We start from the raw sequence: 57,671 nt of genomic DNA, 5'->3' as shown, positions 1-57,671 counted from the left end.
GTCAATCGTGACAAAAAGGCATTTTCGAGATCAAAAATGCCCGTTTTTGCCTGATCCGAGTAGACACGCTCAATTTTCTTCCGCAAATAGTCTTCCATTTTGGGAGTCAAATTGAGCAACTCATCAGCAAGGATAAGTTCAGTATCTTCAGGGGAAAACTGATGGACGATGGCTTTTTTGATAAAAATATCCATCTTATCCTCTTTTCCTTAATTAATGTAAAGTGGGAAAGCGTCTGTTAAAGCCTTGATATCTTGACGTACTTGTGCAATGACATCTTTATTGTCAGCATTCTCAAGAACTGTGATAATGGCTTCAGCAATCTTCTTGCTTTCAGCTACACCCATACCACGACTGGTAATTGCAGGTGTTCCAATACGAATACCAGATGTTTTAAATGGTGATAAGGTTTCGTAAGGAATAGAGTTTTTATTGAGGGTGATATTAGCCTCTTCCAGAAGATCTTGTGCGACTTTCCCATTTTCAACCAAGGCTGTCACATCGACCAAGAAGAGATGGTTATCTGTTCCACCTGAAACCACATGCAACTTTTCATGTGCGTTAAAGACCTCTACCATTGCTTTAGCGTTCTCAATGACATTTGCCGCATAAGTTTTGAATTCTGGGTCTAAACATTCCTTGAAAGCAACTGCTTTTGCTGCAATCACATGTTCCAATGGGCCGCCTTGGATACCAGGGAAAATCGCTGAGTTGATTTTCTTAGCCAAATCTTCATCATTTGTTAAAATAAGGCCGCCACGAGGACCACGAAGGGTTTTATGTGTCGTAGACGTTGTAATATCAGCGTATGGAACTGGACTTGGGTGGAGACCAGCAGCGACAAGTCCTGCAATATGCGCCATATCAACCATCAATTTAGCCCCAACCTGATCAGCAATCTCACGGAACTTAGCAAAATCAATAGTCCGTGAATAAGCTGAAGCACCTGCTACGATGAGTTTTGGTTTGACTTCTTTTGCAACGGCCGCGATTTGATCATAATCAAGCTCTTCCGTCTCTTTGTCAACAGTATAAGGAACAAAGTTATAAGTTTTTCCAGAGAAATTAACCGGCGACCCATGAGTCAAGTGTCCTCCTGCAGAAAGATCCATCCCAAGTACAGTATCCCCAGGCTCAATTAAAGCAAGGTAAGCACCCGCATTAGCTTGACTACCAGAATGTGGTTGAACATTGGCAAATTTAGCTCCGAAAATTTCCTTAGCCCGATCAATGGCTAAATTTTCGATCACATCTACCACATCCGTTCCACCATAATAACGTTTAGCTGGATAACCTTCAGCATATTTGTTGGTCAAGATTGATCCTTGAGCTGCCATAACTGCTTTAGAGACTACGTTTTCAGAGGCAATCAACTCGATATTATCTTGTTGACGCGTTTCTTCATCAGCAATAGCTGACCAAACTTCTGGATCAAATGCTTTAAAATCAGGTTTATCAAAAATCATTGGGTACTCCTTTTTTATACTAAATACTTAAAAAATATAATTTTCTTTAAGCCTTGTAGGGATGGCCTTGTTACAAGGCACTCGTTTCACACAAAGACTGACACAATAATCCTAAAATCATTGAAACAGCTTATGACAGGGATAACAGTTAAGAGAACGCTAAACTATGAATGCAGTTAACCACTGATACACCCTATTTAAAAAAATATTCTAGCAAAATAAGTCTAAAAAAACAAGTGAAGATACTAACCAACCAAGGGTTCAAATAGAATTTGAGGGACTTTTGCCTTCAATTCTGCCTCTGTAATCAGTCCTTGTCGCAAGATTTTAGCGTATTCGCCTGAGAGATCTAGTATGGTCGAATCTTGACCCGTGATAGCCTCATCGTCTGCAAATCCAAAAAGCTGTTCCTCGAATTGACTCTTAATCTCCTCATAGACTTTACCGCTAGACGCCCCAGATACATTAGCTGATGGACCGATGAGCGGACCTGTTCGTTTAATAATCTCTCGAGTGACCGGATGATTAGGAAGACGAAAACCAACTGTGTCTAGTCCAGAATTGACCCAAACTGGTACATGCTCATTTGCTTTTAGAATTATCGTCAGCGGACCTGGTAGAAAGTGATCGAACAGTTGAGGCAAAAAGTCGGGTTGCTCTTTAGAAAAAGCATAAATGGCGTCTATCGTCGCTACGTTGAGATTCATAGCCTTATCTACCGGTCGTTGTTTCAACTTGTAGACATGACGAACAGCATCCTCAGATAAGGCATCTGCAAAGAGACCATAAACAGTCTCCGTTGGTAGGATAAGACTTCCTCCCTTACCAATAATCTCTACCAAGCGACTAAGCTCTTGTTCACTAGACTGACACATGATCCATCACCACCATTCGATCCTGACCAAATTGGTCCTGAATAATCCGTACCCGCTTTTGCGGGAAGTGTTGGTTCAAAAGATTGACCAGGCCCTGACCTTGTTTGTAGCCAATTTCAAAATAAAGCTTCCCAGTAGGCTTCAGATAATCACTCACTTGCTCGATGATTTGCCTGTAGATAGCATAGCCATTTTCATCCGCAAATAAAGCTAAGTGAGGTTCAGAAGCTAAAACATTCAGGCCAACTTCACCCTGATCTTCCTGAGCAATATAAGGGGGATTAGATACGATGATATCATATTTTCCAGAAATCGCATCAAATAGATCTGAAACAAGCCAGTTTATCGCCAAACCCTGAACATTCGCATTTTCAGACGCTACTGCTATAGCATCTGCTGAAAGATCACTTCCGACCATTTCCCAATCTGGACAGGCTTTTTTCAAAGCTAGGGCGATAGCTCCTGATCCCGTACAAAGATCCAAAACCCTTAAAGGGGTTGGGGCATTATCACGCACAATAAGCTCCACTAGTTCTTCTGTCTCGGGTCTTGGGATGAGAACTCTCTCATCGACCTTGAGCTTCATTTCTGAAAAATACGTATAACCCAAGATATACTGAGCCGGAATATGATTGGCCAACTGTTCAAAAATAGACAGCAAGAGCTCCCGATCAGCAGTTGTTAGAGGTTCCCTAAGAGAAGTGACCAGGTCAGTTAGGGTCCATTCTTTTAATTCCTTAAAAACAATTTTTAAAGCTTCCGCTTCTTCCCCAAGTGATTGGAGTTTTGATTCTAACTCAACTATGAATTGACCGTATGTCACCATTATTTATTTAAGGCCTCAAGTTTTTGGGTTTGGTCATAAAGGACGAGTGCATCAACCACTTCATCTAGTTTTCCAGCTATAATCGTGTCTAATTTTTGAAGGGTCAAGCCAATGCGATGATCCGTTACTCGGTTTTGAGGGAAGTTATAGGTACGGATACGTTCTGAGCGGTCCCCTGTACCGATCGTCGACTTACGCTCTGCATCCTGCTCGTCCTGAGCGATTTGCGCAAAGTGGTCTGCTACACGGGCACGAATAATTTTCATAGCCTTATCACGGTTTTTTTGTTGTGTTCGTTCTTCTTGCATCTCAACCTTGATATTAGTTGGCAAATGGACGATACGAACGGCCGTTGCTACCTTGTTGACGTTCTGTCCACCAGCCCCAGACGCATGATAGATATCCACACGGAGATCCTTGGGATCAATATCATATTCCACTTCTTCAACCTCAGGCATGATAAGGACTGTTGCCGTTGAGGTATGTACACGTCCTTGACTCTCAGTCACGGGAACTCGCTGCACACGGTGTGCTCCTGATTCGTACTTCAGTTTGGAGTAGACCGATTGGCCTGATACCATGGCGATAACTTCTTTAAAGCCCCCTACACCATTCAACGAGGTTTCCATGATTTCAAACCGCCAGCCTTGACTTTCAGCATACTTTTGATACATGGTCAACAGGTCACCTGCAAAGAGGGCTGCTTCGTCCCCACCTGCCGCCCCGCGGATTTCCAAGATAATATTCTTATCATCATTAGGGTCTTTGGGTAAGAGTAAGATTTTCAGGCGACCTTCTAATTCTTCTTTGGCTGTTTTAGAGTCCTTTAACTCCTCTTTCGCCATTTCTTCTAGCTCTGCATCACCGCCAGCATCTTTGATCATTTCTTCGGCATCTGCAATGGCTTGAATCGTTTGCTTGTATTCGCGATAAGCTGCAACAGTCTCACGTGTATTAGCCTCTTCCCGTGACAATTCCATAAAACGTTTGGTATCTGAAACGACATCTGGATCACTTAAAAGCTCCCCTAGTTCTTCATAACGGTCTTCTACAGCCTGTAGTTGATCGTAAATATTCATTGTCAACTCCTTCTTTAATTCTCTTTAAATTCTGGGTGGAAATAGTGTTTACGGCAGACAGACGTATAGCTTTCATTACCCCCGATTTGAATCTGAGCGCCTTCATAGACTGGCTTGCCGTTTTCTGTCCGAAGTACCATGGTTGCTTTCTTTTTACAAAAGTAGCAAATGGTTTTAATCTCATCAATTTTGTCTGCTAGAAGCAACAAATATTGGGACCCTTCAAACAGATGATTCTGGAAATCATTTTTGAGACCAAAGGCCATCACGGGAATGTTTAACTCATCAACAATTTGTGCCAACTCGTAGACAGATTTGCGGGATAGGAAGTGTGCTTCATCTACCAAAATACAGTAGGGCTTGGGCGATAACTGCTCAACGTATTCATAAACATTCATGCTATCATCAATAGCAATCGCTTCACGCTTCATCCCGATCCTAGAAGAAACAACCCCTATCCCATCTCTAGTGTCGATAGCTGAGGTCATGAGAACAACCGACTTCCCTTGCTCTTCATAATTATAGGCTACTTTCAAGATCTCAATGGTTTTGCCAGAGTTCATAGTCCCGTATTTATAATATAACTGTGCCACACGTTTACGTCCAATCTATGTTAAAATCACTTCTCTTATTTTATCATAAAAACAAGGCTTTAGATAGAAAAAAAGCAAGTCAAAACAATGACTTGCTCTATAATCAGCAGAAACTCAGAATGTGACAGGGAAATCGGTTAAAAACTATCAAACATCCCTAATAAACAGTAAAAATTTAAACCTAAAGAGGACCAGGCCAATACAGAAAAGCTTCTAAGAAAGTAAGAAGAACCTTTTTAAAGGTTTGAGGACGTAGACAAACCCTAGTTTTCTATCAAAAGGATATTACGAAGTTCTACCATGGATTTAAAAAGTTGATTTTTTGCGAGCTAAGCGAGCAAGTATCGAAACTTTCCGCTGTGATAAAAGTACCTGAAACTATTGCGTTTCAGGTACTCGGAAGTTTTGAGACCTTAGGCTCAAAACTTAGGTTTGGAATCCCGAAGGGAGTCGCTACCGTCCGTTATCACCTAAGGAAAGTTTCAAAAGAGACTTTGTCTTCAATCTGGAACCTTTTTAAAGGTTTTATGCCGACAGCAAATTCCGACTAATCCGTAGGTTAAGGTAAGCACACACAGCGTTATTAAAATGGGACCTTCAATGACCGACTCCGCAAAAACAGTGATAGCTAACGCTAAAGATATTGCACTCAAGGTCAGAGTAAGAAAATAGTTTTTCATGGTCATCCTCCTAGTTAGAGACACCCATCCCCTTCCTAACTGTATTATAGCACACCTATGTCTAAAACTGTTATTTTAAAGGTATTTGTGCTATACTCAAAAGTATCAAAACCAAAGGAGATACCTATGCCATTCGTAAAAATTGACCTTTTTGAAGGCCGTACAGATGACCAAAAAATTGCCCTAGCACAAGAAGTCACTGAAGTGGTCATGAAGCATACAGGAGCTAGCAAAGAAGCTGTTCACGTCTTCATTAATGACCTTAAAGAAGGAACTTACTTTCCACAAGGCGAAATGAAACGCAAGGGATAATCCCTTAAACCAAACTGTTAGAGACTTGATTTGTGTCAGTCTCTTTTTTAAAACAGAAAAAGAGACTGGCTCCCCAATCTCTTTTTTTGATTCTTATAATTCGATGTCACCGAACAAGTCTGCCATTGAGAAACCAGTTTGTGTTTCTGGCAATTCGAAGTCACGTTTTTCTTGACGTGGACGACGTGGACGTGATTGGCGTTTTTCAGTTTGCTCACCTTCAGCGGCTGCTGGACGTTCTTCCAAAGCTTTGATAGAGAGTGATACACGCTCGTTTTCAGCATTAACTTCAAGAACTTTAACAGTCACATCTTGACCTACAGACAAAGCATCTTTTGGATTTTCAACACGTTTGTGTGAAATTTGTGAGATGTGAACAAGTCCATCAATCCCTGGCAATACTTCAACGAAAGCACCAAAGTCAGTCAAGCGTTTCACTTTACCTTCGATAACATCACCAGCGGCAAGTTTTTGCTCAACACCATCCCATGGTCCAGGGGTAGTCGCTTTAAGAGATAATGATACACGACCAGCTTCTTCATCGATTGCCAAGACTTTGACATCAACATCTTCACCAACAGTTACAACTGATTTTGGTGAAACGTTGCGCTCATGTGACAATTCAGTCAAGTGGATCAATCCATCAACACCACCAAGGTCAACAAAGGCACCAAAGCTTGTGATACGTGCAACTTTACCAGTTACAACTGAACCAACTTCGAGTTTACCAAAGACTTCAGCACGTGCTTCTGCTGCTTGAGCTTCCACTACTTCACGACGTGAAAGAATGAAACGGTTTTCAGAAGGATCAACTTCTTTAATTTTAGCTTCGATATCTTGACCTACAAAACGCTCAGTGTTACGTGTGAAACGCGTATCGATCATTGATGCTGGAATGAAACCACGGAGGCCTTCAAACTCAACTGAAAGTCCACCTTTTACAGCACGAGTAACGTTAACAGTTACCACTTCTTCTTCACGACCAACAAGTTTATCCCATGCCTTGCGAGCTTCTAAACGTTTCTTAGAAACAAGATATGTCACAGTGTCAGTGTCTTTACCAACAACTTGACGAAGTACCAATACTTCAAGTGTTTCACCTGGTTTCACCAAGTCAGCTACATTTGCATCGCGGTCGCTAGTCAATTCACGGCGAGTCAATACACCTTCAACACCAGTACCAGCAATAACAACATTAGCTTGATCGTTATCAACGGTCAATACTTCTGCAGTTACCACATCACCTGTGTTAACTTCGCTTACACTGTTCAACAAATCTTCAAATTCGTTCATTATTAAAAAAACCTCCGACATCAGCCAGCCCGATTGCTAACTGACAAAAATATATTTTATTTAAGGCACCCGCAACGACAACAACGCTTTTTAAACGACGTCAGGCAAAGCCTGATACCTTGACTGGGGTAGCTGGATTCGAACCAACGCATGAGGGAGTCAAAGTCCCTTGCCTTACCGCTTGGCTATACCCCAATGTTAAATACTTTTTCAGTTGGATAATAACTGAACTCGTGCTAAATCCCTAGTGAAAAAGATAAATCAATTTGTGTCTATAAGACACTGCATTGATTTCCTATTTTCATACGGGATTTTTAACGCACTCGTATCTTGATGGAGAGAGAGGGATTCGAACCCCCGAACCCGAAGGAGCGGATTTACAGTCCGCCGCGTTTAGCCTCTTCGCTATCTCTCCAACACTAACTAAATCATTGTAACACGAATTTCTTTATATTACAAGCGTTTTAGTGAGTTAGATTATAATTTTCGATGATATTTTCGACAGCTTTTTTAAGAGATTTGAAAAAAGTTTCGGCATTTCCGTTTTTGACGATTGCAAACTGTTTTTCAGAAAACTCAGCAATTTGACCAATTTCTTTTTTGCCAAGCGTTAGGACGTAACCGTCATAATTTTCTCCGTTAACAGATAGGGTTGCATCTGTCAGCTGAATTTCAATTTTCTTTTCTTTTTTACTCATGCTATTACCTCACTCCACCTATTCTACATGAAAAACAAAGCGCTGGCAAGTGCCAGAGCCTTGTTTTCTTAATCTATGGTTACAATCCAACCATCTGGGGCTTCAACATCACCAAACTGGATTCCCGTTAATTCGTCATAAAGTTTACGAGTGACTGGTCCGACTTCTGATTCACTGTAAAAGACATGGAAGTTATCGCCGTGTTGAATACCACCGATTGGTGAAATGACAGCAGCAGTCCCACAGGCTCCAGCTTCGATAAATTTCTCTAAATCGCTGAGATAAACATCGCCTTCTACAGGTGTCATTCCAAGACGATGCTCTGCTAAGTATAAGAGAGAGTACTTGGTAATAGATGGCAAAATGGATGGGCTTAATGGTGTGATAAATTCATTATTAGCTGTAATGCCAAAAAAATTAGCTGACCCAACTTCTTCAATTTTCGTATGAGTAGCTGGATCTAAATAGATGACATCCGAAAAACCTGCCGCTTTTGCTTTCTTACCTGGAAGCAGGCTTGCTGCATAGTTTCCGCCAACCTTTGCAGCACCTGTGCCATAGGGAGCTGCACGGTCAAAATCATCAGCAACCAAAAAATTCGTCGGGGTTAACCCACCCTTAAAATAATTTCCAACTGGCATGGCAAAAACAGTAAAAATATATTCTTGCGCAGGCTGTACGCCAATAATGTCACCAACACCAATTAAAAGCGGGCGTAAATAAAGAGTTCCCCCTGTTCCATAGGGTGGGACAAAGGCATCGTTAGCCTTGGTAACCTGTTTACAAGCTTCAACAAAAAGATCAACTGGAACTTGAGGCATCAAGAGACGTTCTGCAGTTCGTTGGAGGCGTTTAGCATTTTCATCAGGTCTAAAAAGTTGAATTGTTCCAGATTTGGTACGATAGGCTTTTAAACCCTCAAAAGCCTGCTGGCCATAATGAAGAGCCGGTGAACTTTCAGAAATATGAAGCGTGCTATCTTCCGTTAACTCTCCTTTTTCCCAGTTACCGTCTCGGTAATAAGCAATATACCGATAAGGAAGTTTCATGTAATTAAATCCTAGGTTTTCCCAATCAATGTCTCTTGGCATAGCAGTCTCCTCACTTATTTTTATCTATTTTACTCTTTTTTTAGTAAATTGCAAACCTTTAAACAATTCTCATTTTAAAAAGCCTCAGGGAAAGTAGCTCTTCCCCTGAGGCTTTAAGAAATGTTCACAAAAGAATTTTCTGGTTATGTGTTGTCAGAAAATTTTAGTTTGGCTGAAAAGACACCCTGATCAGAAATAGTATCTGACACGAAGGAACCATTGCTGGTTCGCTCTGAAATACCTAGATTTTCAAGCGCAATTTCGGTAGTTTGTCCCGTTGTTGATGTGACTATGAGAATCTGGCTTTCAACTTCTTTCACTTCTGTTGCAAAAAGATCAAGGTCACCAGTTACTTCTGTGATGACATTTCCAGCAGCAAAGACGCGGTGTGGCTTGCTCTTGAGCTCACGAAGGACTTGGAGGCCACGATTGGCACGGCTTGTCACTGGAATGTCAGCCATAGCCATGCGTTTAAGGCTTCCGCGTTGTGTCAAGAGATAGAAACTGCTGGTATTGGCAATTAAAGCTGCTGCCACCGTGTCATCACCTTTTAGGTTAATGGCTTTCACACCAGCAGCCTTGGCACCTATTACTGGCACTTCATCAATTGCAAAACGTAAGCCATAGCCATTGGTCGTCAAAATGAGAACCTCATCCAACTGAATCGGCGCTACTGTGATAACCTGGTCCTCGGCATTTTTTAGCTTGGCATATTTAACAGACTTGGAACGATAGGTCCGCCAAGGAGTGAATTCCTTGCGTTCCACGCGCTTGATTTGGCCTAAGCGCGTCACAGCAAAATAGGTAGTATTATCCTCGAAGCTGTCTACAATTTCAGCATATAGCACGTTTTCGCTGGTATCGTAATTGGTGATGGTTTGGCTCAAATGTTCGCCAATATCCTTCCATTTGATATCTGCTAACTCATGAATCGGTCGGTAGATGACATTGCCTTGGTCTGTAAAGAGTAAAAGATGCTGAGTGGTCTTGGCTAAGTGCCAGAAAATCAGTTCGTCTTCATCTCGCTTCCCAATTTCATCCAATTGGGACGCCGAGAAGGAACGCGGACTTGTCCGTTTGATGTAACCGCCACGGGTGACACTGATATAGGTTTCTTCTTCAGTAATCAGGCTAGCCGTATCAATCTCAATCGTCTCTGCTTCTGCTTGTAATTCCGAACGACGAGCTGTCCCAAATTTCTTTTTGACCTCGCGGAGCTCACGCTTCATGAGGTTAAACATGGTCGCCTCATCTCCAATAATCGCCGCTAAAGTCTGAATCGTATCCCGAAGTTCTGCTTCTTCGTTTTCAAGCGTTACGATATCCGTATTGGTCAGGCGGTAAAGCTGTAAAGTCACAATAGCTTCAGCTTGCTCCTCTGAGAAATCATAGCTGATTTTGAGGTTTTCTTTAGCATCTGATTTGTTTTCAGAAGCACGGATGAGGGCAATGACGTCATCCAAAATTGAGATAACACGGATTAATCCCTCAACAATGTGAAGGCGTTTTTCAGCCTTGGCCTTGTCGAATTTTGAACGAGCCACAATGATTTGCTGGCGGTGAGAGATATAGCTAGAAAGGATTTTCTGAAGACCAACCTGACGCGGCGTAAAGTTATCAATCGCTACCATGTTGAAATTGTAGTTGACTTGTAAATCAGTATATTTCAAGAGATAGTTGAGGATGGTTTGGCTATCGGCATCCTTTTTGAGTTCAATGGCAATGCGCAGACCGTCTCGATCAGATTCATCACGAACTTCGGCAATTCCTGGAACCTTATTATTGACACGCACATCGTCAATCTTTTTAACAAGAACCGCCTTGTTAATCTCATAAGGAATCTCAGTGATGACAATTTGTTCCTTGCCGCCTTTAAGTTGCTCAATTTCTGTCCGGCTTCGAACAACGATACGGCCCTTTCCTGTCTCATAGGCTTTCTTGATTTCATCTTGCCCTTGGATGATGGCACCCGTCGGGAAATCCGGCCCAGGGAGAAATTCCATAAGCTTCTCTAACTTGGCCTTAGGGTGATCAATCATATAAACAACTGCATCAATGACTTCTGCCAGGTTATGGGGTGGAATATCTGTTGCATAACCAGCTGAAATTCCTGTCGCCCCATTAACCAGGAGGTTAGGAAAGGCTGCTGGTAGTACCGTAGGTTCTTTTTCAGTATCGTCAAAGTTCCACGCCCAAGGCACGGTCTTTTTGTCGATATCCTGCAAGAGATAGCCAGCAATTTCAGAAAGGCGGGCTTCCGTATAACGCATGGCTGCCGGTGGATCACCATCCATAGAACCGTTGTTCCCGTGCATTTCAACCAATATGTCACGGTTTTTCCAGTCCTGAGACATACGGACCATGGCATCATATATGGACGAATCCCCGTGCGGGTGGAAGTTACCCATGATATTCCCGACAGATTTGGCTGATTTACGGTAGCCCTTATCGTGGGTATTGCCATCCTTGTTCATGGAATACAGGATACGGCGTTGCACCGGTTTTAACCCATCTCGAATATCAGGCAAGGCCCGCTCTTGAATAATGTATTTGGAATAGCGTCCGAAACGCTCTCCCATAATGTCCTCAAGGGACATGTTTTGAATGTTTGACATAGTATAAGATTCAAAGCCCGTTAAAAAGGCAAGGTCAAAACAGGAAATCGGCAGAAAATCCTGATTTTCTAGACGATTTACACTAAAGTAGCCACAGCTGTAAAAAATTAAAATTTAAACACCTGTGTCTCTTTTTGACACAGCCTTTAGGGCGTGTTCAGTTAGAAAGACTAACCAACAGTCCTTTCTTATTTCTTAGTATATTAAAGAATGATTCCTTTTTTCCGTACTTTCCTTGATTAGGAAAAACGTCAGCAACCTATTGATCGGTTTGACTAGATTTACGCCATTTGCGATAAGCTTCAATATCGTCATTAACCCACTTCCAACAGGTTGCAATCACAAGAGCATCGTCCATCTGACCGAGAACTGGGATCCAGTCGGGTACAACGTCAATAGGCGATAGGAAATAAAGCAGGGCACTAACGATGGCCACCATGGTCTTAAATGGAACTTTTGTGTAATCCTTTTTCCAGTAACTTCTAACCATGCTAATCAGTACAGGTATGTTCTTAATTTCTTGACTGACAAAGGGAATCCGCTTGATCTTGCGTTCCAGCTTATCAAGAAAGGTCTGCACTTTGGCATCGTCCTTCAAGAGTGTCTCGGCTTTATCAAAACGCTTTTGTAACTGAGCAAAAGCTTCTTCTTTGGTCATTTTTTTAGGCATTCTATTACCTCTTAATTTCTTATTAGGATTTTGAAAAGGGTAGTTTTCTCCTAACACTTAACTTTTCAATTTTTCATCTTCAACTTCTTACAACTCTTCGGTTTGAAATCGGTTATAGCCCTCATAATAATAGGAGTGGTCTGCTCCTTTCATGTAAAGAGCACGATTTTTCGTTTCAGTTGTCAGCGCATTTTTCAGAACATGTTTCATTTCAATATCACGAATAGGGCTGCGTTCCATGGCAAGAAGATAGTCATGGATATAGGATAGTGTTTCAAATACGCCTGCTGGTTTATCCTTAAACAATTGCTTTTCAAACAATTGCTTCGCATGGAGCTTACTGAGTTTTTCTTCTACTTCTGCTAATTTCAGAGAATCTTCTATCCCTAACTTATTTTCTAAGACCATAGTTCACTCCTTTTTGATTTTGAGCTAGTCAATAGGTGTTTTACCACCCAATAGTGATGATCCCTTCTCATTAGAGACTCTGGTACCATTAACAAAGGACCAGTTAAAACACTGTATTTTCTTCCAAGGTAAACTTGACATTGTCCTCAATCCATTGGCGACGTGGTGCTGGCTTATCTCCCATGAGAACAGAGACACGACGCTCTGCACGAGCCAAATCATCAATGGTCACACGAATCAAGGTCCGTGTTTCAGGGTTCATGGTTGTTTCCCAAAGTTGGTCTGCGTTCATTTCACCCAATCCTTTATAGCGTTGCAACATAGCACCTTTGCCAAATTGCTGGCGCAATTCTTCAAGCTCTCCGTCTGACCAAGCATAAGCTATCTGTTCATTCTTGCCCTTGCCTTTAGACATCTTGTAAAGGGGTGGTAATGCAATATAAACATGTCCTGCCTCAACAAGGGGGCGCATGTAGCGGTAAAAGAAGGTTAATAAGAGAGTCTGAATGTGAGCACCGTCCGTATCCGCATCGGTCATGATAATGATTTTATCGTAGTTAATATCCTCTAGGCTAAAATCAGCCCCTACTCCAGCACCAATGGTATAAATCATGGTGTTAATTTCCTCATTTTTAAGGATATCGGTCATCTTGGCTTTTTCGGTATTAAGAACCTTACCACGAAGGGGAAGAATGGCCTGAAACTTACGGTCACGACCTTGCTTGGCGGAACCTCCGGCAGAGTCCCCTTCGACAAGGTAAAGTTCGTTTTTCTTGGGATTTTTTGACTGGGCTGGGGTTAGTTTCCCAGATAAAAGCCCCTTGTCTTTTTTATTCTTCTTGCCGTTTCGGCTTTCATCTCTAGCTTTACGAGCAGCCTCTCTGGCATCTCTAGCTTTGATGGCTTTGCGAATCAAGTTCGCCGCAAGTTCGCCATTCTCCATCAGGAAGAAGGTTAATTTTTCAGAAACGATCCCATCAACAACTGGTCGTGCCAAAGGAGAGCCGAGCTTGTCCTTGGTCTGACCTTCAAATTGGAGGTGTTCTTCAGGCACCAAGATAGACAGGATGGCTGATAAGCCTTCCCGGTAGTCCGAGCCGTCTAGGTTCTTGTCTTTGTCTTTTAAAAGTCCCGTTTTACGGGCATAGTCGTTCATGACCTTAGTAATGGCCGCCTTAAGTCCTGTTTCATGGCTACCACCATCTTTGGTGCGGACATTATTAACAAAAGAGAGGATATTATCAGAGAAGCCATCGTTATACTGCATGGCTACTTCTACTTGAAATCCTGATTCCTCTCCTGAAAAATAGAGGACTGGTGTCAGAGTCTCTTTGTCTTCGTTTAGGTACTCGACAAAATCTTGCACTCCATTTTCATAATGAAATTCACTAGACTCCCCAGTGCGTTCATCCGTCAGGGTCAAGGTCACATTCTTTAAGAGGAAGGCTGATTCGTTAAGGCGTTCTGCAATGGTGTTGTACTTGAACTCTGTCGTTGAAAAGATGGTGGCATCTGGCATAAAGGTCACTTTAGTACCCGTTTTCGACTTAGCAGAAGTGCCAACTTTTTTAAGCGTTGTTGCAGGTTTACCACCAGCTTCGAAGCGTTGACGATAAACATGACCGTCACGCGTTATTTCTACTTCAAGCCAGCTCGACAAGGCATTCACAACCGACGACCCAACACCGTGAAGACCACCAGATGTCTTATAGCCCCCTTGGCCAAACTTACCACCCGCATGAAGAACTGTAAAGATGACCTCTACCGTTGGAATCCCCATAGCATGGAGACCCGTTGGCATCCCCCGTCCATGGTCAGAAACGGTTAAAGACCCGTCTTTATTAATGGTGACTTCAATCTTGTCTCCAAACCCTGAGAGGGCCTCGTCGACTGCGTTGTCGACAATTTCCCAGACCAGGTGATGCAGTCCAGTCCCATCCGTTGATCCAATATACATTCCCGGTCTTTTACGGACAGCATCCAAGCCTTCTAATACCTGAATGGCATCATCATTATAATTATTAATTGTAATTTCGTTCTTATTTTTAGCCAAAGCTAACCTCCAGAATTATCATCTGTACTATATTACCGATTTTTTCCTCAAAATGCAAAAGTTTTCACTAGTTAAACCCTTATCATCTGTGCTATAATCGATTTATGACTATTTTATTTTTATTAATTGCCTACCTTTTAGGCTCAATCCCATCTGGACTTTGGATTGGACAGGTTTTTTATAAGAAGAATTTACGTGCCTATGGCTCTGGTAACACTGGTACAACCAATACCTTCCGAATCTTGGGTAAAAAAGCTGGGATTATTGTTTTCTTGCTAGATTTCTTTAAAGGAACATTAGCAGTTTTACTCCCGATCTGGTTTGGGGTCACTGATGTCTCACCTCTCATCTTTGGGATGATGGCAGTCATTGGTCATACCTTCCCCGTGTTTGCTCAGTTTAAGGGTGGAAAAGCTGTTGCAACTAGCGCAGGCATGCTTTTTGGGTATAATCCCATCTACTGTATCATTTTGCTTAGTATTTTTGCAGGCTGTCTTTACTTGACATCTATGATTTCTTTCTCAAGTGTTGTGGCTGCTGCAACAGCAATTGTAACAGTTATTATCCTACCTCAGCTTGGGATTTTACTTCCCAAGGACTGGATTTTGCTACTGGTTGTTTTAATTGTTGCCAGCATTGTCATCATTCGCCACCGTGACAATATTCAGAGGATCAAGCGAAAAAAGGAAAATCTCATTCCTTGGGGATTGAACTTGACCAAACAGAAACCTCTCAAAAAATAATAGATGCTAAAGCTCGCTATATTAGAGCTAGACACGCTTTACTCAAATCTTTCATTCTAAAAATCAAGTAGAAAAGCTTCTAGAAACGTCCGTTTCTAGAAGCTTTTTCAGTATTTAAAGTAAGTCATCTATCCATTCAGCAACTTGATCAATTTCTCCCTCAGGGGTGATTTCAGTAATCATGATGCCTTCAACTGCTCTTGCTACCAAGCCTTCCACATCCAACCGTTCTTCATACTGTTCAACATTTTTAAGTTTTGGATTGGTTTTAGGACGGTCAGGCGCGAAGATGGTACAGCAATCTTCAAAAGGTTGAATGGAAATTTCAAATGTATCAATCTTTTCCGCCATTTCAATGATTTCAAGCTTATCCATGGTAACAACTGGGCGAATGATTGGAGTACTTATGACCGCGTTAATCGCCTGCATTGATTCTAAGGTCTGACTGGCCACTTGCCCCAAACTTTCCCCATTGATAATGACCATGCCTTGCCGTTTTTCGCGAATAGCATCAGTAATGCGCATCATAAAACGACGGGTTAGTGTCATCAGATAAGCTTCTGGGGCTTTTTCTTTGATTTCTTCCTGAATTTCCGTAAATGGCACTTCGATAAACTGAATGTTACCGCCAAACTTGGTCAATTTACGAGTCAAATCATGCGCTTTTTTAAGGGCACCTGGACTGGTATAAGGAGGGCTGGCAAAGTGAACAGCCTCTATATCAACCCCACGCTTTAAGGCCAGATATCCAGCAACTGGAGAATCAATCCCCCCAGAAAGCATCAGCATTCCTTTACCAGAGGTCCCAACCGGAAGTCCTCCAGCACCTTTGAGCGTTTCATGAGAGATATAAGCGGCATCTGTGCGAATTTCAACACGAAGAACAACATCTGCTCCCTTCATCTTGACCTCAATCTCAGGAATCGCTTCAAAAACAGCATCACCTAGAGTATGGTTAAGTTCAATGGAATCCAGTTCAAAAGTGTGATCACTCCGTTTGGTAACCACTTTAAAGGTCATCCCAGGCTGATAAACACCTTTCATAATGGTCTGCACCGCTTCTTTCAGTGCAGGAACAGATTTCTCAACCTTATAAGACGGAGAATAAGTCTGGATCCCAAAGACATGGGAAAGCGCTTCTGATACTGCTTTATAGTCAGCACCATTGAGGTAAACATGCCCTCGATCACGGTCAGCTGTAACCTTCACTTCGGGGAAGATGCTCAAGACGTCACCAATATTGCGTCTAAGTTTTCCGATAAAGCGCATCCGATTTTTCCCTTTGGTGGAGAGCTCCCCATAGCGGATTAAAATTTCTGAGTATTGCATGAGTTTATTACTTCCTAATTTTTTCAGTTTGTTGATAAATTTGTTTAAGAATGGTTAAAAACTGTTCCATCTGGCTCATGTCAGTGTCATCTCCAAGACTGACACGAACGGCTGTGGTTGCGATTTTACTGGGTACTTTCATGGCCAAGAGAGTCCCCGCCGCATGTCCGGCTTTTGAGGAGCAAGCACTGGTCGTTGAGAGGTAGATGTCATGGCTTTCAAAAGCATGCACCACAACCTCACCACGAACATTTTTTAAGCCAAAGGTGATGATATTGTTTGTAAAGTTTTCGTGGCCCGAAAACAGGGTGATATCAGGATAGGATTTTAATGCGTCGACCAGGACATTTTTAAGCTTGGCTTGACGTGCTTGGACGAGTTCTGCTTGTTCTAGAGTCATCCGCAAGGCCTTTGCTGTGGCCGCAATACCAGCTACATTTTCAGTCGTTGAACGAAGTTCATTTTCTTGACCGCCTCCCGTTAATAGGGGGCTAATTTTTTTTCCAGTTTTTTTGTAGATAAAGCCCACACCCCTGACACCATGGAACTTATGGCTAGAGAAGGTTGCAAAATCTACACGATCTGTCAAATAGGCCTCATTAGCTACTTTCCCGACAGCCTGAACAGCATCCACATGAAAGGAAATAGTCGGTTTGTCAGCAAGAAGCTCAGAAATAGCTTGTATTGGCTGGATGGCTCCAATTTCATTATTAACCGCCATGACCGAGACAAGGATGGTATCTGATCTAATTAAGCTCTTGAGTGCCTCCACATCCACAAAACCTTCCTTGGTCACTGGGGCTAAGTCCACTTCGAAACCCAACTCACGTAACCAGAGGGCGGATTCTTTCACGGCTGGGTGTTCAATCGCTGAGACGATTAGATGTTTCCCGAAAGCCTGCTTTTCAAAAGCAACACCCTTAATGACCCAGTTATCCCCTTCCGTTCCCCCTGAGGTGAAGAAAATCTCCTCTGGAAGCTTACCAAGAAGCTCTGCTATTTGCTTTCGGCACGCTTCTAAAATCCGTGTTGCCTGCGTTCCTAAATTGTGCAGGGAACTGGGATTGCCCCAAATTTTTTCAGACACTTCTTTATAGGTGTGAAGCACTTCTGGGTAAGGTTTTGTTGTAGCGCTATTGTCTAAATAAATCATTACGTTTCCTTCTTCGTTTGGCAAATGCCATATTTTAAAATTATACCATAAGAACACCATTCCAGCTATAATTAGAAATAAAAGAAAGGTCAGACGCTAATAAATGCTCTGTAAGCAAAGCTGTCCGACCCAAATTCAGGTATTTTTTATAATATAGCATCAAAGGACTCAGGAAGAATTTGTCCACCATCAATAATTAGAGTTTGTCCAGTGATAAATCGCGCTTCAGGACTGGCTAAAAAAGCCACAGCAGCACCAATGTCAATCGGTTCGCCCAGAGTATGCGTAGGTATAGTTGCCTTCATTTGCTTAAGGTAATCCTCCCCCTGCTCAATGAGACCTTCTGTGAGAATATTCCCCGGTTGTACAGCATTGACCGTAATCCCAAACTTAGCATACTCAAGCGCTATACTTCGCATAAAACCTAATTGACCTGCCTTAGTGGCGCCATAATGGGACCAACCTGGAAAGCCTGTAACTGGTCCTGTGATTGATGAGGTCAGAACAACTCGGCCATAAGTTTGCTTTTTCATGTGTTTTAAAGCCTCTTGAACAACCAGGAAGGTTCCTTTAAGATTGACGGAAAAGATGGCATCCCAATCATCTTCTGACATATTTTCCAAAGTTTTTTGTGGGAAAATCCCTACATTTGAAGCTAAAATATCAATTCTTCCATATGCCTCTATAATCCTAGAAAACACTTGAGACACTTGCTCAGCCTTGGTCACATCGAGGTTCAAAAAATCTATTGGTAATTCTCTTGCCAAAGCTTCTCCAGCCTCCACATCCTTATCCAACACGATAACTTTAGCCTCTTGAGCCAGCAAGGCATTCACAATACCTTTACCGATACCTTTTGCTCCCCCAGTCACAACAGCTATTTGCTCTTTTAATTGAAACATAAGTAGCCTCCTTTTTGTAATCGTTCTCACAATCATTATACACTTCAAAAAAGGAAAAGTAAATTGCATTTTCCTTTCATTTTAAGTGTTTTCGAATAGCCTGTACAAGCTTTTGACTAGAAATATCCTCCACCTCACAAACACTTTCTAGCATGTCCCTAAAGCTTTTGCCATATTTTCGATTGAGGACACGATTGTCTAAGATGATAATGGCAGAGCTTTGTAGTGGGCGCCTACTGCTGCGACCAATGGCTTGTTTCAATTTAAGAATAGTCTGAGGCAAATGGTAATCTTCGAAGGGTTTTCGACCAGTTAATCTGAGATAGCGGTTAATTTTTTGGACAAAGCGGTCCTGTGGATTTTCAAAAGGAAGCCGAGTTATCAAAACCAGCATCTGATCGTGATTGACAAAGTCAACCCCTTCCCAGAAAGCACCCGATCCAAGTATAATCTGAGCCTCACCTCGTTCAAATCTTTTTTTGATATTGGCGGCTGTCCCATGACCATGCTGGGCGAGATGATTGATACCGAAATCACTCAGTAGTCGAGAAACGGCTAACAGTGATTGATTGGCATTAAAGAGCACCAACATTGGCTGGCGTAGGCGCTCTAATCGTTTAATCTGGTGAGCAATTAAGTCAGCATAGGCCTCAAGGGACAGATCTTGAATTTGCGGAACATCTTTTAAAAGCCAGACCTTTTGATTAGCCTGCCGGTCTTGTGGCATATGGCCCATTGTGACTTGCTCTGTTGAAAACCCTAAAAGTTGCGCTAGATTAACCCTTTTGCTAATTTCAAGAGTCGCACTGATACAGAAAAGTTTGGTTGAGTCTGGCAATAGATCCTTAAAATAGAGGTAATCTAAACTGGCCGCATGCAAAACACGGATGCGTTTGTCATCACCAACTTCTTGGGTCACCCAAAAATCATCAAACTGGGGGGCGAGAACCTCTGCTAAACGTGGTAAAACAGTTGGGCCTAATTCTCCTAAATCTTGCCGCATTTGAGACACACAACTCTCCACAACAGCCTCTTTGCCTGGTTTACCGGCACTATCGGCTAATTGCTCCATATGATAGGAAATGCTTTCCAATAATCTTCTAGTCAAGAGATCGGGGCTTTGGCGATAAAGGACCTCAACCTCGCTAATCAGGCTAGCTAAGCGAACCTGTCGCCGTGAGAAATTCTCTAATTGAGACGGCATTTTCTGGGCCTCGTCGATGACTAAGATAGCATCCTCTACAAAAGCTTTGTCATCCACAACTCGCGTTAACAGGTAGGAGTGATTGGTAACAATAACTTGGCTGACCTTAGACCTCTCATAGCTTTGTTGCCAAAAATCATCATCTCGAAACAGGCTTAGCTCGCTAATCTTACCATCATGCCGTAACTCGTCGAAATAGGGCATGAACCCTTGCTTTTGCTTGATTTCGGCTAAATCACCAGTCTTGGTCTCTGTCAACCACACGAGTACCAACATCTTGTAGCGATTAACTAACCGGTTGTCATCCTCACGCTCCAAGGTGGTCCAAAAATTATCTAACTTAATGTAGTTGTCAAACCCTTTAAGACTATGGCAATTGATGTGAAACACTTCTCCCAATCGTCTCCCTTCGGTCTCCATAATCTGGTCCTGCAAGAGTTTGGTAGGGGTTGAGATGACCAGTTTTCTTTTGGGGTATTTGGCCAGAATCGGTAAGAGATAACCATAGGTTTTACCAATACCGGCTTGCCCCTGAATAAAATTAATCTTTTGATCATCCAAATGCTGAGTAACCAGACGGGCAAAATCCGCTTGCTGGGGACGCGCATCCAAGTCAAGCAAGGCCACATTATGCTCAAAATCTGGAGCCAGATGGTAAGCTTCACCATAAACCAACTGTTTTTTTAAGATTAAATCCAGAACCTGATTGTATTCTTTAGAGATGTTTTGCTGGGCATAGGGAAGCAATTCTGTAATTACCAAGCTGGACTCGTAAATGAAATGGTCAGCATACTGCATGATTTTGGTAAGCGTTACTTGAGGAAGACACATAATCTTTTGCTGAATCTTAAGGAAAAGATGAGCTGTCGCCATGGCATCCGCAATAGCTGTGTGAGCGTCAGTCAACTCTATTTCTAATTCTTCCGTAATATAACTTAAATTGTAGCGGTCCAAAGTCGGAAAGAACACTTGACTCAGCTCTACCGTGTCCACCCGTGGCGTCCGAAGTTCAAACCCTTCAAAAAAAAGAGCTTCTGCCAATAAATTAGCATCAAACTTAACATTATGTGCGACAAAAACCGCATCCTCAATCAGGTCATAAATGTCACGCGCCACCTGTCCAAAATCAGGAGCCATTGCCAGCTGAGCATCGGTAATCCCTGTTAATTGTTTAATATGTGGTGTCAAGGGCTCATGAGGATTAACATCCGTTTCGTATGTCTCAAGAATGTGACCGTTTTGGACGATAACAATTCCGACCTGAATAATCTGTGCATCTGCACTTGCTGAGGTCGCTTCCAAATCCACGACGGCATATTTCTTGGTCTTGATTTCGTGTTTCATAGTGGTTTTATTATACCATAAGTTGGCTAGTGATTGGGAGGCGGGAAATCTTTCTTACGATGTTCTTACCAGTGCAGATGATAGCCGAATTTACCCTTAAAACAAAAACAGAAATACTGCAAGTGAGTACTTCTGTTTTATATTAAAATGGAGCCGATAGTCGTTGATGTACAAATCTTTGTCATATTCGAAAACCTTGTTTTCCACCCTGTCTCCTTTCTAGGTTGGTTGATGTACGTTTTTTTCGTATTTTTTTCCTAAAAAAATATCATCAAATTGAACGTTAAAGAACAAGATATATTTTTTTAAGGTCTGATAGCCAATATCAGAGCTATCTTTTTCTAATCTTGCGATTGTTTGACTCGACACACCGAACTTCTCAGCAAGTTCTGCTTGAGTCATTCCTTTGTTGACTCGCATAGCTTCAAGTGTCCATTGCAACACCCCCACCCCCTTTCTATCTAAAATCTTCCGTACTGACACCGAGGGCATCGGCTAGTTTGCAGACGGTATCAAAATATAACCTCTTGGTCCGGCCCGCTTTTAAAGAAATCAAGACGTTTTGACCAATACCAGCTTTCTTACTGACAGCATACATGGTTGTATTGTTTTCTGTTATTAATTTATTAATTTTTTCCCACATTTTTCCACCATCTTTCCAAAAACACAATATGTTGTGTCCTAAAAGTTATCCACAACTATATATTGACAAGTGAATATAATTAAGATACAATATACCTATGACATACAGGTAAATAAATCCAACTTTAACTACCAAATCAAGTGATTTCCTCCTGTGTGTCAAATATATTAGAAAGGAGGAGTTTTATGGCAAAATCGAAATCAACTTGTAAACCATCAAAGCCAGTTAGCAAAGCTGGTAAAACATTAGCGACAAGCAAATCTCCGTCTGCTAAATCAAAAGCTGGTAAAACATTGGCGAACCACAAAGAAGCTAAACACTAAGAAGACTTGGATTTTCGCTCAAAACTTGGTGCAGTATGATTGAAAATCGTGTTACCAACTCTTCGTCTTGCTCCTTGTAACCAGCTTCTTGTAGAATAGCATGTGTTAATTCATGAATTAGCACTTGCTTTTTTCTTTCTTCAGACAGTGATTCACGAATATAAATTATCTGCTGTTCGTAGTCACAATATCCCCACAGGTTACGTTCATCATCATAAGCTTTGAAATGCTCCTTAATTACAACGGTGTAATTTAAGCCACAGACTTTTATGGTTTTCATAGTTCCCCCCTTTCTATGTGGTATAATTAAAATAAAATGATTGGAGAATGATATGGAAATTATCACTTGTAAATATTACACTGGCAGTAGAGATATAGTAATCGAAATCCCTAAATATTGCCCAAATTGTGGCATAGGAAACAATCCCAAAAATGAATACATCGCCAGTATTAACAATTGTACTGTTTACAGCCACTTCTGTAATCCATGTAAAAAATACCATTACTCTGTCCAAGATAATCTAACTGACAGCACAAGAACCTTGCTCCTTGTTTACCCTAACAAAACAATCGTCGACATCGACCCTGTTTTTATTGAGCATGCGCCAAGGTTTGTAGAATTCTATTCCGAAGCAGTCGAAGCTGAAAAACTAGGTCTCGTGAATATCGCAGGCACAGGCTATCGTTCAGCTATCGAATGTCTTATAAAAGACTACGCTCTTCATTTTGAGTTAGACGATGCAGAATATCTGTCCAATCCTAGATTGACTTTTAATAACGCCATCGATCGTTATGTCAAAGACGATGATTTATTAAAAGGCGCTCTTCACTTTATACGAGAGATTGGTAACCATTACACGCACTGGAGCAAAGAAACAGATATCCCCCTAAGTGTTTTAAAAAGCTATGTAGAAATCATCATTCAGATATTTAAATCCAAATTTATGTTGAAACATCTTCCTTCTTAATTTCTAGAACTTCTTCGATCTTACAGACTCTCTCCTCTTGTTCTATCACTTTTTTAAAAAGTTCTTCAACAGATATTGCAATTATCTTTTCCATAAATTCCCCTTCCTAGCCCTTCTGGGCTTTTTTCTTTGATTTATACTTAACAACCTGACGAGCGACAAATGATGTCACCAACAATCCAAACAACCATTTCATATTGCTTTCTTCGGCAGATGATGATACACTAAAGATAAGAGGTTGGGGATTGCTCCCCGTTCTCTTATTTCTTATTTTTAGTAAGTTCCGCCTTGTGCTCAAGCACTTGTTTGTGCCATAAGCGGGCTTCTCTTGCCAAGCCTAGCATGATTATCGGAAGTGTCAGTTCCTTATCTGCTAGGCTTTTTATGATGTGTTCCATCATCTGCCTTGCCTCCTTTCCTTGAGCTTGATTATATTATAATACGTTTTTTTCGTATTGCCAACAGTTTGTATCAAAAAAATAAGATTTTTTCGTATTTTTTATTGATTATCCTACAATTTTGATATATAATAAAATTAGAAAACGGAGAAAATAAACTATGAAACAAGTCGATAATATAGAAAGAATTAAAATTATTTCAGCTAATATCACTAAGTTTAGAAAAGAGTTAGGAATAACTCAAAAAGAATTAGCTGAGAGGCTGGATATTAAACCTAGTACACTTTCTGACTACATCAATTTACGGAGCGCTCCGTCTTTTGGAGTCATTCAGAAATTAGCTGACGTATTTCGAGTTAAGAAGTCAGATATAGACACAACTTTTAAAGAGTCCCTACAAGCCCCAGACGATCTTGTACAGGCGATTAATGACAAGGTGGTACAATTAACCCCACCACGCAAACAGAACGTCCTAGGGTACGCTACGGAGCAATTAGAGGAACAAAAACACGAGACCACCGTTTCTGAACCATTAGTCGAGTACCACGTCTATGAACGTCTCTCGGCTGGTACTGGTGAAGCTGTCTACGAGGACTACAACTACGACACTGTTTATTTTGAAGAAGAAATCAATCACGACATTGCTAGTTGGGTATGGGGTGATTCAATGGAACCAACCTATCTAAACGGCGAAGTCGCCTTAATCAAGGAAACAGGTTTTGACTATGACGGTGCAGTCTATGCGGTTGTATGGGACGGACAAACCTATATTAAGAGAGTCTATCGTGAAGAAGACGGCCTACGTCTCGTCTCGCTAAATAAAAAATACGGTGACAAATTCGCACCGTATGATGAAGATCCACGCATCGTTGGGTTAGTCGTTGGGCATTTTATGCCGATGGAGAATTAATCCAGGTCGAACAAATGATCCAGGAAGAATTTAAGAATATAGTTGGAATATAGATAGGAGATAAAGATGGATTTTGATAAGTTAAAATCACTAGCCAAGACCGCTGCTGACAAAACTAAAGATGGAATTGTAAAAGCAAACGATATGAGAAATAAAGCTAATCAAGAGACTAAAATCAGTCTTCCAGCCTCTAACAGTTTCTCAAGTGCTACTTCTATCCGAAAAACAATAGATGGAAATTTTTATATTGGACCATTTTCAGAGAATCCTACTTTATTCAGCTTTGCCGGTTTTAACTATGATGGTTCTAAGGTGATTGAAAAAACAATGACAAAAGGGAGAACTAGCCAGCAAGGGAGAACCGGGAGTGTGTTGGGTGGCGCTGCATTGGGTACAATTCTTGCTCCTGGTGTTGGAACTATGGTCGGAGCTATGGCTGGCGCTAATCGTAAGAAAAAAGGTAAAATGGATTCCGTGTCAACAACAACCTCTGAGGAGAAACCTGGTAAAGCATCGATTCTGCTACGTGACCTTAACACAGGAGAGATTAAAACAATAGCTACTAAATTGACACAAGCTGAAGCTAATAACGTCCAAATGTTTTTTATGAATTAATTTAATTTTTATTTAAAACAAAAACCCCCACGTCCAGTCGGCAAACTAAAACGTGAGGGGGCGCTATTCATAAAAGTAAGACCGTAAAAGGTCTCTTTTACTATACCTATTTTAACATATAAAGGAGGTGGAATCAATGGAAATAAAGTCTTATCAAAAGAAAGGTCAGACTTTTTACAAGTTTACATTTTACATTGGTATGGTAGACGGTAAGCGTAAATATATCAAGCGAGCTAATTTTAAGACTAAAAAAAAGCTCGAACCGCCTTTATGTTACTGCAAGAAGAAATCGAAAAACCAAAAAGTGAAATGACATTTAGAGAGCTGACTGATAAATGGTTGAAAGACTATGAGAGAGATGTCGTTGAAAGCACCTATATCAAGACAGAGAGGAATTTAAAGAATCACATATTGCCATCTATCGGGGATAGACAGATTGCTGCGATCACACCACTTGAATTACAAAACCATGTCAACGAATGGGTTAGGAAAATTAAATACGGAGGCAAACTCCTTGGCCTCGTAAGAAATATTTACCGATATGCCATACGCTTCGAATATGTTGAATCTAGTCCCGCCGAGAGCCTATCTGCCCCCAAAATAAAAAGAGAGATAAACAGCAAGAAGAAATTTTGGAATAAAGACGAATTGCAGAAATTTATGGAACTCGTAGAGGAAACCGAAGATATTAAGAAAATTGCACTTTTTCGTGTCCTGGCATTTACGGGTGTCCGCATAGGAGAATTACAAGCCTTAACTTGGGATGATTTCTACGACGGCACGTTAAACATCAATAAAGCCGTCTCTCGTGGCCATACAGGACTTGAAATAAGCACGACGAAGAATAAGTCTAGCGAACGTTTAATCAGTTTAGACGGAAAAACAGAGGCTATTTTAAACGACTTGAAAAAGCAATGCCCTAAATCAAAATTGATATTTGGAAATAGCCAAGGCGGAATTATGCCACCGCCACTTCCGAGAAAATGGCTACTTTCGATAATAAAAAATAGCGACCTTGAACTAATCACGATTCATGGATTTAGACACACTCACGCTTCTTTGATTTTTGATGCTGGTATGACTTTGAAACAAGCTCAGTATCGTCTTGGACATTCCGATTTGAAGACCACCATGAATGTCTACACTCACATCACACAGAAAGCGGTGGATGATATTGCCGATAAACTATCCAACTATCTCGATTTTTAAAACTGGTAATCAATTTGGTAATCACTATTATGCAAAATTAGATAAAAACAGAAAAAGAAAAAACCCGCTAAACATTGATTTAATCAATATTTGCGAGTTTATGAAAAGTTATGAAACTTTAAAATGGAGCCGGTGGGAGTCGAACCCACGTCCAAACACCTGCCAACATATTCGTCTACAACCATAGGCCCTGTATTACTTTAACCAAGGCTCGACACAAGGCTCAAGCCCAACTTTGGCGAGTCTCTGGATCTCGTAGCTTAAGGCGAGACAAGCTCAAGCTACCAGCTTACTGTTTTAAGACCTCAGGCTGCCGTAAGCAAACGGCCTTTGGTCACGCCCGCAGGTTATTAAGCTGCTAAAGCGTAAGTGTTTGTATTTTTTGCAGTTATATTTAACTGAGCGTTAACGTCGCCACACGAGTTGCAGAACATGCCTCATAATGCCTGTCGAATCCGTAACGACCCCAAAATGAGATACTTCATTATACCAAATAAGGTTTGAAATCACAAAAAATTACTTTGCATGGTATAATCATAGTATGTATAGATTCTGGCAAAAAACATTTAAAGTTTTAGGCATTCTAGCCCTAATCGCTTCCTTTATCGTCGTGATTGTTCTTTATAAAAATGGCATCCTCAACGATCAAAATGCCATGAAAGACTGGGCAATGCGGTATCCACTGATTGCCCCATTTGCTTTTTTCTTAATTCAAGTCGTTCAGGTGGTATTTCCCATTATTCCAGGTGGCGTTACGACTGTGGTAGGATTCTTAATTTTTAAACCAATTCTTGCTTTCTTTATTAATTCAGGCGGTATCATTGTTGGTTCTTTAATTCTTTTTCACATGGCAAGAACCTATGGCAAAAAATTTTGCTTACTCTTCATGTCTGAGGAAACCTTTTATAAGTACGAGCAAAAAATTGACAATAAGCGAGGATTTGAAATCTTCTTTATCCTTTGTATGATTTCGCCGATGGCTCCTGCCGATATTGTGGTCATGATTACGGGCTTGACCAGTATGTCCTATCGTAGATTCTTCATGATTATCCTGCTGTGCCGTCCTGTCTCCATTGTTGTTTATAGCTATCTATTGATTAATGGTGGGGAATGGCTTCAGCGGTTCCTCCTTATAAAATAAAGCAAAATTACCCTGCTCCAGTTTATTGGCAGCAGGGTTTCTTTTTGAAGGTTAACTGTCTTTAAGAACCAGTCGCATAAGTAATTTCATAAGTTCCATCGAGGCTTGTTCCTGTTTCATCTATCGACTGGGTTCGCCGTGCAAGACCAAGCGTCACTTGTCCATATCGAAAATCTGGGTGACTGATGCTGGCAAAACCATAGGACCTGTAAGCTGGATCTAGCAAAGTATGCAGATGGCCATTTGCACTGTTAGCATATCCATTAGCACTATTTAACGCATCCACTTCACCATATGCAAAACCATTTGCATTGGTCAGAGCAGCCTGAATATCAAGCCCCCACTGGATAATTTCACTGTTGAAACTCTGGCCACTTAGCAGGTCTCTGGCTGTGAAGATACTTTCTCCATTAGCTCGCAAATGAGCAATTTGGCGATGTACTCCTGTTTCTACAGCCCTTTGAATAGCAAGGCGTTCCAGAGAATTATTCCATGTAAAGAGTGTGGCATACTGCTCAGCTGAGGTAATCCCTTGTGTTGCGAGATAGCTTCTCAGGTCTGTTCCGTTAAATTTCGGATTAACATTTTGATACATATCTCGTCTCAGATTTGCAAGCTCCGTCATCGCTTTGGTTTTCACCGACGATTGATTGAGGGCGACCTGTATGCTGGCTGTCTGACGAACAGTGTCTCCTAAGGAGACCTGTAACTGTGCGGTCTCAATCGCATCCCCTGAAGCATTTGTTACTAGATCAGTGTTGTTTTCATTGGTTGAATCGGATGTTTCAGAAATAAGAGCCTCGTCGCTATCTGATTCCACTAAGATGGTGGCATCACTTTCATTCGTCTCTAATTCAGGAACCACAAAAGCTTCAGTAACACTGGGTTGCTCTACGTTACTTGGAACATTTTGGTCATCAGAATAAGTACTGCTATCCTCTGGGGCACCAACGACTGCTTGAGTTACCTCAGGCTCTGTCATTTCAGAGACATCTTGTGGTAATTGAAGTGGTTTTTCTTCTTGAAGAACGTTGTCTAAGTAATTTTCTTCTTTTGCCTGATACTCAGCTTTTGTTTCTGTCTCACTAACCGTTTGATCACCTATCTCAAACCTGACATCCTCAGCTTCTCCATACTGTTCAAAAGACTTTTCGTTTAAAAAATCAATAAATGGTAGGTGAAGAGTAGCTTTTGATATGGCAGTCCTTTGGGTTTGCTTAGGCTTTCCAATGATGTATCCTTTGAATCGAAATCCATTTATAGCAGTCCGATAATCAGTTAATTTGCTATTAATCGAACGATATTGTGTGGTGTTTTCATTTGAGAAAATTTGAACAGTTTCAGGAAGACTCGTAACCACTTGAGTGTATTCTGTCGCCGTGAAACCTGTTTCTGTATCATAGCGATAAGTCACTTCAGTTACTGAGCTGTCTGCTAGAACGGGCACTGTCCCACTGACTCCACTCGCTATTCCAACACTGGTCATAAGGGCAACCTTACTGACAAGTGTTGGCAGTTTTTTTCGTTTCTGACAACTTACTCTTCGTTTGTCATTTTTTCTTTTTAGCATTTTTTCTCCTTCACTATTGGGATGATGGAGACATTGTAACATGGGAAAGAGGACAATGCTTTTACAAGATAAAAACAATCTCAAGTCAATATGTCATCGGATAGCTTTTTCAATACCCTATCTTAACTGATATGCAATCTTAAGGTTTTTTTTCCTTTAAATGAGGGACTTGTTACAGGGTTAGCACAAGTTTTTCAAAATGTTGTAACACTTTTTGAGACAATAAAGACAACATAAACTAATTTCCGAATGGTTATAATATAGAAAGACTATCTTAATCATGCAAAAAACCAGAGTCACACATAACTCTGGTTCATATGTCATAATGACTGAAATCTTATAAGAGCTCCTCAAATTGCTCAAGGGTGCTCAAAAATCACTAATTCTGAATTTTAAAGTTCAGTTGCCTAATTGATAGCCTTTACTGCCTCGATAGCTGGCTCGTAATCAGGCTCGGAATTGACATTGTCAAGGTACTCGACATAGGTTACTTTGTTGTCTTTATCAAGGACAAGGACCGCACGCGCCAAAAGATGCCATTCTTCCATCAGCACACCATAGGCCTTTCCGAAACGATTATCATAGTAGTCAGACAGCAAAATAGCATTGTCTAGCCCTTCTGCCGCACACCATTTGTCTTGAGCAAACGGCAAGTCAGCCGAAATCGTAATGACAACCGTGTCGTCAAGTTCTGATAGAGCTTCGTTAAATTTACGGGTCTGGGTAGAGCAGATACCCGTGTCCACAGATGGCACGATGCTGAGAACTTTTTTCTTACCATCAAAATCCGATAAAGATTTCGTCGATAAATCAGGCGCCATCAAGCTAAACTCAGGTGCTATGTCTCCCACTTGTAATTGCTTAGCTGTGTCGACTGTAACTGGTTTTCCAATAAATGTAGGCATAAGTTGTCTCCTTTACAGGCTTTTTGGGGTAAGTCTGATATGAAACCCTTTTCTTTTATTGTAATGAAATTAGGCGACAAAACCAATTATTTTGATTGCAAATTATTAGCATCAGTTTTTTCTGTTCCATCCTTCCCCAACTTCTCTTTGACCCGTTCAGCCACTTGGTAGGGAACGCCTGCTTCTGCAATTTCTTGCACGCTAGCTTGGCCGATTTTGGTAATGGATTTGAAATGCTTGAGGAGGTTTTGTTTCCGCTTGGGCCCAAGGCCCTCGATGTCATCCAGTTTTGACGAGAAGGCGTTTTTGCTGCGCACTTGTCTGTGGAAGGTAATGGCAAAGCGGTGGACTTCATCCTGAATGCGCTGGAGCAAGAAGAATTCCTGAGAATTCCGCTTGAGTTCGATGACCTCTAAAGGCTCCCCAAAGAGTAATTCATGGGTCTGGTGGCGATCATTTTTTTGCAGACCGGCGACAGGAATGTGGGCCATACCGATGGTATTTAGACTTTCTTTGGCTGCATTGACCTGGCCTAAGCCCCCATCGATAATAATCAGGTCAGGCTCTGCCAGGCCTTCACGTTTTACCCTACTGTAACGACGCTGAATCACTTCTCGCATACTGGCGTAGTCATCAGGCCCCTGGACGGTCTTGATCTTGTATTTACGGTAATCATTCTTGCTGGCCTTGCCATCGATGAAGACAACCATGGCGGAGACAGGGCTGGTTCCCATGATGTTAGAGTTATCAAAGGCTTCAATGCGGCGGAGTTTATCCAGTCCCAAAGCTTGGCCGAGACCTTCAATAGCGCCTTGATTTTTGACCACATCTTTTTCCAAGAGGTCAAATTTTTGCTGCAAACTGACCTTGGCATTCTTGATGGCCAACTGGACCAGTTGCTTCTTCTCCCCTTTTTGGGGCTGAATCACCTTGGCTGAAACCAAGGCTTGGGCCGACTCTGCCTCAATCGTATGGGGCAGCAGGACTTCCTTTGGCATGAGGTGCTGACTATCCTGGTAAAATTGCCCTAAAAAGGTCAGGAAATCATCGTCAGGCTCCCCATAATAAGGAAACAGTTGGCTGTTGCGCTCAATGAGCTTACCTTGGCGGACAAAGAAAACCTGAACAGACATCCAGCCCTTGTCGACGGCATAGCCGAAGACATCGCGGTCCTGCATGTCATGGGCAATGACCCGTTGCTTGGTCCGTAGGGTTGAAATCCCTTCGAGCACGTCTCGATACTCGGCTGCTCTCTCGAACTCCCAATTTTCCGAAGCCTTAGCCATCTTGGCTTTAATCTCATGGACAATCTTATCGTCCTGACCGTTCAAAAACTGTCCAACTTCCTTGGTCATCTGTGCATAATCTTCACGCGTTGGCATATTGTCGCCATGCGCTAAACACTGTCCGAGATGGTAATAGAGGCAGTATTTATTCTCAGGAAGTTTGCACTTGCGAAAAGGGTAAAGGCGGTTGAGAAGTTTTTGAATCTGATTGGCCACATAAGCGTCAGGATAAGGGCCAAAGTAGGTCCCTGTCCCCTTTTTGACCTGGCGACTGATGATGATACGAGGGTGGCGCTCATTGGTTATCTTGATAAAGGGATAGGACTTGTCATCCTTAAGGAGAATATTGTACTTGGGCTTGTTTTCCTGGATGAGGTTAATCTCAAGCAGCAAGGCCTCAATATTAGAAGTCGTGACGATAAACTCAAAATCCTCAATCTCAGACACTAAAAGCTCGGTCTTGGTATCGTGACTGCCTCTGAAATAAGACCTCACGCGATTGCGGAGATTTTTGGCCTTGCCCACATAAATAATCTGACCATTTTTGTCTTTGTGGAGGTAGCAACCAGGGCTGGTCGGCAAGAGCTCCAACTTAGCTTGAATCGTTTTGTTCATGGGTTTATTATACCATAGCAGAGCAGACAAAGGAAAAAAGAGCTAATCCCGTTAGCTCTTTTAATCCAGTATAGTCAGCAATTGCTCCAGATCCGTGACCGTGTAATCAGGTTGCCACTGACTGGTGTTTTCTAGCTGATTAAAATTGACCCAAATGGTTGTCAACCCTGCGTCAATGCCGCCAGGAATATCAGCTGTCAAACTGTCTCCAATCATGACTGTCTGATCTGGCTGAAACTCATCTATCTGCTCTGCTATTTTTTCAAAATAAGCCGCCAAGGGTTTAGCCGTCCCCATCTCTTCCGAGATAAAGAGGGCGTCAAAGCGTTCGAGTAACCCCGACTGGGCTAGGCGCCCACGCTGGATGCCACTGATGCCGTTGGTCGCGGCGTAGAGCTTATAGCCACGGTCTTTTAGGGTATCTAGGAGCTCATGAACGCCAGGATAGGTCTGACCTTGCTGGGACAGAAAATATTGGTAACGGTCAGCTAGATAGACGCCGTCAAGCTCACGACCGATATGGGCAAAGGCTTTGGCAAAGCGGGTAGAAACCAATTCTTGCTTCGTGATTTCTCCTCGCTCCAAGGCCCGCCACATGCCTTGGTTCATGGGAATATAGTAGGCTTTCAAGGCTTGAATATCTTCAACCTCTTGCTCTGCAAAAAGAGCATCCAGTGCAGCATCTTCAGCCGCATCAAAATCAAGCAGGGTGTGGTCAAGGTCGAAGAGAAGGTATTTGTAGGGCATCATTTTTATCCAATCAATTAATCATTTTATTATAACACAACAGTCTGATTAATTAAAAAATCATTATCATATTCTTCATTATTAATTAAAAATATTTTCTTAAGAAAATTAGCATTATATTTTCCATTTTTTTCTCCTAGGCCTTGGATTATGTTAATTATATTATAATTTTAAAATACTCAAGGGACAAGATTTGTTCCCAATGTAAATTTTCAAAATGTAAAACCCTTAGATACATATTTTCTAAGGGCTTCATCTTCAGTCTAAAAGTTTTATCAGGTTTTTAAATTTTGAACAAATAAAAACAAACAAATCATAAATTAAAATGATGGTTTCATTTACTCCAAACTATGGCGCTCGCCCAGTAAGAAGTCGTCACTGTTTTCAAACATTTGTGCGATACTAAGCGGTTGACGGGCGGTTAATTTGACAAAATCACTAACAGGAACATCTAAAAAGCCTTGTGTGACAGTTGTTCCAAAACTAACCATACCTTCAGAAGTCGCTTGAATAGGACTCTTGCTGAAGTCTCCATCTGTATCACGTGGAACACCTATAGAATCAAAATAGGCATAAAGTTCATCATCTGTTAATTTGGTATAAGAGATCGTATTCCCCGTAGCCTTATTGGCAATATCCAGAAAATTTTGATAGGATACTGGTTCAACACCGTTGATATTTAACACTTCTCGGTGTAGCAAATCATTTGAAAGTGCACAAGTCGCAGCAAAGGCTGCATCTTTACGAGAGATAAACCAAACCCGTCCATCTCCCATGTTTTTGGCAATACTGGTTTCTTTGGCGTCAACAGCCCTCAAATAATCACTAATAAATGCTTCTGCAAATAAGGAATTGCGTAAGAAAATATAGTCAAGCGGAGAATTTTGAATAATGGCTTCGGTAAAACTGTGATCAATATTTTCGATACTTGGGTTTAAGGGATGACTGGCTGAAAGTACCGAAGTATAAACAATTTGTTTTACATTTGCTTTAACACAAGCCTCCACTACATTTTGATGGGCTTTTCTTCGATTTTCTCCAACAAATGGCATCGAAATCAAAAGAACCTTGTCTGCATTTTCAAATATTGTAACCAAATTTTCTTGCGAATTGAAATCTGCCACTGCTGTAGCAATGCCATTTTCTTTGTAGACTGTTAAGGCTTCTTCTCTTGGGGCTGTAAACAACAGTGATTCTTTTGGAAGTAATTCTTGAATATATTGGGCTACTTGCTGACCAAAGTTCCCATCTACCCCATTTACAACAATTTTGGACATAGAAACCAACCTCCTTAATTGTCTTGTGAATGGCGTTCTCCAACTTGGAATTCCGCTTGGTTTTCGAACATGTAACGAACCGTCAAAGCTTTATCACCAGTTAAGGTTTCAAAATCTTCGGTACATAGATCCATTTTACCCTCACGAATAGCTTGTGCAAAGGTCACCATCCCTTCAGAAGAATATGGTGCTTCTGAATCTTTTTTGAATTCACCATCCGTTGTTCGTGGAACACCCATCGCATCGAAAATAGCATAATTTTCTTCATCAGTAATCGCATTGTAAGAAATAGAATTCCCAGTCACTTCATTTCCAATTTCTACAAATTCCGCCATCGTCATTAACTCTGGACCATTGATATTTTGAATCGAGTGATGCAGGTCATCTGCTAGCAAAGCATGTGCAACTGCTTTGGCACAATCTTTTCTTGAAATGTAAGCCATTTTACCATCGCCTTGGCTATTCGCTAAAGGTGCATTCATATGCACAAAGGTAAAATAATTGGTAATCATGGCTTCCGCGTATTGTGAATTGCGCAAAAAGATATAGTCTAAGCCAGATTCTTCAATGTATTTTTCAGTAAAGGCATGGTCAATTTTTTCAACACTTGGGTTTGTCGGGTCAGCAGCATTCACTAAGGACGTATAGACAATTTTTTTCACACCCGCTTCCTTTGCGGCATCTACAACATTTTTATGGGCTGCTTGGCGTTTTTTGCCAACAAATGGCATTGAAATTAAGGCAAGAACTTCCGCACCCGCAAATTTTTCAGCTAAACCTTCCGAATGGTTGAAATTCATTTGACGGGTATCAACTCCTTTGGCAGCATAGGGAGCAAGGGCCTCTTCACTGTATCCTCCAAAAATAAGATTCTCAGTTGCTGTCAATTCTAATAAATAGTCTGCAGCTAAACCTCCGAGGTTTCCATCTACTCCTGTTAACAAAACTTTTGACATGTGAATTATCTCGCTTTCTTTTTTGATAATTCTATTATAATGGAAACGCTGTCAGAAATCCAATTTGATTTTTTTATCGCCTATTTGTTTTTATGATTGATAATCTAGAAAAGCCTGTATAAACTCTTCTACAGCCTTATTTTCAGTAGTTTTATCAAAAGCAAGCACAATGTCATAAGCATGCTGGCTTCCTTCAATGGGAACATTTCGTATCAGACCATTAAGTTTCGACAAATGATAGTCTTCTGTTCCAAAACCAATCAGTTGCTCAGACAATATATAGAAAAAACCTTCTTCAAAATCATCTACTGTTCGCGCTATATTTGGAAAGTATCCATCTTTTAGTGAACGTTCTTTCATCGTTAGAAAACTTTCGCCCATACTATCTTCACTTAGCATCAATAAGGGATGACGATACAAATCTTCGACTTTAATCAGCGATGACTCAAACAAGGGGTGCCCCTTAGCAACCAAAGCTTGGTAATGGCCAGACTTTACTAAAACCTGTGACAGTTTTTCACTTGTAAACTCATCACTAAATGATAAACCAATATCAACTAAGCCTTTTTGAACAAAGGATTCAATGTCCTTACAGGCAACTTTTTCTAATTCAATGGTGATCGGATACTTCTCCTCTCTTAAAAAGGATACAAAAGGCATTACTAATTTTAAATCGCTTAAGGAAGTATAGGCTAAGTGCAAACATGGGATTTGTGTTTCTGACGAATGCCGGATTTGCTCTTTAGTTTCATCGAATTGTTTTAATAAAAGCTTGGCATTGTTGTAAAAAACTTTTCCTGCTGCAGTTGGTTGAATAGGGGTTACAGTACGATCAAAAAATCGTGTCTCAAATTCTTTTTCGAGTGACGTGATGTACTGACTCATCGAAGCTTGTGAAATATAATTCTTTTTGGCTGTTTCAGTAAAATTTCGACATTCATATAAATCCACAAAATAACGTAGTTTTTCGATATGCATTTTTTGACACCGCTCTTTCAAATACTATACTGACATTATAGCATGTATTTGATTGGAGTAAGATTTTATGTTGTAGATTTCCTATTCCCTCACACCGTACTGAACTGGGATGTCAAGGTGGTCTCTGAGGGTTGACCCTTCGTAATCTTCATGAAAGAGCTCACATTTTTGTAGATCTTGGATTTCAAAAAAGTTAACTCAAATCTTTCTAAACGTTAAAATCTCAAAACTCAACCATCAGAAATAGCTGAGTTCACTTTTTCTAAAAATTACTAACAATATTATAGAGGCATACCGTCAAAAGTCCTGTCATCAGGATCGCATAGATCCGATTGACCTGTTTGTCCGTGCTTTTGTGATTGATTACCGTCCCGATATGGCCACCTAAGATGGCAGCAATGACTATCAGAGGGACAAGAGCCCATCTGAAGTTCTCTGGAGGGGCAACGGTCAGTAGTTTTAGAACTTTGGGGATCTGGGCAAAGAAAATCATAGCGATGGAATAAGGGGCTGATTCTTTAGTAGTATAAGACATCATTCCTACTAGAACAATGATATTCAGAGGTCCGCCACCAATTCCCAAGAAAACAGATAGGGCCCCGACAAGCATTCCGACTACAATAATGGTTGGTAGGTGTTTGAGATGGTATTTGGGAAATCTGTATCGAAATTGGGTAAAGAGTAAAACAGATAAGAGGACGATGAAGAGCAAGATAGACTGCACCAAGGTAACCGTGTGATTGGGCACCGCCTGAGTCAAGCGCTTGAAAACCATCTCTCCCAGTATCCCACCTACAACAGAGCCGATGGACAAACCAAAAAGAATCTTCTTGTCAAACGTTACCCCGTTTTTGGCATGTTTGATGATAGAAGACAGGCACATGGCAAAGACAGCGATCGTCGCATACATGCCTATCACTGTAGCATTATCGATGCCAATAAGATCAAAGAGAGGTTTGATAATCGCTCTTCCTCCTGCTCCTGATGTTGCCCCAATGGCAATCGCAAACAAAACGATAAGTGTGTAAAGTAAGATGTCCAAGTTAGCCTTCTTTCTAGATATGGTCTCTCTCTATTAGGTGATGGTTTCACCATTGCTGGCAATAACTGCTTGATACCAATCAAAGGATTTTTTCTTGTAGCGTTTGAAGCTCCTTTGCCCACGGTCATCCACATCCACATAGATAAAGCCGTAGCGTTTTTTCATCTCGCCTGTGGACCAAGCGACCAGATCAATACAGCCCCATGGCGTGTAGCCCATCAGGTCAACCCCATCCAAATCAACGGCATCTTTCATCGCCTTGATATGGGTATGCAGGTAATCGATCCGGTAATCATCTGTGACTGTGCCGTCAGCCTCTAAAGTATCTATGGCACCAAGGCCATTTTCCACGATAAAAAGGGGCACGTGGTAACGATCATACATCTCCGAAAGGGCGATGCGCAAGCCTAGCGGGTCCAAGGTCCAGCCCCACTCAGAAACCTCTAGATTAGGGTTCTTGTAGCTGAGAACATTGTTGCCAGGTGTTTTTGGCACGCTAGTGTCCGTTGTAGACATGGTCGACATGTAGTAGCTAAAGCCGATGAAATCAACCGTGCCGCTAGCCAGACAGTCCAAGTCCCTCTCTTCCATGGCAATTTGCACACCCTTGCGTTCAAATTCTTTTAATTTGTAAGCAGGGTAATAGCCCTTAACCTGAATGTCTAGGTAAAATTCCACTTGGCGTTTATAGGCGATATTTTCTAAGACATCTTCTGGTTTAGCAGTCATGGCATAGCTGGGGGCATACATGACCATATTGCCAATCATAGCATCCGGTATGATCTGATGGCAGAGCTGCACCGCTTTAGCTGAGGCAAGAAAGACATGATGCAGGGCCTGAAACTTGGTCTGATCATCGTTTTGATGGATACCAATCTGCAACCAAGACCTTAAAACATTGATCTCATTAAAGGTCATCCAATACTTGACCTTATCTTTATAGCGCTTAAATACCGTTTCACAATAATGGGTAAAAAAGCCAATGACATCACGACTGGACCAGCCATCATAGTGGTCTGCCAAGTAAAGGGGAGTATCAAAGTGACACAAGGTAACGACTGGCTCAATCCCGTATTTCAGGCATTCATCAAAAACCGCATCATAGAAGGCAAGACCAGCTTCATTAGGCTCTGTCTCATTGCCGTTTGGGAAGATACGTGTCCAAGCAATGGACATGCGATAGGCCTTAAAGCCCATTTCCGCGAAGAGTTTGATGTCTTCCTTGTAATGGTCATAAAAGTTAATTCCTGTGTGAGAAGGGTAGAAAACATCCGGGGCAATATGGCCAACAGCACCCTCTGGAACGGCGGCCAAACGCTCTGCATGCTTCACCTCCCCTTCCAAGGTTTTAAAGGTAATCTGACGCGGTCTATCCTTATCCCCAACCGTCAAGGTATCCATAGTCGTCAAGCCACGACCATCTCGGTCAAAGGCACCTTCAATCTGGTTAGCAGCTGTTGCACCACCCCAGAGAAAATCTGTTTTAAATCCCATTGCAAACTCCTTTTCAAATGATGGAAACGAAAGGAGGGATTCCCCTCCTGCTCCCGTTTCTTAGATTAAATCTCCGGCAAAAACCTCTCCTGTAGTCTTTAACATCATGTCTTTGCCCTTGGCATCTGTGATAATGGTCATGATGCTAGTGTCGTAGCCTTTTGCTTTCACAAGCTCAAAATCAACGGAGGCCATCGCCTGACCAGCTTTGACGGACTGACCTTGCTGCACTAGAGCTTTAAAGCCTTGACCAGCTAAATCAACCGTGTTAATGCCGATATGGACCAGCACTTCAACACCATCAGGACGAACAATCCTGTAGGCATGGCCAGTCGGAAAGACCGTTGAGAGCACACCATTGACTGGGGCAACAATCTCTCCTGAGCTGGGTACAAGGGCGACACCCATAACACCAAGATAAAGTCCAGCTACGCCACCACCAATCATGGCTGCGTAAAGGGGACGCTTGTATTTAAGGTTGACCCCATAAAGCACAGGCTCTGTAATCCCTAATACAGCTGAAATACCTGTTGAGATGGACAAGGCTTTGAGGGGCTTATCTTTGGTTTTAAAGGCAACCGCAAGTGCTGCACCACCTTGGGCAATGTTTGAAACCATCATCCCTGGCCCTGCTACTGTATCGATTCCTTTTGTCGCCAACATATTGATCCCGATTGGGATAATGCCGTAGTGCATGCCAGTCATAACCAAGAGTGGAGACGTTGCCCCGATAAGCATTGGCACCAACCATGGTGCGACACCATTTAGCATCGATACAAGGGCGTTCAAGCCATCCCCCATCCATGTTCCCAAAGGACCAATGAAGAGGAAGGTTGCTGACATGACGATGAGCAAAGTCACCATCGGTGCCAGGAAAATTCGCAAGATAGCTGGCGTATACTTTGTCACCACTGGCTCCACGTAAGACAAGAACCATACCGCAAGGATAATCGGAATAACTGAGGAACTATAATTAGCCAGCGTAACAGGTAAACTTAAAAAATCAAGCCCTGTCCCTGCCTCACGCGCCGCTCCAACCATGGCCACAAAGGTTGGGCTAATCAGGCTTGCCCCAATGGCCATTGCGAGGTATTGATTGGTTTTGAATTTCTTAGCGGCAGATGCGGCTAGAATGACAGGAAGGAAATAAAAGATGGTATCCCCAAAAATACTTAGAAACTTAAACGTATTGTCTTCAGGCGTTAACCAGCCAAACATGAGGCTCAAGGAGTTGATGACTTTGATCATCCCAGCACCGGCCATGACAGGCACGATTGGTACAAACATACCTGCAATGGTATCTAAGACCTTAGCGACTTTCCCCTTATCATCCTCTTCTTGAGGCGCTTCTTCTCCAACGCTAAAATTAGCCTGGGCAGTGATCGCCTTAAAGACCGAAGCCACTTCTGGTCCAATGACAATCTGATACTGTCCCCCGCTCTGAACCACGTTAATCACGCCTGGGATATTGTTGAGACCTTCCGTGTCAGCCTTGCCCTCATCCTTGAGGTTAAAGCGCAGGCGGGTCGCACAGTGAATCAGGGAATTCACATTATCCTCGCCCCCTACTTTATCGATAATCGTTTGTGCCAATGCTGTGTAATCTTTAGCCATGACGTCAACTCCTTATTGTTTGATGATATGATTGTATTCCCTTTCATCTCTTAAAACAATAGTCTTTCAGCTGCTTTCACTAGCGTTGCTAAATTGTCCCATAAAAACAGCAAAAATCCGCAACACTGTTGCGGACTGGATGATTAATAGTCTTCTAACCCTTCTTTTAACAAGGGATTGCTAGATTTCCGTTTTTGCTCAAAAGCACGGGACATCATGACTTTTTGATTATAGTGCTTGTCATAATCTCTTTGGAAATAACTGGCGTAGAGGCTGTCTAGAATAAAGGAGATAGAAATCAATGAGCTGAAATTTCCAAGGTTTTCAATCAATCGCTCCCTGGTCGATAGACGAATGACCACTTCAAAAAGCTGAGACAGGGTATTGTCCCCAAATGAAGTCAGTACAATGGTCGGCAACTGCCTTTTTTTCAAAACCTCTGCCACTTTTAAAATTGATTCCGTCTCTCCTGAGTAGGAAATCAAGATAAAGCAAGTCGTATCTGTTGCCTGCAGGGCCGTGAAAAAGAGATTATCCAAGCGCCGCTCGATAGTGACTGGCTTTCCAAGTTTGACCATACGGTTTTTAAAGGTCTCCGCCATCTCAAAAGCATCTCCCACAACGCCAAACTGAATACTAGTAGATTTTTTCTAGCAGACGGGTCGCCTGTTGGAGGACATCATGGTTAAGGAGAGACAGGCTATCTTGGACCGTCTCTTGATATAGGCTAGCCATTTTGGACGCCACAGCCAAATTTTGATCCCGCTTGCTAAAAGGTCGATTGGGATCAATGTCTTTAAAATTTGTGTCTAAGTAAGTGACTTCTGACAGATATGCCTCCTTAAAAGCGTTGAATCCATCGAACCCTAGCCATTGGCAAAAGCGTGTGATGGTCGATGGTGCAACAAAGAGCTCCTTAGCAATAGCACGAGAACTCTTGGTTTTCAGGTCATGACCTGCACCTAAAAAGTAATCGGCAATCTCTGCCTCAATTTCAGTCATTTCACTGTGATCTAGCAAGCGTTCCTTAATGAGCATAGCTGACCTCCTTGGTATCGTCTTAGTCCATTATAACACAGTAAAGATAGAAAACCACTTGCCATACAGCAGGCGGTGGAGACTCCATTATTTTCTAAGACCGTATTGATAGGGCAGGCCGAGATTCTCTCGAAGCGTTGTGCCTTCATAGTCTTTATGGAAAATGCCACGTTCTTGTAGGATTGGGACTACTTCTTCAACAAAGCGTTTAACCCCATCATGGGCCAAATCAGGGACGATTGAAAAACCATCTGTGGCCCCTGATTCAAACCATTCTTGCAAGAAGTCAGCAACATCCGTAGCAGTTCCAACCACCACAGGATGGTAATTGATGACACCCATGGCTAAAGTGTCCAGCGGAGAATAGCCTTCTTGGAGCAATTCTACAGCTCGTGGCGAACGGGGATCTTGCCAATTGGCTTGCAGCATACGGCGCACTCCTTCTGGCAATGGCTTGTCAATATCAAGACTGGTCAAATTAAGCCCGACCATGGCTGAGAGGTAGCGTAAGCGTTGACTAGTCTCTTCTGGGTCGAAGGCCATGACCTGGCGCCGACGGGCAAGAGCTTCTTCCTTCGTATCTGCAATGGTAAACATAAAACCTGTAAAGACATTAATCTCATCTGCTTCACGACCATGGCGAACAGCAGCATCTCTCAGGATGTCACGGTATTCCCGAGATTCTTCGATAGTAAAGGGATTAGCATAAACTCCTGACGCAAAGCGCCCAGCTAACTCAACACCTTCGCCACTAGGTCCAGCTTGAAAAAGAACGGGTTGGCCTTGTTCGGATGGCGGAATTGGAAGGGGACCTGATGTTTTGACATACTCGCCGCGATAGTTAACGGGCTTAATCTGACCCAAGTCAGCAAACTGCCCAGTCTCCTTATTATGGATATAGGCGTTTTCTCCCCAAGACCCCCAGAGAGATTGCACCGCTTCGATCACTTCATGCGCTCGACCATAGCGCTCTTGACGAGTTGCGATATGGGTACCAAAGTTATCGGCTGTCGCTCCTGTCGAAGTCGTCACTGTGTTCCAGCCAACTCGTCCGTGACTGATAACATCAAGGGTTTTTAAATGACGAGCTAGGTTATAAGGCTCATTAAAGGTGGTTGAAAAAGTCCCAACTAACCCAATATGCTTGGTCGCACGCGCCACAGAGGTCATGGCAATGAGCGGATCCATAGAGTGCATAGGCGTATCGACTCCGATGTTGTTGACCAGCGCAGGTGTATCCGCCATAAAGAGGGCATGAAGTTTCCCTTTTTCAGCTAATTGGGCCATTTCAACGTATAAATCCATATCTGTGTAAGCATCTGCTTTTGCTTCTGGCAGGCGCCAGGTTTTGAACTCACCCCCATAGCCTGAGACCATTTGGAGGACAATTTTCATTTGATTTTGGTTTGTAGTCATTCGTTTATCCTTTTTCATTTTTATGATAGAATGAGTATACCAGACTTTTGTCGCCCTTAAAAGAAGGCAAAAATAAGAGACAAGGTACATTTTTCTGTTGCTTTTGATTGTTTAGGGTTCTATTGACAAGAAAGGAAAGGAAAATTTTATGGCTAAAATCTGCCCGAAAGGGTTTCGCCCAGAAGATTTAGAAAATCCAACCCCCATCTTCCACCTTCTCTATGCCCAGACTGTCATGGACGGCCGCTGGAAATTAATGATTTTGGATTATTTGGCTGATGGCATCAAACGCTTTAACGAAATTCAAAAACACCTCAATAACTTATCCCAAGGTTCCCTCACCAAGCAGCTCAAGGAAATGGATACCGATGGCCTCATCCTGAAGACCATCCATCCAGAAGTTCCTCCTAGAGTCGATTACCAATTGACCGAAAAAGGGCGCGATTTACTTCCCATTCTGGAACTAATGGTGGAATACGGGGAAAAACACACCAAAGATGGCAACTACAAAAACCACATCAAGGCCTAAGGTACACAAAAGTGTACTAGGTCTTTTAAAATTGCCGTCTTCTCAAGAAAGTGTCTCCCTGTTATAATGAAGGTATTCATTTGAAAAGGAGATAAACCCATGATGAAAACCCGTGTGACCGAAATCCTCGGCATTCAATACCCCATTATCCAGGGGCCAATGGCCTGGTTAACCAATGCAGAATTTGTCGCTGCTGTCAGCAACGCTGGAGGGCTTGGTATCCTCGGACCAAATGCTGGTCAAACAACCATCACGCGTGACCCTCAAGAAACCGCTGAGCGCATGCGCCGTGAAATCCAAAAGGTCAAAGCTTTGACTGACAAACCGTTTGCCTCGACTCTCGTTGTTGATTATGACTTAACCTATACTTGGCCAATCCTTCAAGTCGTCCTTGAAGAAAAAGTTCCAGTTGTCTTGATTAATGGGATTTTGGACGAACGTATTTTCAATCCCTTGAAAGAAAATGACATTAAAATCGTCTACCGTCCTGGCAATCCATCGATAGCCGATGCCAAAGCTGCTGAAGCCTTTGGCGTGGATATCTATGTTGCTACTGGCTTTGATGAAGGCGGTTCCGTACCAGAGAAAGTGATCGGAACTTTCTCCATCGTACCAATGATTGTTGATGCGGTATCTATCCCCGTGATGGCAGCTGGTGGTATCGGCGACGTTCGCGGTGTGCGTGCCGTCTTTGCCTTGGGCGCTGAGGGGGCCTTTGCTGGCTCGGTTTTCCTACCAACGGTTGAAAGTCCAGCACACCCATCTGTTAAAGAAAAGATTGTTAACGCCACAGCAGAAGACCTTCTGCTCTTCCGTACCCTTCCAGCCTACTACCGTTCTCTTCCAACAGACTTGGCGCATCAAATCGTGGAGCGCGATCAAGCCGGGGCTTCTCGTGAAGAATTAGCCAAACTCCAAAACGGCGGTATGGGCATGTTGAAAGGCATGGTCGAAGGTAATTCCCAAGAAGGCTTCATATCTGTCGGAACAGGTATCACCCCAATTAAAGCCATCCGTACAGTTCAAGAAGTGATCGATGACTTGATGGTCGATTTTAAAGCATAAAAGAAAAAACCTTAACGCTTTTTTCAAGTGTTAAGGTTTTTTAAATGAATAAGCTTACAATTTTGTCTCAATCTGTGAGTTATCATTTAGACGATGTTGGCGTCTTAATTCTTTATAGCCGTTAAAAACAATTTTTATCATTAAGAAAATAGGTGTTGCAAACAAGGCACCGACAATACCAAACAGGTTCAAACCGATTAAGACTGTTAACATGACCACAAAGGGATGAATATCAAGCTTATCTCCCATAATTTTAGGAGAGATAATGCTTGACTCAATCTGTTGAATCACAATGGTCGCAATCGCTATTTGAATCACCATTTTGCTGCTCACTGTAGCACCGATAAACAAGGCTGGAATAGCTCCTAGAAATGGTCCAATATATAAAATCAAATTAGTGACAAGCGAGATGACGGCAAGTAAAAACGGATTAGGAACCTTGAAAACCACATAAAAGAGAAGCATTAAGGCTCCAAGAATAATAGAGGTCACCATTCTCCCTGAAATATAATCCTTGAGGGTCTGATGCATATCTCTGACCATCTTACGGTATATAACTTCATTCTTTCCCTGTGTCATCTGGTAAAAAAATTTTTTCAGCAATGCTTCATCTCTCAACAGGTAAAACACCGTCAAGAGGAATAATAAAATTTGAGTCAGAAAGGTCGCCCCGCTTTTGAGCAGTGAATTCAAACTGGATGAAATTGAGGACAAACTTTGCGGAATCTCAGTTTTTATATTATCTAAAATCCCCTGAATATCCACAAAAGCTGAGAGCTCTTCTTCAAAAGGAATTTTTAAGGTCTCAGGATCCATTGAATTGGCTAAAGAAGCCAACTGAACCACAACAATATCCGTGATTACCCAACCTAACACACCAATCAAAACAATAAGACTGAGAAAGGTCACTATAAAGGCGAATGTCGAATTATTCGTTTTCTGTTCCAAAAATATTTTAATGGGCCGAAACATGTAAAAAGCATAAAGACCGATAAGCAGAGGCGTTACAATCCATAAGACCACACTAATAACCGGGGACAATAACGGTGAGAGAAGATAGACCACATAACAGGTTATGGCCAAAAAGCAGACTTTTAAGATAAGTTGTAGTTGTTTATCCATAGGGAACTCCAGTTAGGTTGAAATGAAATCTTTGAAAAAGCAAATTTAGACCATGCTGACGTCATTTGACAAATTGCAGTCCAATCTACACATCGCCATGGCAAAATTTAAGTTTCAGTGAACGTTAGTCTTCCTTAAGGTAACGCCTGAGTAACGTATTTGCTAGGTAAACGAAAACTGTGGTTACGAGTAAACCAATTGCCATATAACCCCATGTTGCACCTGTCAAAGGATGTGTTCCAAGAATAGCATTCATAAACGGTAGATAGATTGCAGCCATCTGTAATCCTAATGACAAGATCAACGAGAGAACTAAAACTTTATTTTTAAAGAAAGAGGCATTTAGTCCAAAACCTTTAGGATTTCTCACATTAAAGATTTGTAATAATTGAGCAAGGGCCATAAAGGTAAAGGTCGCAGTTTGTGCATACTCAAGGCTCGCCTCTCTTGCATAAGCATGCCTAAAAATAATGAAACTAGCTAGGGCTATAATAGCACCACTTATGATAATCCTAGCCAAGAAAGCCTTATTCACTAACCCTCCAGAAGCACGACGCGGAGGCTGACTCATGATGTCCTCGTCAGCTTCTTCAAAGGCCAAGGACATAGCTGGCGCAATGTCAATCACCAAATTGAGGTAGAGGATATGTAAGGCTTGCAGTGGCATTGGTAGGCTGAAAATAATCGTTAAGAGAACAGCTAAAATCTCAATCATATTACATGAGAAGAGGAACATAACATACTTTTTAATATTAGCAAAGATATTACGTCCAATTTCAACAGCTGACACAATGGTCGAAAATTTATCATCCGTCAAAATCATGGCGGCAGTCTCCTTTGCGACTTCTGTCCCACGAATTCCCATGGCCACGCCAATATCAGCTCCGTTTAGGGCAGGTGCGTCATTGACACCGTCTCCTGTCATAGCCACCACATTCCCTTCTGCTTGCAAGGATTTCACAATTTGAAGTTTATTTTCTGGAGATACACGGGCAAACACAGCTGTCTCTCTGACCTTTTGGGCAAAACCTGCTTGATCAACCAGTTTATCAATTTCTTGTCCAGTCATGGTATTCTCATGATTTTTGATGCCAATTTGTTCTGCAATAACGGATGCCGTTTTAGGATGGTCACCAGTAATCATTTTAACAGCAATACCAGCATTCTGGGTCTCTGCGACAGAATCCTTAACATCATCACGTGGCGGATCCATAATCCCAGCTAAACCATCGATGACAAAATCACCCATAAACTGGTCAAAGTTATTTTCAAAGGTTTCTGCTAGATCCGTCTTTTCATCTACTTTAAGTGAAGCAACTGCTAAGACTCGCATTCCTTCAGAAGCTAGGGACTCATTTTGGTCCAACCAATAATCTTGCTTATGTTTTGGAATGAAATTAGTGATGAGAACATCTGGTGCTCCCTTAACAACGATACGTTTACCGTATGGGGTTTCCGCCAATACAGCCATGTATTTGTGTTCCGAACTGAAAGGGATTTCAGCAAGTCGTTTCCAACCATTTTCTGATAAAGTTGTATAATCCAAGTCATTTTTGGCCGCTAAAACCACCAAAGATCCTTCTGTCGGATCCCCAATAATCTGATACTCTTTTCGATCAGAATCATCCGATTGGTCATCAGCAAGCCGTAACTGGGCGTTCGAAGCCAGAAGACCATGGATAATAAACTGGCCTAAAGCGTCATCGTCTTGACCCCCGTTTAAGATTTCTGTGAGCGTCACCGAAACTTTGTCACCGTTCTCGGTAAGGTCACCTATTGGATCATAGCCTCGACCGCTTACTTCAAGCTTTCGATTTTCTGCCAAGCGTATCCGCTCAACTGTCATTTGGTTTTCAGTTAAAGTTCCCGTTTTGTCACTCGCAATAACAGTTGTTGACCCCAGGGTTTCTACGGCTGATAAAGACTTGACTAAAGCCTTGTGCTCAGACATGATCCGCATTCCGCGTGATAAGGTAATGGTTGATACAGCAGGTAGGGCCTCAGGAATGGCTGCAATCGCCAAAATAATGGCAATATGCAGGATATGAGCCATATCTTGACCATTGATTAGACCAACTACAATAACCAGGATAGCTGCAACCAAGGCAAGGACAATAAGGACCTTACCAAGTTTGTGAAGTTCTTTTTCAAGAGGCGAATCCTTGGCCGTTTTTTTGTCGATGAGAGAGGAAATCTGACCAACCTCGGTTTTCATCCCTGTTCCAGTGACAACTGCCTTGGCATTCCCTCTGGCAACAGCTGTTCCAGAAAAGACCATGTTAAGTCGATCACCGATAGACTGCTCCTCTTCAAAAATTTCCTGGGCATCCTTGTCAACAGGTTCAGATTCTCCTGTCAAAGCAGATTCAATTACAGCGAAATTACTTGAAGTTATGAGTCTACCATCTGCAGAAATAGCATCTCCTTCTTCTAGCACGATAATATCACCGGGAACTAAGTCCTTGGAATCAATTTCTTGCGTCTCCCCATCTCGAATCACTTTCGTCGTTGTAAAAATCATTTTTTGGAGAGATTCAACCGATCCCTGGGCCTTTAACTCTACGAAAAATCCTGTTAACACAGCAATTAAGAGAGCAGCAAATACAGCAGCAGCTTCTACCCATTCTCCCATAAAGAGGGACAGAATCACCGCTGCACCTAATAGGTAGACGATGATATTATTGATATTATGCCATAAAATTTCAAGAGCCGAGCGCTTTTCAGATTGTTCTAACTCATTAAGCCCATACTTTTTTTGGCGATCTGCTATCGCCTCCTGTTTCAGGCCTTCTTCGGATGTCTCGTAATGCTTGAGAACATCTTTACTCGATTTCTGGTAAACTTTTTCCATACATTTCTCCTTTCAAGTTATAAAAAACATCTGCACACCAAAAAGCATGCAGATGTCATTAGCATGATGCGGTTTAGAAATTGCTTTCAAGGGAGACAATCATTCCCAATTCCTATTTCATCTATTGTAACATATTTTGAAACCATTTTCAAATTGGATTTAACATTATTGAGAACTAGTAAACATCTTTACAACATCATTTATGTTAACCGTATCACTTTAAAATAGGATTTAGAATCTTCGTAATATCAGGTAGATTTTGCCTGAAACACTTTGAAGCTTTTGAAAGTTTAGAAACGCAATCCTAACAGAATGACCCAGACTTAATTTAGCTAAATGCTTAGCTTGGTGTTTACCTATTACAAATCCAATAACTCCCAAGAACTAACCCTCAAACCCTCTCCCGCAACTTCTCAACAAAGAGATAGGCTGCTGGGCAGAACAGGGTATTTTTAAGGGTCAGGTTATTGATTTGATAAATTTTCTTACGATCTGTGTGGGGAAACTCCCGACAGGCTTTGGGCCGCACATCGTAGATGCTACAAAGATTATCCTCTCCTAGAAACGGGCAGGGCATGCTTTGAAAAATCTTGTCCCCATCTTCGTCTGTCTTTAAAAAAGCTTCTTCAAATACTGGTAGCTTCATGCGAAAATGCTTGGCAATCCGTGTAATATCTGCTTCTGTAAAGAGTGGACCAAGCGTTCGACAACAATTGGCGCACTTGGTGCAATCAATCTCGCTAAAGACTTCTGTGTGCACCTCCTGGACAATCTTATCCAAATTTTTAGGTGCTTTACGTTTTAAAGTAGCCAGAAAAAGCCGGTGTTCTTTTTGCTTTTGCAGGGCGAGTTGATGGTAGCGTTCAATATCAATTTGGTCAGTAGGCATAGCTTCTCATCTCCTTCACTTTTTATTATACCAAAAAAATGCAAGCCGTGTTTCCACAGTTTGCATTTGTAAGCAGGGAAGTTACCTACTTTGATCAGTTATTTCATTTGTAGGGATTCGATTTACCAGACGCCTATCACTGCTTGCATGGCTAAGCTAGTCAGGGTAATGGCTAACCAACAGATGGCGCCACCTGTCTTAACCAACCGAATGGGATTGGTGTTTAGACCAATCCCTGACATGGCCATGACGATGAAAAGTTTGGAAAGGGTCTTGAGATGACCAAAGAGAGCAGTCTGACCACCGAAAGCCGCTACTACTGTCGTAATCAGAGAAGCCGCTAGGAAATAGAGAATAAAGGTCGGAAAGACTTTCTTAAGCCGGAAGCCTGACTGGGAAGCTCCGCCATTCTCAAGACCTTTTGACGACTTATACCAGGACAAGGCAAGCGTGATAGGAATAATAGCTAAGGTCCGCGTCAGTTTGACGATGGTCGCGCCATCCAGGGTATGGCTCTGGTGTATAGCATCCCAGGCCGTTGCGGTCGCGGTTACTGATGACGTATCGTTGACAGCTGTCCCGGCAAAAAGGGCAAACCCCTCATGAGACAGACCAAGCATCTGTCCCAGGGTAGGAAATAGCAGAGCCGCAAGGATGTTAAAGAGAAAGATGACAGAGATGCTCTGGGCCACCTCTTCATCCTTGGCTCCTATGACAGGAGCTGTTGCAGCAATGGCTGATCCTCCGCAAATCGAGGAACCGACACCAACTAAAGTAGCAGTGTTGACCTCTAGCTTAAAAGCCTTCTGCAAGACAAAGGCAACAATGAGAGCCACGGAGATGGTCGCAAGGATAATCGGCAAAGAGGTCAACCCAACAGACACAACCTGCCCTAAATTAAGACCAAACCCTAGAAGAACTACAGCTAGTTGCAGTATCATCTTAGACGTATAGGCAATGCCTTGCTGCGTCTTCTCTCTCTTGGTGTGGAAATGACCAACAACCATACCTAATAAAATAGCAAACACGGGGGCACCGATTAGGGGCAAAGCCTGTCCTAAAACCCAAGCAGGTATGGCAATAAAAAGGCATAAAAGAATACCGGGTATTTTTTGAGTGTCAAAAGACATGGTTACTCCTTTTTAAAATTCTTGTCCGTGTTCAAAAGGAAAAACAGGCTGTAAGGTTAACCTGTTTTTCCCATTTTAATCTTCATCCATTGAAAGGACGCTGAGGAAAGCTTCTTGTGGCACTTCAACAGACCCGATAGCCTTCATCCGTTTTTTACCAGCTTTTTGCTTTTCAAGGAGTTTGCGTTTCCGAGAAACGTCACCGCCATAACACTTGGCTAGGACATTTTTACGGAGGGCCTTGATGTCGCTTCTAGCCACAATCTTTTGACCAATCGCAGCCTGAATCGGCACTTCAAACTGTTGACGCGGAATGATTTTCTTAAGCTTATCCACAATTAATTTACCACGTTCATAGGCAAATTCTTTGTGAACAATAAAGCTGAGAGCATCTACTTTTTCGCCATTGAGCAAAATATCCATCTTAACTAGACGGCTTGGACGGTATTCAGATAGCTCATAGTCAAAACTTGCATAACCACGCGTTGACGACTTGAGTTTATCAAAGAAATCAAACACTATTTCTGCTAGCGGAATCTGGTAAATCACATTAACCCGATTCTCGTCAATATAATCCATGGTTACAAAATCCCCACGCTTCCGTTGGGCTAGTTCCATCACTGCACCGACAAATTCCTGTGGAACCATGATTTGGGCTTTGACATAAGGTTCCTCAATATTATCCACACGGGTCGGGTCTGGAAATTCCGATGGGTTGGAAACTTCAATCATCTCACCATCTGTCGTATTGACATGGTAAACTACCGATGGTGCAGTCATAATCAGGTCAATATTAAACTCGCGCTCAATCCGTTCTTGGATAACATCCATGTGAAGAAGCCCTAAGAACCCACAACGAAACCCAAATCCTAGGGCTTGAGACGTCTCAGGCTCAAACTGAAGACTGGCATCATTGAGTTGTAGTTTTTCTAATGCTTCACGCAGGTCATTGTACTTATTAGAGTCAATCGGGTAAATCCCAGCGAACACCATCGGGTTCATCTGTTTATAGCCTGAAAGGGGGGCATCAGCAGGATTACCAGCGAGGGTAACCGTATCTCCGACACGCGTATCAGCGACGGTTTTAATCGCTGCTGCAATATAGCCAACATCACCAGCTGCTAAGAAATCACGCCCGATGGCTTTTGGTGTGAAAATACCAACCTCTGTAACATCAAAGGTCTTACCGTTGGACATCATCTGAATACGATCGCCTGGTCGCACCACACCATCCATCACCCGAACCTGCAAAATAACCCCACGGTAAGGATCATAAACAGAGTCAAAAATAAGGGCTTTGAGCGGCCCAGCAACATCACCTGTTGGTGCCGGTACCTTCTCAACGATTTGTTCTAGAATCTCCGAAATCCCAATGCCTGCTTTGGCAGATGCTAAAACAGCTTCAGAAGCATCCAAACCTATGACATCCTCGATTTCACCGCGTACCCGCTCAGGATCCGCTGCTGGCAAGTCAATCTTATTGATGACAGGCATGATTTCAAGGTCATTGTCTAAAGCCAAATAAACATTAGCCAGTGTCTGAGCTTCAATTCCTTGAGCTGCATCTACGACAAGGATAGCCCCTTCACAGGCAGCTAGTGACCGTGATACCTCATAGGTAAAGTCCACGTGTCCAGGTGTGTCGATCAGGTGGAAAATATAGGTTTCACCATCTTTGGCCTTGTAGTTAAGCTGTACAGCATTAAGCTTAATGGTAATCCCGCGCTCTCGCTCCAAATCCATAGAGTCCAATAGCTGAGCTTGCATCTCACGGGTTGAAACTGTCTCAGTAGCTTCTAAAATACGATCGGCTAAAGTTGATTTCCCATGGTCAATATGAGCAATAATAGAGAAATTACGTATTTTCTCTTGACGTTTTTTTAATTCTTCGATTTGCATACTAGTTCCTTTTTCTGTCATCTAACCCATTATACCAGAAAATAGGACGGCTTTCTAAATATTTTCTCAGAATGGGCATAAATACTTGCAAGAATAGAATTTCTATTGTATTATATAAATAGAACAACATAACAGAAAGGAACTGCTATGGCCTGGAAATTTGATAATAATCAACCGATCTACATCCAAATCTGCAACATCATCAAATTGCAAATCGTAACAGGACAACTCCAAAGCGGAGATCGTCTCCCTTCGGTTCGTGACCTTGCAGAAATTGCTGGTGTCAACCCCAATACCATCCAACGGGCGTTATCCGACCTTGAAAATCAAGGATTTGTCTATTCCAGACGAACATCTGGTCGCTTTGTGACCGATAATCAAGAGTTAATCACAGTCACGCGCCACACACTTGCCCAAGAAGAACTTTCAAACTTTGTCACCAATATGGGCAACCTTGGTTTCAAAGACAATGAGATTATCCCTGAATTAGAATCGTTTTTAGGAGGAAACTAAAATGTCCCAACCACTTGTTGAGATTAAAAACTTATCCAAACGTTACAGCAATAGCCTTGCTCTAGATAACATTAACCTTACCCTCATGCCAGGGAGCATTATTGGGCTTTTAGGTCCTAACGGGTCAGGCAAAACAACCCTGATTAAACTGCTCAATGGTCTCTTACAGCCTAATGAAGGTGAAATTCTCATCAATGGTATGAAGCCTTCTCCAGAAACAAAAAAAAACGTATCTTACCTGCCAGATACAACCTATCTGAGCGATCACATGAAAGTGGTCGATGCTCTAGATTTCTTTAAAACCTTCTATGATGATTTTGACATGGAGACAGCCCTACTACTATTGAAAGATTTGAATATCAACCTTGATATTCAACTTAAGAAATTATCTAAAGGAAATAAGGAGAAAGTACAGTTAATCTTGGTCATGAGTCGCAAGGCCAAACTTTACATTCTTGATGAACCCATCGGAGGTGTTGACCCTGCAGCCCGTGACTATATTTTGCGGACCATCATTAACAACTATTCTCCTGACGCTTCTGTTCTGATTTCAACTCACTTGATTTCAGATATTGAAAGTATTCTTGATCATGTCGTCTTCATTCATAATGGCCATATCGTTCGTCAAGGAAACGTCGATGATCTCCGTGTTGAGCATGGTGAATCCATCGATGAACTTTTCCGAGACGACTTCAGAGCTTAGAAAGGAGTTAGATATGTTTGGAAAACTGTTAAAACAGGAATTTAAATCTGTCGGAAAATGGTATCTCGGACTTTATGGTCTCAGCATCGTCTTTGCTATTATCCTAGGATTCTGGGTATCTCACATGTCTCAGGCTACCGATAGTGATTCTTTTATTGCTATCATGCTAACCATCCTGACCTTTACGAGTTTTGGAGCAATCATTGCGGCTCTTGGATTATCAACCCTGGTGCTCATTATCAGACGCTTCAAGGACAATATCTATGGTCGTCAAGGGTATCTAACCATGACCTTGCCGGCTACTACTCACCAGATTCTACTCAGTAAACTAACAGCAGCCATCATTTGGTATTTTCTATCCATTTTAACTGTCGGACTGTCTATCTTTATCATCGTTTTGATCAATATTGGATGGACTGACTTGCTCACTGGCCTTAAAGAAATCTGGGTAAATGCAGATTTTCAGATGATTTTTAAAGAAGTTTTTGTTGGAAACCTGACCCCATACATCATTAGCTTTCTAATTGGAACCGTTGGGAATGTATTGATGCTCTACTGCGCGATTGCCCTTGGACATCTGGCAGAAAGTCACCGCGTTCTTTTATCATTCGTTGCCTTCTTTGTCATCTACGCCATTCTTTCAACAATGGCAATGTTAGTTCTTAATAGGACAGGTATCACAGAGCATTACTATTGGTTTACTTCTGCCTTTAATATTGTCTTTTGTCTGATAACCTACTTTGCCACTCACTATATGATCAAATACAAGCTCAATATCCAATAAGTGTGCTGGAGGTTTTATGTTTGGAAAACTTTTAAAATATGAATTAAAATCTGTCAGCAAATGGTACCTTGGACTTTATGTGATTAGTTTGATGCTATCGGTAGTTGTAGGCCTTTGGTATCATAATATGGTTGAAAATACCGTTTCGTCTTACGATTCCGCCTATCTTTTTGGACAGATACTATCATCTGGCGGGCACCAAGGGTTCATGGCCATTCTTTTAATGCTCTTGATGATGTCCTATGGCGTTGTCATGATGACCATTGTCTTATCAACCATTTTTCTGATTATCAAACGTTTTAAGGATAACATTTTTGGCAAACAAGGATATTTGACCATGACCTTGCCAGCTAGTATACACCACATTTTGGGAAGCAAGCTACTGTCTAGCCTCATGTTATCACTGTTGTCATTGGTTATAATCGTTGTTAGTTTTGCTCTTTTAGGTGGGATTCACTTTTTCAGCAATATCACAGACCCTTTCATCGCCTTATGGAACAGTCTGAGCTTGTGGTTCAGAGACTTTGGCTACCTCGCTTTAGACTTTGTAGTGTCCATTGTCCAACTCTCCACTTTCATCATGATGGTCTACCTTGCTATGACACTTGGACACAGTTTTGAAAATCATCGCACCTTACTTTCTTTTGTTAGTTTCTTTGGCGTCAGTGTTCTTTACTTTATGCTTTATGAACTCCTCATGCCTGCCTATAGCGATTACTATGCTTTTGATAACATCGGACGATATTGGTATGCTGGTTTTAATCTAGTCTTTCATCTGATATTTCTTGTAGCAAGCTATTTTGCTACTGGCTATTTGCTAAAGCATCGCTTAAATCTGGACTAAGATATCGTTGGCTGAACTAAGACATTATCACTTTCGAATGATACTGGACTAAGATATCGTTAGCTAAAGTTGACATGTTAATCATTTCCTGATAAACTATTATCTTGTAATATCTCGGAGGGCAGAAATGCCGGATAAGAGAAGGTCAAACGGCCTTCTCTTTCTTTTTTGCTCTTTATTTTAGAAAAGGAAACCCATGAATTTTTTAACAGGCAATATAAAGAAAATCTATCGCAATTACTTATTAGCCGCCTTTGGCTCTACTATGATTGTCCCTATTTATGGGATTGTGGATGCCGTCATGGTTGGGCAATCGGTCGGTGCAGAGGGGGTAGCTGCCATGTCCATCATTGCTCCTATGTGGAATATTATTTTTGGCTTAGGGATTTGGGCTGGTGTCGGAGGAGGTGTTCTCTTAGGCGTTGCCAAAGGAAAACAAAATCAACAGGGAGAAAAAGAAGCCTTTAGTACTGCCCTTATTGAAGCTGGTTTAATGGCCTTATTTGCCTACTTTCTGATTGGTGTGTTTGACCAAGGGCTCCTACGTTCTTTTGGTGCTGACCAAGTGACATTGCCACTAGCCACTCAGTATGTTAAAGCCTTTCTTCCCTTCATCCCCTTTTTTCTCTTTAACCAAGTCTTGGCAGCCTTTTTAAGGAATGACAATGCTCCTACTCTTGCAACCTTTGCAGTCCTTGGTGGCGGATTGTTTAATGTCATTGGAGACTACGTTTTTATCTTTATTTTTGATATGGGGATGACGGGTGCAGCGCTTGCTACTTCCATCGGAGCCATTATTACCTTTATCATCATGCTGACTCACTTTGCCAGAAAAAACAATTCACTGAAGTGGACCAGACCTCAACAATTCTTACAGACAGCTCGTCAAATCACTACGATAGGTTTTCCGACTTTTTTCGTTGATTTGGCTATGGGGATACTAACAGTCATGTTTAACCGCCAAATCAGTAGCTACCTGGGTACCAACGCCCTAGCAGTCTATGGTATTATCGTCAATGTCTCCACCTTGGTACAGGCTTGTGCTTATAGTATAGGTCAAGCTAGTCAACCGATCATGTCTCAAAACTTTGGGGGGAAAGCCTTTAAGAGGGTAAATGAACTGTTACGCTACACCAACCAAACAGCTATCAGCTTTGCGCTCTTTTGGACTGCTGTTGTCTGGTTATTCCCTACCCTCATCGTAAAGATTTTCATGACACCTACACCAGAAATATTAGCTATTGCACCAGCTATTTTAAGAGTTTATGCCATTTCATTTCTCCTTCTCCCTCTTAATATTTATGCCACTTATTTTTTCCAAGCGATCTTGAAGCAACGCATCGCCTTTGTTGTTTCTGTAGCAAGAGGCATGATTATTAGTGCATTAATGATTTATAGCCTTCCCTTCTTTTTTGGAGGGAACGCCCTTTGGTGGGCTATGCCAATTACAGAGCTACTCATTGCTATTGTCGTTATTTACTTTATGAAACACTACAGCAAACAAATGAAAAAACGCTATTAAAAAGTTAAAAACAGTTTGAAAGGCTTCAGACTGTTTTTATATGATTGAGCTGTGAAAGTTGCCAAGTATTTCACAAAAAAGTTACTATCAAGAATAAAGGCTCTTTAAATTGTAAAACCTAAAAATCTCTTGCCAGAAGTTGATAATCCGACGCGAAAACAGGCCTAACTCCCAACAAAAAGGCTCTCTACCGAGAACCTTGCAATCTGAATTGAACACAGGCTAAAATCCTAGTAAAAAAGATAAATTTGCTTGAAAATCTTTGATTTTCAGCTAATTTCCTATTTCATACGGATTTTTAACGCCTATTGTATCTTAATTGAGCACAGCCTACGAGCTGGTTAAAACAAAACCCACTCGAAACGAATCAAGCGGGTCTGTATTCTATCGTAATTGAGTTCAAGCTAAACGTTTGGCAAAAAAGATAGTTCGCCTTGTGTGTCGCACACACTACGTTGAACAAAACTTTTCAAACGAAACATCAGAATTTGATTAAACCCCAACAAAAAAGGCTCCCTACTGAGAACCTTTCAATCCGAATTGAACACAGGCTACGAGCTGTGTAAAACAAAACCCACTCGAAACAAATATCAAGTAGGTCTGTTTCCTATCCTAATTGAGTTCGAGCTAAAAGTTTGGCAAAAAAGATAGTTCGCCTTGTGTGTCGTACACACTGCGTTGAACTCCTATTTTTGCTCAACTTTTTAAACGCTCTCACATCTTGATATTAACGACGGATTTCTTTGATACGAGCTGCTTTACCTTGAAGCGCACGCAAGTAGTACAATTTCGCACGACGTACTTTACCGTAACGAACAACCTCAATCTTGTCTACACGTGGTGTGTGGATTGGGAATGTACGTTCTACACCGATACCGCCAGAAATTTTACGAACAGTGTACATTTCTGAGATACCTTGACCTTTACGTGCAATAACCACGCCTTCAAAGATCTGGATACGTTCACGTGTACCTTCGACAACTTTCGCGTGTACGCGAACAGTGTCACCAGGACGGAATGATGGGATATCAGTACGAAGTTGACCTTCAGTCAAGCTTTGGATTAATGGATTCATTTTTTTCTCCTATCTTTGTCAATCATAGGTGCTTTTAAACCCAGCGGATAAACTGTATTTTGTGCGTCCATTACACACAAAATATATAATACCACAATTAGCAAAAAATGGCAAGGAGTAAACTTGCCATTTAATAGGAAATATTCCTATTATTTCGCATCGAAAGTTCTAAAATGAAGTTAGCCACTTTCTAGTTGAGAAAAAAGTATACAAAAACACCTCAGAGAGATATAATGTAGTTCACCACAAACACATTAGAAAGGCTC

General features: G+C 41.9%; 55 protein-coding genes, 2 tRNA genes, 1 other RNA gene, 1 pseudogene and 1 riboswitch (1 of these 60 running past the window's edge). Of the genes and pseudogenes, 15 read left to right on the top strand and 44 right to left on the bottom strand.

Annotated elements, in window-relative coordinates:
• The 7 genes from J2S23_RS01285 to J2S23_RS01255 form a co-directional block, all read right to left on the bottom strand.
• On the bottom strand, positions 1 to 194 hold the 5' end (the start) of the coding sequence (locus J2S23_RS01285; RefSeq protein ID WP_307120953.1) for a nucleoid-associated protein. 781 nt of this gene lie to the left of the window's left edge; 194 of the gene's 975 nt are visible here — the first part of the coding sequence; the start codon lies at positions 192 to 194; the stop codon falls past the left edge of the window.
• 15 nt (positions 195 to 209) lie between these two features.
• Positions 210 to 1,466, bottom strand: a complete 1,257-nt coding sequence (gene glyA, locus J2S23_RS01280; protein WP_307120952.1) for a serine hydroxymethyltransferase — start codon at positions 1,464 to 1,466, stop codon at positions 210 to 212.
• Positions 1,467 to 1,711: 245 nt separating this feature from the next.
• Entirely contained in the window at positions 1,712 to 2,341 is a 630-nt protein-coding gene (locus J2S23_RS01275; RefSeq protein ID WP_307120951.1) for an L-threonylcarbamoyladenylate synthase, read from the bottom strand.
• Positions 2,328 to 3,164 (bottom strand): peptide chain release factor N(5)-glutamine methyltransferase, encoded by an 837-nt coding sequence (gene prmC / locus J2S23_RS01270; RefSeq protein WP_307121054.1) that lies wholly within the window; start codon positions 3,162 to 3,164, stop codon positions 2,328 to 2,330. Before prmC ends, J2S23_RS01275 begins: the two co-directional genes overlap by 14 nt.
• A gap of 2 nt (positions 3,165 to 3,166) precedes the next feature.
• Positions 3,167 to 4,246: a peptide chain release factor 1 gene (gene prfA / locus J2S23_RS01265; RefSeq protein ID WP_307120950.1), complete on the bottom strand. Its 1,080-nt coding sequence runs from the start codon at positions 4,244 to 4,246 to the stop codon at positions 3,167 to 3,169.
• Between the two features lie 14 nt (positions 4,247 to 4,260).
• Positions 4,261 to 4,839, bottom strand: a complete 579-nt coding sequence (locus J2S23_RS01260; RefSeq protein ID WP_307120949.1) for a thymidine kinase — start codon at positions 4,837 to 4,839, stop codon at positions 4,261 to 4,263.
• Between the two features lie 500 nt (positions 4,840 to 5,339).
• Positions 5,340 to 5,519: a hypothetical protein gene (locus J2S23_RS01255; RefSeq protein WP_307120948.1), complete on the bottom strand. Its 180-nt coding sequence runs from the start codon at positions 5,517 to 5,519 to the stop codon at positions 5,340 to 5,342.
• A 126-nt stretch (positions 5,520 to 5,645) separates the two neighbouring features.
• Here J2S23_RS01255 and J2S23_RS01250 point away from each other — a divergent pair, with 126 nt between their 5' ends.
• The gene (locus J2S23_RS01250) at positions 5,646 to 5,831 is read left to right on the top strand and encodes a 4-oxalocrotonate tautomerase (RefSeq protein WP_307120947.1); all 186 of its coding nucleotides are present in this window, start codon (positions 5,646 to 5,648) and stop codon (positions 5,829 to 5,831) included.
• 93 nt (positions 5,832 to 5,924) lie between these two features.
• Here the strand turns inward: J2S23_RS01250 and rpsA are convergent, their stop codons facing one another.
• The 9 genes from rpsA to parE all read right to left on the bottom strand — a co-directional run bounded on the left by rpsA (position 5,925) and on the right by parE (position 14,659).
• Entirely contained in the window at positions 5,925 to 7,124 is a 1,200-nt protein-coding gene (gene rpsA / locus J2S23_RS01245; protein ID WP_307120946.1) for a 30S ribosomal protein S1, read from the bottom strand.
• 123 nt (positions 7,125 to 7,247) lie between these two features.
• Positions 7,248 to 7,319: transfer RNA gene (locus J2S23_RS01240), tRNA-Gln, on the bottom strand.
• 139 nt (positions 7,320 to 7,458) lie between these two features.
• Positions 7,459 to 7,539: transfer RNA gene (locus J2S23_RS01235), tRNA-Tyr, on the bottom strand.
• A 49-nt stretch (positions 7,540 to 7,588) separates the two neighbouring features.
• A complete protein-coding gene (locus J2S23_RS01230) occupies positions 7,589 to 7,822 on the bottom strand; it encodes a DUF2969 domain-containing protein (protein WP_307120945.1) in 234 nt (77 codons plus the stop codon).
• Positions 7,823 to 7,890: 68 nt separating this feature from the next.
• Positions 7,891 to 8,931, bottom strand: coding sequence for a branched-chain amino acid aminotransferase (locus J2S23_RS01225; protein WP_307121053.1), 1,041 nt, complete (start codon positions 8,929 to 8,931; stop codon positions 7,891 to 7,893).
• Between the two features lie 125 nt (positions 8,932 to 9,056).
• Positions 9,057 to 11,528 (bottom strand): DNA topoisomerase IV subunit A, encoded by a 2,472-nt coding sequence (parC, locus tag J2S23_RS01220; protein WP_307120944.1) that lies wholly within the window; start codon positions 11,526 to 11,528, stop codon positions 9,057 to 9,059.
• A gap of 259 nt (positions 11,529 to 11,787) precedes the next feature.
• Positions 11,788 to 12,198: a YkvA family protein gene (locus J2S23_RS01215; RefSeq protein WP_307120943.1), complete on the bottom strand. Its 411-nt coding sequence runs from the start codon at positions 12,196 to 12,198 to the stop codon at positions 11,788 to 11,790.
• Positions 12,199 to 12,285: 87 nt separating this feature from the next.
• Positions 12,286 to 12,606: a hypothetical protein gene (locus tag J2S23_RS01210; protein WP_307120942.1), complete on the bottom strand. Its 321-nt coding sequence runs from the start codon at positions 12,604 to 12,606 to the stop codon at positions 12,286 to 12,288.
• 103 nt (positions 12,607 to 12,709) lie between these two features.
• On the bottom strand, positions 12,710 to 14,659 hold the full coding sequence (gene parE, locus J2S23_RS01205; RefSeq protein WP_307120941.1) for a DNA topoisomerase IV subunit B: 1,950 nt from the start codon (positions 14,657 to 14,659) through the stop codon (positions 12,710 to 12,712).
• Positions 14,660 to 14,763: 104 nt separating this feature from the next.
• Here parE and plsY point away from each other — a divergent pair, with 104 nt between their 5' ends.
• Positions 14,764 to 15,402 carry a glycerol-3-phosphate 1-O-acyltransferase PlsY gene (gene plsY, locus J2S23_RS01200; protein WP_307120940.1) on the top strand — a complete coding sequence of 213 codons (639 nt, stop codon included), beginning with the start codon at positions 14,764 to 14,766 and terminating at the stop codon, positions 15,400 to 15,402.
• Between the two features lie 114 nt (positions 15,403 to 15,516).
• Here the strand turns inward: plsY and thiI are convergent, their stop codons facing one another.
• The 6 genes from thiI to J2S23_RS01170 form a co-directional block, all read right to left on the bottom strand.
• Positions 15,517 to 16,731, bottom strand: a complete 1,215-nt coding sequence (gene thiI, locus J2S23_RS01195; RefSeq protein ID WP_307120939.1) for a tRNA uracil 4-sulfurtransferase ThiI — start codon at positions 16,729 to 16,731, stop codon at positions 15,517 to 15,519.
• A 7-nt stretch (positions 16,732 to 16,738) separates the two neighbouring features.
• Positions 16,739 to 17,884 carry a cysteine desulfurase family protein gene (locus J2S23_RS01190; RefSeq protein ID WP_307120938.1) on the bottom strand — a complete coding sequence of 382 codons (1,146 nt, stop codon included), beginning with the start codon at positions 17,882 to 17,884 and terminating at the stop codon, positions 16,739 to 16,741.
• A gap of 146 nt (positions 17,885 to 18,030) precedes the next feature.
• Positions 18,031 to 18,786, bottom strand: a complete 756-nt coding sequence (gene fabG, locus J2S23_RS01185) for a 3-oxoacyl-ACP reductase FabG (RefSeq protein ID WP_307120937.1) — start codon at positions 18,784 to 18,786, stop codon at positions 18,031 to 18,033.
• A 76-nt stretch (positions 18,787 to 18,862) separates the two neighbouring features.
• Entirely contained in the window at positions 18,863 to 21,334 is a 2,472-nt protein-coding gene (locus J2S23_RS01180) for a bifunctional DnaQ family exonuclease/ATP-dependent helicase (RefSeq protein ID WP_307120936.1), read from the bottom strand.
• A 219-nt stretch (positions 21,335 to 21,553) separates the two neighbouring features.
• The gene (locus J2S23_RS01175) at positions 21,554 to 21,775 is read right to left on the bottom strand and encodes a helix-turn-helix transcriptional regulator (protein ID WP_307121052.1); all 222 of its coding nucleotides are present in this window, start codon (positions 21,773 to 21,775) and stop codon (positions 21,554 to 21,556) included.
• A 16-nt stretch (positions 21,776 to 21,791) separates the two neighbouring features.
• Positions 21,792 to 21,977: a helix-turn-helix domain-containing protein gene (locus tag J2S23_RS01170; protein ID WP_307120935.1), complete on the bottom strand. Its 186-nt coding sequence runs from the start codon at positions 21,975 to 21,977 to the stop codon at positions 21,792 to 21,794.
• A gap of 185 nt (positions 21,978 to 22,162) precedes the next feature.
• Between J2S23_RS01170 and J2S23_RS01165 the strand changes: the two genes are divergently transcribed.
• Positions 22,163 to 22,300, top strand: a complete 138-nt coding sequence (locus J2S23_RS01165) for a hypothetical protein (protein WP_307120934.1) — start codon at positions 22,163 to 22,165, stop codon at positions 22,298 to 22,300.
• On the opposite strand, the gene J2S23_RS01160 is transcribed toward J2S23_RS01165, so the two are convergent.
• A complete protein-coding gene (locus J2S23_RS01160; RefSeq protein ID WP_307120933.1) occupies positions 22,290 to 22,580 on the bottom strand; it encodes an ImmA/IrrE family metallo-endopeptidase in 291 nt (96 codons plus the stop codon). The two genes, J2S23_RS01165 and J2S23_RS01160, sit on opposite strands and share 11 nt — an antisense overlap.
• A gap of 52 nt (positions 22,581 to 22,632) precedes the next feature.
• On the opposite strand from J2S23_RS01160, the gene J2S23_RS01155 reads away from it, so the two are divergent.
• Positions 22,633 to 23,268 carry a DUF4145 domain-containing protein gene (locus J2S23_RS01155; protein ID WP_307120932.1) on the top strand — a complete coding sequence of 212 codons (636 nt, stop codon included), beginning with the start codon at positions 22,633 to 22,635 and terminating at the stop codon, positions 23,266 to 23,268.
• A 260-nt stretch (positions 23,269 to 23,528) separates the two neighbouring features.
• Here J2S23_RS01155 and J2S23_RS01150 read toward each other — a convergent pair whose 3' ends face one another.
• Positions 23,529 to 23,669 carry a hypothetical protein gene (locus tag J2S23_RS01150; RefSeq protein WP_307120931.1) on the bottom strand — a complete coding sequence of 47 codons (141 nt, stop codon included), beginning with the start codon at positions 23,667 to 23,669 and terminating at the stop codon, positions 23,529 to 23,531.
• 157 nt (positions 23,670 to 23,826) lie between these two features.
• On the opposite strand from J2S23_RS01150, the gene J2S23_RS01145 reads away from it, so the two are divergent.
• From J2S23_RS01145 to J2S23_RS01135, 3 genes and pseudogenes are all read left to right on the top strand, one after another.
• A complete protein-coding gene (locus J2S23_RS01145) occupies positions 23,827 to 24,576 on the top strand; it encodes an XRE family transcriptional regulator (RefSeq protein WP_307120930.1) in 750 nt (249 codons plus the stop codon).
• 66 nt (positions 24,577 to 24,642) lie between these two features.
• Positions 24,643 to 25,191, top strand: coding sequence for a hypothetical protein (locus J2S23_RS01140; RefSeq protein ID WP_307120929.1), 549 nt, complete (start codon positions 24,643 to 24,645; stop codon positions 25,189 to 25,191).
• A gap of 136 nt (positions 25,192 to 25,327) precedes the next feature.
• Positions 25,328 to 26,400, top strand: a pseudogene (locus tag J2S23_RS01135) (tyrosine-type recombinase/integrase).
• A 121-nt stretch (positions 26,401 to 26,521) separates the two neighbouring features.
• Here the strand turns inward: J2S23_RS01135 and ssrA are convergent.
• Positions 26,522 to 26,868, bottom strand: a transfer-messenger RNA (tmRNA) gene (gene ssrA / locus J2S23_RS01130).
• Positions 26,869 to 26,941: 73 nt separating this feature from the next.
• On the opposite strand from ssrA, the gene J2S23_RS01125 reads away from it, so the two are divergent.
• Positions 26,942 to 27,541 (top strand): TVP38/TMEM64 family protein, encoded by a 600-nt coding sequence (locus tag J2S23_RS01125; protein WP_307120928.1) that lies wholly within the window; start codon positions 26,942 to 26,944, stop codon positions 27,539 to 27,541.
• Positions 27,542 to 27,602: 61 nt separating this feature from the next.
• Here J2S23_RS01125 and J2S23_RS01120 read toward each other — a convergent pair whose 3' ends face one another.
• From J2S23_RS01120 to J2S23_RS01060, 13 genes are all read right to left on the bottom strand, one after another.
• On the bottom strand, positions 27,603 to 29,111 hold the full coding sequence (locus tag J2S23_RS01120; protein WP_307120927.1) for a CAP domain-containing protein: 1,509 nt from the start codon (positions 29,109 to 29,111) through the stop codon (positions 27,603 to 27,605).
• Positions 29,112 to 29,518: 407 nt separating this feature from the next.
• Complete coding sequence (gene tpx / locus J2S23_RS01115) at positions 29,519 to 30,016, bottom strand: thiol peroxidase (protein ID WP_307120926.1); 498 nt, start codon at positions 30,014 to 30,016, stop codon at positions 29,519 to 29,521.
• An 86-nt stretch (positions 30,017 to 30,102) separates the two neighbouring features.
• Positions 30,103 to 31,917 (bottom strand): excinuclease ABC subunit UvrC, encoded by a 1,815-nt coding sequence (gene uvrC, locus J2S23_RS01110; RefSeq protein ID WP_307120925.1) that lies wholly within the window; start codon positions 31,915 to 31,917, stop codon positions 30,103 to 30,105.
• A gap of 60 nt (positions 31,918 to 31,977) precedes the next feature.
• On the bottom strand, positions 31,978 to 32,664 hold the full coding sequence (locus tag J2S23_RS01105) for a YjjG family noncanonical pyrimidine nucleotidase (protein WP_307121051.1): 687 nt from the start codon (positions 32,662 to 32,664) through the stop codon (positions 31,978 to 31,980).
• A 338-nt stretch (positions 32,665 to 33,002) separates the two neighbouring features.
• The gene (locus J2S23_RS01100) at positions 33,003 to 33,941 is read right to left on the bottom strand and encodes an NAD(P)H-binding protein (protein WP_307120924.1); all 939 of its coding nucleotides are present in this window, start codon (positions 33,939 to 33,941) and stop codon (positions 33,003 to 33,005) included.
• 14 nt (positions 33,942 to 33,955) lie between these two features.
• On the bottom strand, positions 33,956 to 34,897 hold the full coding sequence (locus tag J2S23_RS01095; RefSeq protein ID WP_307120923.1) for an NmrA family NAD(P)-binding protein: 942 nt from the start codon (positions 34,895 to 34,897) through the stop codon (positions 33,956 to 33,958).
• Positions 34,898 to 34,987: 90 nt separating this feature from the next.
• Positions 34,988 to 35,875 carry a LysR family transcriptional regulator gene (locus J2S23_RS01090; RefSeq protein WP_307120922.1) on the bottom strand — a complete coding sequence of 296 codons (888 nt, stop codon included), beginning with the start codon at positions 35,873 to 35,875 and terminating at the stop codon, positions 34,988 to 34,990.
• Between the two features lie 262 nt (positions 35,876 to 36,137).
• A complete protein-coding gene (locus J2S23_RS01085) occupies positions 36,138 to 36,917 on the bottom strand; it encodes a sulfite exporter TauE/SafE family protein (RefSeq protein WP_307120921.1) in 780 nt (259 codons plus the stop codon).
• A gap of 33 nt (positions 36,918 to 36,950) precedes the next feature.
• Entirely contained in the window at positions 36,951 to 38,411 is a 1,461-nt protein-coding gene (locus J2S23_RS01080; RefSeq protein WP_307120920.1) for a glycoside hydrolase family 1 protein, read from the bottom strand.
• A gap of 60 nt (positions 38,412 to 38,471) precedes the next feature.
• Positions 38,472 to 40,025, bottom strand: a complete 1,554-nt coding sequence (locus tag J2S23_RS01075) for a glucose PTS transporter subunit IIA (RefSeq protein WP_307120919.1) — start codon at positions 40,023 to 40,025, stop codon at positions 38,472 to 38,474.
• 143 nt (positions 40,026 to 40,168) lie between these two features.
• Positions 40,169 to 40,660, bottom strand: a complete 492-nt coding sequence (locus J2S23_RS01070; protein ID WP_307121050.1) for an SIS domain-containing protein — start codon at positions 40,658 to 40,660, stop codon at positions 40,169 to 40,171.
• Position 40,661: 1 nt separating this feature from the next.
• Complete coding sequence (locus J2S23_RS01065) at positions 40,662 to 41,063, bottom strand: MurR/RpiR family transcriptional regulator (protein WP_307120918.1); 402 nt, start codon at positions 41,061 to 41,063, stop codon at positions 40,662 to 40,664.
• An 87-nt stretch (positions 41,064 to 41,150) separates the two neighbouring features.
• Entirely contained in the window at positions 41,151 to 42,479 is a 1,329-nt protein-coding gene (locus tag J2S23_RS01060) for an NtaA/DmoA family FMN-dependent monooxygenase (RefSeq protein WP_307120917.1), read from the bottom strand.
• Between the two features lie 148 nt (positions 42,480 to 42,627).
• Between J2S23_RS01060 and J2S23_RS01055 the strand changes: the two genes are divergently transcribed.
• Positions 42,628 to 43,008: a winged helix-turn-helix transcriptional regulator gene (locus J2S23_RS01055; RefSeq protein ID WP_307120916.1), complete on the top strand. Its 381-nt coding sequence runs from the start codon at positions 42,628 to 42,630 to the stop codon at positions 43,006 to 43,008.
• Between the two features lie 99 nt (positions 43,009 to 43,107).
• Positions 43,108 to 44,073: an NAD(P)H-dependent flavin oxidoreductase gene (locus tag J2S23_RS01050; protein ID WP_307120915.1), complete on the top strand. Its 966-nt coding sequence runs from the start codon at positions 43,108 to 43,110 to the stop codon at positions 44,071 to 44,073.
• A 54-nt stretch (positions 44,074 to 44,127) separates the two neighbouring features.
• Here the strand turns inward: J2S23_RS01050 and J2S23_RS01045 are convergent, their stop codons facing one another.
• From J2S23_RS01045 to lepA, 5 genes are all read right to left on the bottom strand, one after another.
• Positions 44,128 to 45,195, bottom strand: a complete 1,068-nt coding sequence (locus J2S23_RS01045; RefSeq protein ID WP_307120914.1) for an AI-2E family transporter — start codon at positions 45,193 to 45,195, stop codon at positions 44,128 to 44,130.
• 124 nt (positions 45,196 to 45,319) lie between these two features.
• Positions 45,320 to 48,046 (bottom strand): cation-translocating P-type ATPase, encoded by a 2,727-nt coding sequence (locus tag J2S23_RS01040; protein WP_307120913.1) that lies wholly within the window; start codon positions 48,044 to 48,046, stop codon positions 45,320 to 45,322.
• A gap of 42 nt (positions 48,047 to 48,088) precedes the next feature.
• Positions 48,089 to 48,162: riboswitch (Fluoride riboswitch) on the bottom strand.
• 275 nt (positions 48,163 to 48,437) lie between these two features.
• The gene (locus J2S23_RS01035; protein WP_307120912.1) at positions 48,438 to 48,935 is read right to left on the bottom strand and encodes a YkgJ family cysteine cluster protein; all 498 of its coding nucleotides are present in this window, start codon (positions 48,933 to 48,935) and stop codon (positions 48,438 to 48,440) included.
• A 122-nt stretch (positions 48,936 to 49,057) separates the two neighbouring features.
• Positions 49,058 to 50,065 (bottom strand): YeiH family protein, encoded by a 1,008-nt coding sequence (locus J2S23_RS01030; RefSeq protein WP_307120911.1) that lies wholly within the window; start codon positions 50,063 to 50,065, stop codon positions 49,058 to 49,060.
• A 75-nt stretch (positions 50,066 to 50,140) separates the two neighbouring features.
• Positions 50,141 to 51,964 (bottom strand): translation elongation factor 4, encoded by a 1,824-nt coding sequence (lepA, locus tag J2S23_RS01025; protein WP_307121049.1) that lies wholly within the window; start codon positions 51,962 to 51,964, stop codon positions 50,141 to 50,143.
• 147 nt (positions 51,965 to 52,111) lie between these two features.
• Here lepA and J2S23_RS01020 point away from each other — a divergent pair, with 147 nt between their 5' ends.
• From J2S23_RS01020 to J2S23_RS01000, 5 genes are all read left to right on the top strand, one after another.
• Positions 52,112 to 52,477 (top strand): GntR family transcriptional regulator, encoded by a 366-nt coding sequence (locus J2S23_RS01020; protein ID WP_307120910.1) that lies wholly within the window; start codon positions 52,112 to 52,114, stop codon positions 52,475 to 52,477.
• Between the two features lies 1 nt (position 52,478).
• Positions 52,479 to 53,180, top strand: coding sequence for an ABC transporter ATP-binding protein (locus tag J2S23_RS01015; RefSeq protein ID WP_307120909.1), 702 nt, complete (start codon positions 52,479 to 52,481; stop codon positions 53,178 to 53,180).
• 13 nt (positions 53,181 to 53,193) lie between these two features.
• Positions 53,194 to 53,964 (top strand): hypothetical protein, encoded by a 771-nt coding sequence (locus J2S23_RS01010; RefSeq protein WP_307120908.1) that lies wholly within the window; start codon positions 53,194 to 53,196, stop codon positions 53,962 to 53,964.
• Positions 53,965 to 53,980: 16 nt separating this feature from the next.
• Positions 53,981 to 54,808: a hypothetical protein gene (locus J2S23_RS01005; protein ID WP_307120907.1), complete on the top strand. Its 828-nt coding sequence runs from the start codon at positions 53,981 to 53,983 to the stop codon at positions 54,806 to 54,808.
• Between the two features lie 196 nt (positions 54,809 to 55,004).
• Positions 55,005 to 56,330 carry an MATE family efflux transporter gene (locus tag J2S23_RS01000; protein ID WP_307120906.1) on the top strand — a complete coding sequence of 442 codons (1,326 nt, stop codon included), beginning with the start codon at positions 55,005 to 55,007 and terminating at the stop codon, positions 56,328 to 56,330.
• Positions 56,331 to 57,057: 727 nt separating this feature from the next.
• Here J2S23_RS01000 and rplS read toward each other — a convergent pair.
• A complete protein-coding gene (gene rplS / locus J2S23_RS00995; RefSeq protein ID WP_093650752.1) occupies positions 57,058 to 57,405 on the bottom strand; it encodes a 50S ribosomal protein L19 in 348 nt (115 codons plus the stop codon).
• Positions 57,406 to 57,671: the final 266 nt, after the last annotated feature.

Source organism: Streptococcus moroccensis (genome assembly GCF_030812835.1).
Lineage (GTDB): Bacteria > Bacillota > Bacilli > Lactobacillales > Streptococcaceae > Streptococcus > Streptococcus moroccensis.
The sequence above is the reverse complement of the archived record's forward strand: the minus strand, read 5'-3'. Positions and strand labels throughout refer to the sequence as shown.

What these genes read in the sequence shown, in the direction of transcription:
- rpsA (WP_307120946.1), bottom strand. Translation starts at nt 7,124, where the DNA reads ATGAACGAATTTGAAGATTTGTTGAACAGTGTAAGCGAAGTTAACACA.
- J2S23_RS01105 (WP_307121051.1), bottom strand. Translation starts at nt 32,664, where the DNA reads ATGCCCTACAAATACCTTCTCTTCGACCTTGACCACACCCTGCTTGAT.
- J2S23_RS01045 (WP_307120914.1), bottom strand. Translation starts at nt 45,195, where the DNA reads ATGGATAAACAACTACAACTTATCTTAAAAGTCTGCTTTTTGGCCATA.
- J2S23_RS01190 (WP_307120938.1), bottom strand. Translation starts at nt 17,884, where the DNA reads ATGATTTATTTAGACAATAGCGCTACAACAAAACCTTACCCAGAAGTG.
- prfA (WP_307120950.1), bottom strand. Translation starts at nt 4,246, where the DNA reads ATGAATATTTACGATCAACTACAGGCTGTAGAAGACCGTTATGAAGAA.
- J2S23_RS01165 (WP_307120934.1), top strand. Translation starts at nt 22,163, where the DNA reads ATGGCAAAATCGAAATCAACTTGTAAACCATCAAAGCCAGTTAGCAAA.
- J2S23_RS01140 (WP_307120929.1), top strand. Translation starts at nt 24,643, where the DNA reads ATGGATTTTGATAAGTTAAAATCACTAGCCAAGACCGCTGCTGACAAA.
- fabG (WP_307120937.1), bottom strand. Translation starts at nt 18,786, where the DNA reads ATGTTTCAATTAAAAGAGCAAATAGCTGTTGTGACTGGGGGAGCAAAA.
- J2S23_RS01060 (WP_307120917.1), bottom strand. Translation starts at nt 42,479, where the DNA reads ATGACTACAAACCAAAATCAAATGAAAATTGTCCTCCAAATGGTCTCA.
- J2S23_RS01160 (WP_307120933.1), bottom strand. Translation starts at nt 22,580, where the DNA reads ATGAAAACCATAAAAGTCTGTGGCTTAAATTACACCGTTGTAATTAAG.
- tpx (WP_307120926.1), bottom strand. Translation starts at nt 30,016, where the DNA reads ATGCCTACATTTATTGGAAAACCAGTTACAGTCGACACAGCTAAGCAA.
- J2S23_RS01020 (WP_307120910.1), top strand. Translation starts at nt 52,112, where the DNA reads ATGGCCTGGAAATTTGATAATAATCAACCGATCTACATCCAAATCTGC.
- J2S23_RS01170 (WP_307120935.1), bottom strand. Translation starts at nt 21,977, where the DNA reads ATGTGGGAAAAAATTAATAAATTAATAACAGAAAACAATACAACCATG.
- uvrC (WP_307120925.1), bottom strand. Translation starts at nt 31,917, where the DNA reads ATGAACAAAACGATTCAAGCTAAGTTGGAGCTCTTGCCGACCAGCCCT.
- J2S23_RS01120 (WP_307120927.1), bottom strand. Translation starts at nt 29,111, where the DNA reads ATGCTAAAAAGAAAAAATGACAAACGAAGAGTAAGTTGTCAGAAACGA.
- J2S23_RS01275 (WP_307120951.1), bottom strand. Translation starts at nt 2,341, where the DNA reads ATGTGTCAGTCTAGTGAACAAGAGCTTAGTCGCTTGGTAGAGATTATT.
- plsY (WP_307120940.1), top strand. Translation starts at nt 14,764, where the DNA reads ATGACTATTTTATTTTTATTAATTGCCTACCTTTTAGGCTCAATCCCA.
- J2S23_RS01150 (WP_307120931.1), bottom strand. Translation starts at nt 23,669, where the DNA reads ATGATGGAACACATCATAAAAAGCCTAGCAGATAAGGAACTGACACTT.
- J2S23_RS01065 (WP_307120918.1), bottom strand. Translation starts at nt 41,063, where the DNA reads ATGCTCATTAAGGAACGCTTGCTAGATCACAGTGAAATGACTGAAATT.
- J2S23_RS01095 (WP_307120923.1), bottom strand. Translation starts at nt 34,897, where the DNA reads ATGTCAAAAGTTTTGTTAACAGGAGTAGATGGAAACCTCGGAGGTTTA.
- rplS (WP_093650752.1), bottom strand. Translation starts at nt 57,405, where the DNA reads ATGAATCCATTAATCCAAAGCTTGACTGAAGGTCAACTTCGTACTGAT.
- parC (WP_307120944.1), bottom strand. Translation starts at nt 11,528, where the DNA reads ATGTCAAACATTCAAAACATGTCCCTTGAGGACATTATGGGAGAGCGT.
- J2S23_RS01050 (WP_307120915.1), top strand. Translation starts at nt 43,108, where the DNA reads ATGATGAAAACCCGTGTGACCGAAATCCTCGGCATTCAATACCCCATT.
- J2S23_RS01005 (WP_307120907.1), top strand. Translation starts at nt 53,981, where the DNA reads ATGTTTGGAAAACTTTTAAAATATGAATTAAAATCTGTCAGCAAATGG.
- J2S23_RS01215 (WP_307120943.1), bottom strand. Translation starts at nt 12,198, where the DNA reads ATGCCTAAAAAAATGACCAAAGAAGAAGCTTTTGCTCAGTTACAAAAG.
- glyA (WP_307120952.1), bottom strand. Translation starts at nt 1,466, where the DNA reads ATGATTTTTGATAAACCTGATTTTAAAGCATTTGATCCAGAAGTTTGG.
- J2S23_RS01180 (WP_307120936.1), bottom strand. Translation starts at nt 21,334, where the DNA reads ATGAAACACGAAATCAAGACCAAGAAATATGCCGTCGTGGATTTGGAA.
- J2S23_RS01250 (WP_307120947.1), top strand. Translation starts at nt 5,646, where the DNA reads ATGCCATTCGTAAAAATTGACCTTTTTGAAGGCCGTACAGATGACCAA.
- J2S23_RS01100 (WP_307120924.1), bottom strand. Translation starts at nt 33,941, where the DNA reads ATGTCCAAAATTGTTGTAAATGGGGTAGATGGGAACTTTGGTCAGCAA.
- J2S23_RS01015 (WP_307120909.1), top strand. Translation starts at nt 52,479, where the DNA reads ATGTCCCAACCACTTGTTGAGATTAAAAACTTATCCAAACGTTACAGC.
- J2S23_RS01035 (WP_307120912.1), bottom strand. Translation starts at nt 48,935, where the DNA reads ATGCCTACTGACCAAATTGATATTGAACGCTACCATCAACTCGCCCTG.
- J2S23_RS01125 (WP_307120928.1), top strand. Translation starts at nt 26,942, where the DNA reads ATGTATAGATTCTGGCAAAAAACATTTAAAGTTTTAGGCATTCTAGCC.
- J2S23_RS01210 (WP_307120942.1), bottom strand. Translation starts at nt 12,606, where the DNA reads ATGGTCTTAGAAAATAAGTTAGGGATAGAAGATTCTCTGAAATTAGCA.
- J2S23_RS01090 (WP_307120922.1), bottom strand. Translation starts at nt 35,875, where the DNA reads ATGCATATCGAAAAACTACGTTATTTTGTGGATTTATATGAATGTCGA.
- J2S23_RS01155 (WP_307120932.1), top strand. Translation starts at nt 22,633, where the DNA reads ATGGAAATTATCACTTGTAAATATTACACTGGCAGTAGAGATATAGTA.
- J2S23_RS01075 (WP_307120919.1), bottom strand. Translation starts at nt 40,025, where the DNA reads ATGGCTAAAGATTACACAGCATTGGCACAAACGATTATCGATAAAGTA.
- J2S23_RS01080 (WP_307120920.1), bottom strand. Translation starts at nt 38,411, where the DNA reads ATGGGATTTAAAACAGATTTTCTCTGGGGTGGTGCAACAGCTGCTAAC.
- J2S23_RS01055 (WP_307120916.1), top strand. Translation starts at nt 42,628, where the DNA reads ATGGCTAAAATCTGCCCGAAAGGGTTTCGCCCAGAAGATTTAGAAAAT.
- J2S23_RS01230 (WP_307120945.1), bottom strand. Translation starts at nt 7,822, where the DNA reads ATGAGTAAAAAAGAAAAGAAAATTGAAATTCAGCTGACAGATGCAACC.
- J2S23_RS01255 (WP_307120948.1), bottom strand. Translation starts at nt 5,519, where the DNA reads ATGAAAAACTATTTTCTTACTCTGACCTTGAGTGCAATATCTTTAGCG.
- J2S23_RS01030 (WP_307120911.1), bottom strand. Translation starts at nt 50,065, where the DNA reads ATGTCTTTTGACACTCAAAAAATACCCGGTATTCTTTTATGCCTTTTT.
- lepA (WP_307121049.1), bottom strand. Translation starts at nt 51,964, where the DNA reads ATGCAAATCGAAGAATTAAAAAAACGTCAAGAGAAAATACGTAATTTC.
- J2S23_RS01000 (WP_307120906.1), top strand. Translation starts at nt 55,005, where the DNA reads ATGAATTTTTTAACAGGCAATATAAAGAAAATCTATCGCAATTACTTA.
- J2S23_RS01010 (WP_307120908.1), top strand. Translation starts at nt 53,194, where the DNA reads ATGTTTGGAAAACTGTTAAAACAGGAATTTAAATCTGTCGGAAAATGG.
- thiI (WP_307120939.1), bottom strand. Translation starts at nt 16,731, where the DNA reads ATGCAATACTCAGAAATTTTAATCCGCTATGGGGAGCTCTCCACCAAA.
- J2S23_RS01145 (WP_307120930.1), top strand. Translation starts at nt 23,827, where the DNA reads ATGAAACAAGTCGATAATATAGAAAGAATTAAAATTATTTCAGCTAAT.
- J2S23_RS01040 (WP_307120913.1), bottom strand. Translation starts at nt 48,046, where the DNA reads ATGGAAAAAGTTTACCAGAAATCGAGTAAAGATGTTCTCAAGCATTAC.